General features: G+C 73.1%; 40 protein-coding genes and 1 tRNA gene. 20 read left to right on the forward strand and 21 right to left on the reverse strand.

What is annotated here, in order from left to right; all coding sequences use genetic code 11:
* From AC1DT4_RS14795 to AC1DT4_RS14805, 3 genes are all read right to left on the reverse strand, one after another.
* Positions 1 to 1,526 (reverse strand): acetyl-CoA carboxylase biotin carboxylase subunit (locus AC1DT4_RS14795; RefSeq protein WP_477090559.1); only part of this gene is annotated, 1,526 nt, incomplete at its 3' end.
* Positions 1,527 to 1,736: 210 nt separating this feature from the next.
* Entirely contained in the window at positions 1,737 to 2,213 is a 477-nt protein-coding gene (locus AC1DT4_RS14800) for an aromatic ring-opening dioxygenase LigA (RefSeq protein WP_477090560.1), read from the reverse strand.
* A 114-nt stretch (positions 2,214 to 2,327) separates the two neighbouring features.
* Positions 2,328 to 2,969 carry a nucleoside triphosphate pyrophosphatase gene (locus tag AC1DT4_RS14805; protein WP_477090561.1) on the reverse strand — a complete coding sequence of 214 codons (642 nt, stop codon included), beginning with the start codon at positions 2,967 to 2,969 and terminating at the stop codon, positions 2,328 to 2,330.
* A 132-nt stretch (positions 2,970 to 3,101) separates the two neighbouring features.
* Between AC1DT4_RS14805 and AC1DT4_RS14810 the strand changes: the two genes are divergently transcribed.
* Positions 3,102 to 3,794: a vitamin K epoxide reductase family protein gene (locus AC1DT4_RS14810; RefSeq protein ID WP_477090562.1), complete on the forward strand. Its 693-nt coding sequence runs from the start codon at positions 3,102 to 3,104 to the stop codon at positions 3,792 to 3,794.
* Between the two features lie 57 nt (positions 3,795 to 3,851).
* Here AC1DT4_RS14810 and AC1DT4_RS14815 read toward each other — a convergent pair whose 3' ends face one another.
* From AC1DT4_RS14815 to AC1DT4_RS14830, 4 genes are read right to left on the reverse strand one after another with little or no spacing between them, the layout of a single operon-like run.
* Entirely contained in the window at positions 3,852 to 5,573 is a 1,722-nt protein-coding gene (locus AC1DT4_RS14815) for a DUF885 domain-containing protein (protein ID WP_477090563.1), read from the reverse strand.
* Positions 5,574 to 5,613: 40 nt separating this feature from the next.
* On the reverse strand, positions 5,614 to 5,838 hold the full coding sequence (locus tag AC1DT4_RS14820; RefSeq protein ID WP_477090564.1) for an acyl-CoA carboxylase subunit epsilon: 225 nt from the start codon (positions 5,836 to 5,838) through the stop codon (positions 5,614 to 5,616).
* Positions 5,831 to 6,400, reverse strand: a complete 570-nt coding sequence (locus AC1DT4_RS14825) for a hypothetical protein (protein ID WP_477090565.1) — start codon at positions 6,398 to 6,400, stop codon at positions 5,831 to 5,833. Before AC1DT4_RS14825 ends, AC1DT4_RS14820 begins: the two co-directional genes overlap by 8 nt.
* Positions 6,397 to 8,019, reverse strand: coding sequence for an acyl-CoA carboxylase subunit beta (locus tag AC1DT4_RS14830; protein WP_477090566.1), 1,623 nt, complete (start codon positions 8,017 to 8,019; stop codon positions 6,397 to 6,399). Before AC1DT4_RS14830 ends, AC1DT4_RS14825 begins: the two co-directional genes overlap by 4 nt.
* A 104-nt stretch (positions 8,020 to 8,123) precedes the next feature.
* On the opposite strand from AC1DT4_RS14830, the gene AC1DT4_RS14835 reads away from it, so the two are divergent.
* On the forward strand, positions 8,124 to 8,975 hold the full coding sequence (locus AC1DT4_RS14835; protein ID WP_477090567.1) for a biotin--[acetyl-CoA-carboxylase] ligase: 852 nt from the start codon (positions 8,124 to 8,126) through the stop codon (positions 8,973 to 8,975).
* Positions 8,976 to 8,989: 14 nt separating this feature from the next.
* A complete protein-coding gene (locus tag AC1DT4_RS14840) occupies positions 8,990 to 10,066 on the forward strand; it encodes an adenylate/guanylate cyclase domain-containing protein (RefSeq protein ID WP_477090568.1) in 1,077 nt (358 codons plus the stop codon).
* 9 nt (positions 10,067 to 10,075) lie between these two features.
* On the opposite strand, the gene AC1DT4_RS14845 is transcribed toward AC1DT4_RS14840, so the two are convergent.
* Positions 10,076 to 10,360 carry a helix-turn-helix domain-containing protein gene (locus AC1DT4_RS14845; RefSeq protein WP_477090569.1) on the reverse strand — a complete coding sequence of 95 codons (285 nt, stop codon included), beginning with the start codon at positions 10,358 to 10,360 and terminating at the stop codon, positions 10,076 to 10,078.
* Positions 10,361 to 10,427: 67 nt separating this feature from the next.
* Here AC1DT4_RS14845 and map point away from each other — a divergent pair, with 67 nt between their 5' ends.
* A complete protein-coding gene (gene map / locus AC1DT4_RS14850; RefSeq protein WP_477090570.1) occupies positions 10,428 to 11,204 on the forward strand; it encodes a type I methionyl aminopeptidase in 777 nt (258 codons plus the stop codon).
* Here the strand turns inward: map and AC1DT4_RS14855 are convergent.
* Positions 11,201 to 11,938 (reverse strand): SOS response-associated peptidase, encoded by a 738-nt coding sequence (locus AC1DT4_RS14855; protein WP_477090571.1) that lies wholly within the window; start codon positions 11,936 to 11,938, stop codon positions 11,201 to 11,203. The two genes, map and AC1DT4_RS14855, sit on opposite strands and share 4 nt — an antisense overlap.
* Before the next feature lie 105 nt (positions 11,939 to 12,043).
* On the opposite strand from AC1DT4_RS14855, the gene AC1DT4_RS14860 reads away from it, so the two are divergent.
* Complete coding sequence (locus AC1DT4_RS14860; RefSeq protein WP_477090572.1) at positions 12,044 to 13,345, forward strand: multidrug effflux MFS transporter; 1,302 nt, start codon at positions 12,044 to 12,046, stop codon at positions 13,343 to 13,345.
* Between the two features lie 219 nt (positions 13,346 to 13,564).
* On the forward strand, positions 13,565 to 16,675 hold the full coding sequence (locus tag AC1DT4_RS14865) for an Ig-like domain-containing protein (protein ID WP_477090573.1): 3,111 nt from the start codon (positions 13,565 to 13,567) through the stop codon (positions 16,673 to 16,675).
* 1 nt (position 16,676) lies between these two features.
* On the opposite strand, the gene AC1DT4_RS14870 is transcribed toward AC1DT4_RS14865, so the two are convergent.
* The 5 genes from AC1DT4_RS14870 to AC1DT4_RS14890 all read right to left on the reverse strand — a co-directional run bounded on the left by AC1DT4_RS14870 (position 16,677) and on the right by AC1DT4_RS14890 (position 24,170).
* Positions 16,677 to 17,900 carry a pyridoxal phosphate-dependent aminotransferase gene (locus AC1DT4_RS14870; RefSeq protein WP_477090574.1) on the reverse strand — a complete coding sequence of 408 codons (1,224 nt, stop codon included), beginning with the start codon at positions 17,898 to 17,900 and terminating at the stop codon, positions 16,677 to 16,679.
* A 390-nt stretch (positions 17,901 to 18,290) separates the two neighbouring features.
* A complete protein-coding gene (locus AC1DT4_RS14875) occupies positions 18,291 to 18,797 on the reverse strand; it encodes a hypothetical protein (protein ID WP_477090575.1) in 507 nt (168 codons plus the stop codon).
* A 130-nt stretch (positions 18,798 to 18,927) separates the two neighbouring features.
* Entirely contained in the window at positions 18,928 to 21,657 is a 2,730-nt protein-coding gene (gene adhE, locus AC1DT4_RS14880) for a bifunctional acetaldehyde-CoA/alcohol dehydrogenase (RefSeq protein ID WP_477090576.1), read from the reverse strand.
* 95 nt (positions 21,658 to 21,752) lie between these two features.
* Positions 21,753 to 23,465, reverse strand: a complete 1,713-nt coding sequence (locus AC1DT4_RS14885; RefSeq protein WP_477090577.1) for a Na+/H+ antiporter — start codon at positions 23,463 to 23,465, stop codon at positions 21,753 to 21,755.
* A gap of 39 nt (positions 23,466 to 23,504) precedes the next feature.
* Positions 23,505 to 24,170: a type 1 periplasmic-binding domain-containing protein gene (locus AC1DT4_RS14890; protein WP_477090578.1), complete on the reverse strand. Its 666-nt coding sequence runs from the start codon at positions 24,168 to 24,170 to the stop codon at positions 23,505 to 23,507.
* Between the two features lie 171 nt (positions 24,171 to 24,341).
* On the opposite strand from AC1DT4_RS14890, the gene AC1DT4_RS14895 reads away from it, so the two are divergent.
* The 3 genes from AC1DT4_RS14895 to AC1DT4_RS14905 all read left to right on the forward strand — a co-directional run bounded on the left by AC1DT4_RS14895 (position 24,342) and on the right by AC1DT4_RS14905 (position 28,742).
* Positions 24,342 to 25,544 (forward strand): HupE/UreJ family protein, encoded by a 1,203-nt coding sequence (locus AC1DT4_RS14895; RefSeq protein WP_477090579.1) that lies wholly within the window; start codon positions 24,342 to 24,344, stop codon positions 25,542 to 25,544.
* A gap of 114 nt (positions 25,545 to 25,658) precedes the next feature.
* On the forward strand, positions 25,659 to 27,626 hold the full coding sequence (locus AC1DT4_RS14900) for a purple acid phosphatase family protein (RefSeq protein WP_477090580.1): 1,968 nt from the start codon (positions 25,659 to 25,661) through the stop codon (positions 27,624 to 27,626).
* An 84-nt stretch (positions 27,627 to 27,710) separates the two neighbouring features.
* The gene (locus AC1DT4_RS14905) at positions 27,711 to 28,742 is read left to right on the forward strand and encodes a WxL protein peptidoglycan domain-containing protein (RefSeq protein ID WP_477090581.1); all 1,032 of its coding nucleotides are present in this window, start codon (positions 27,711 to 27,713) and stop codon (positions 28,740 to 28,742) included.
* 7 nt (positions 28,743 to 28,749) lie between these two features.
* On the opposite strand, the gene AC1DT4_RS14910 is transcribed toward AC1DT4_RS14905, so the two are convergent.
* Complete coding sequence (locus tag AC1DT4_RS14910) at positions 28,750 to 31,761, reverse strand: hypothetical protein (protein ID WP_477090582.1); 3,012 nt, start codon at positions 31,759 to 31,761, stop codon at positions 28,750 to 28,752.
* Between the two features lie 216 nt (positions 31,762 to 31,977).
* On the opposite strand from AC1DT4_RS14910, the gene AC1DT4_RS14915 reads away from it, so the two are divergent.
* On the forward strand, positions 31,978 to 32,184 hold the full coding sequence (locus tag AC1DT4_RS14915) for a three-helix bundle dimerization domain-containing protein (protein WP_477090583.1): 207 nt from the start codon (positions 31,978 to 31,980) through the stop codon (positions 32,182 to 32,184).
* A 16-nt stretch (positions 32,185 to 32,200) separates the two neighbouring features.
* Here AC1DT4_RS14915 and AC1DT4_RS14920 read toward each other — a convergent pair whose 3' ends face one another.
* From AC1DT4_RS14920 to AC1DT4_RS14935, 4 genes are all read right to left on the reverse strand, one after another.
* Entirely contained in the window at positions 32,201 to 32,362 is a 162-nt protein-coding gene (locus AC1DT4_RS14920; RefSeq protein WP_477090584.1) for a zinc finger domain-containing protein, read from the reverse strand.
* 22 nt (positions 32,363 to 32,384) lie between these two features.
* Complete coding sequence (locus tag AC1DT4_RS14925) at positions 32,385 to 34,127, reverse strand: SulP family inorganic anion transporter (RefSeq protein WP_477090585.1); 1,743 nt, start codon at positions 34,125 to 34,127, stop codon at positions 32,385 to 32,387.
* Between the two features lie 100 nt (positions 34,128 to 34,227).
* A complete protein-coding gene (locus AC1DT4_RS14930) occupies positions 34,228 to 34,728 on the reverse strand; it encodes an AAA family ATPase (RefSeq protein ID WP_477090586.1) in 501 nt (166 codons plus the stop codon).
* Between the two features lie 47 nt (positions 34,729 to 34,775).
* Positions 34,776 to 36,062, reverse strand: a complete 1,287-nt coding sequence (locus AC1DT4_RS14935; RefSeq protein WP_477090587.1) for an MFS transporter — start codon at positions 36,060 to 36,062, stop codon at positions 34,776 to 34,778.
* A gap of 59 nt (positions 36,063 to 36,121) precedes the next feature.
* Between AC1DT4_RS14935 and AC1DT4_RS14940 the strand changes: the two genes are divergently transcribed.
* From AC1DT4_RS14940 to AC1DT4_RS14950, 3 genes are all read left to right on the forward strand, one after another.
* Positions 36,122 to 36,538, forward strand: a complete 417-nt coding sequence (locus tag AC1DT4_RS14940; protein ID WP_477090588.1) for a MerR family transcriptional regulator — start codon at positions 36,122 to 36,124, stop codon at positions 36,536 to 36,538.
* Between the two features lie 95 nt (positions 36,539 to 36,633).
* Positions 36,634 to 37,233 (forward strand): hypothetical protein, encoded by a 600-nt coding sequence (locus tag AC1DT4_RS14945; protein WP_477090589.1) that lies wholly within the window; start codon positions 36,634 to 36,636, stop codon positions 37,231 to 37,233.
* A 985-nt stretch (positions 37,234 to 38,218) separates the two neighbouring features.
* Positions 38,219 to 38,878, forward strand: a complete 660-nt coding sequence (locus tag AC1DT4_RS14950; protein ID WP_477090590.1) for a hypothetical protein — start codon at positions 38,219 to 38,221, stop codon at positions 38,876 to 38,878.
* 106 nt (positions 38,879 to 38,984) lie between these two features.
* Here the strand turns inward: AC1DT4_RS14950 and AC1DT4_RS14955 are convergent.
* Positions 38,985 to 39,060 (reverse strand) — tRNA-Arg (locus AC1DT4_RS14955).
* 50 nt (positions 39,061 to 39,110) lie between these two features.
* Entirely contained in the window at positions 39,111 to 39,761 is a 651-nt protein-coding gene (locus tag AC1DT4_RS14960; protein ID WP_477090591.1) for a FadR/GntR family transcriptional regulator, read from the reverse strand.
* Between the two features lie 116 nt (positions 39,762 to 39,877).
* Here AC1DT4_RS14960 and AC1DT4_RS14965 point away from each other — a divergent pair, with 116 nt between their 5' ends.
* The 7 genes from AC1DT4_RS14965 to AC1DT4_RS14995 all read left to right on the forward strand — a co-directional run.
* Complete coding sequence (locus AC1DT4_RS14965) at positions 39,878 to 41,152, forward strand: MFS transporter (protein ID WP_477090592.1); 1,275 nt, start codon at positions 39,878 to 39,880, stop codon at positions 41,150 to 41,152.
* 21 nt (positions 41,153 to 41,173) lie between these two features.
* Positions 41,174 to 42,856 carry an arginine--tRNA ligase gene (argS, locus tag AC1DT4_RS14970; protein WP_477090593.1) on the forward strand — a complete coding sequence of 561 codons (1,683 nt, stop codon included), beginning with the start codon at positions 41,174 to 41,176 and terminating at the stop codon, positions 42,854 to 42,856.
* Complete coding sequence (lysA, locus tag AC1DT4_RS14975; RefSeq protein WP_477090594.1) at positions 42,853 to 44,208, forward strand: diaminopimelate decarboxylase; 1,356 nt, start codon at positions 42,853 to 42,855, stop codon at positions 44,206 to 44,208. The genes argS and lysA overlap by 4 nt, the downstream gene beginning before the upstream one ends.
* Positions 44,209 to 44,382: 174 nt before the next feature.
* The gene (locus AC1DT4_RS14980) at positions 44,383 to 45,708 is read left to right on the forward strand and encodes a homoserine dehydrogenase (RefSeq protein ID WP_477090595.1); all 1,326 of its coding nucleotides are present in this window, start codon (positions 44,383 to 44,385) and stop codon (positions 45,706 to 45,708) included.
* Positions 45,708 to 46,799: a threonine synthase gene (gene thrC / locus AC1DT4_RS14985; protein ID WP_477090596.1), complete on the forward strand. Its 1,092-nt coding sequence runs from the start codon at positions 45,708 to 45,710 to the stop codon at positions 46,797 to 46,799. The genes AC1DT4_RS14980 and thrC overlap by 1 nt, the downstream gene beginning before the upstream one ends.
* Positions 46,800 to 46,808: 9 nt before the next feature.
* Positions 46,809 to 47,750, forward strand: a complete 942-nt coding sequence (gene thrB / locus AC1DT4_RS14990; RefSeq protein ID WP_477090597.1) for a homoserine kinase — start codon at positions 46,809 to 46,811, stop codon at positions 47,748 to 47,750.
* Between the two features lie 280 nt (positions 47,751 to 48,030).
* Positions 48,031 to 48,431, forward strand: a 401-nt coding sequence (locus AC1DT4_RS14995; protein WP_477090598.1) for a Rho termination factor N-terminal domain-containing protein, incomplete at its 3' end; no start/stop codon positions are given.

Genomic DNA, 48,431 nt, shown 5'->3' on the forward strand with positions numbered 1-48,431 from the left:
GGGCGACGCGCGCCCGGACCGGCCGGCCCCGCGCCCCGGCCGAGGGCGAGCGCGGCGGGCAGCACGACCTCGAGCCGCTTGCCGCCCACCTCGACGACCACGCGCTCGAGCGCGGCCGGCTCCTCGTCCTCCTCCTGCGGTGCGGCAGGGGCGAGCGCGGCGACCGTCTCGGCGAACTCGGTCTCGATCCAGCGCGTGTGCACGGAGAACGGCTGAGCGGGGTCCTTCGGGGCGAAGGCCTCGGCGTCGAGCACCGCGCGGTGGAACGGGACGACGGTCGGGATGCCGACCACCTCCAGCTCGGCCAGCGCCCGGCGCGCCCGCGCGAGCGCCTGCGGCCGGTCGGCGCCGGTGACCACGAGCTTGGCGATCATCGAGTCGAACAGGCCGGACACGCTGTCGCCCTCGACCACGCCGGAGTCGACCCGGACGCCCGGGCCCGAGGGGAAGCGCAGCGTGCTGATGCGGCCCGGCGCCGGCAGGAAGCCCGCGCCCGGGTCCTCACCGTTGATCCGGAACTCGATCGAGTGGCCGCGGGTCTCCACGTGGTCGTAGCCGAGGGGCTCGCCGGCGGCGATGCGCAGCTGCTCACGGACCAGGTCGATGCCGCTGATCTCCTCGGTGACCGGGTGCTCGACCTGCAGGCGGGTGTTGACCTCGAGGAACGAGATGGTGCCGTCGGCGGCGACCAGGAACTCGCAGGTCCCGGCGCCCACGTAGCCCGCCTCGCGCAGGATCGCCTTCGACGACTCGACCAGCTGGGTGCGCTGGGCGTCGGTGAGGAACGGGGCCGGTGCTTCCTCGACCAGCTTCTGGTGCCGACGCTGCAACGAGCAGTCACGCGTGGACACGACGACGACCGTGCCGTGGGTGTCGGCGAGGCACTGCGTCTCGACGTGCCGCGGCCGGTCGAGGTAGCGCTCGACGAAGCACTCGCCGCGGCCGAACGCGGCGACGGCCTCGCGCGTCGCGGACTCGAACATCTCGTCGATCTCGCCGGACTCGCGCGCGACCTTCAGGCCGCGGCCGCCGCCGCCGAACGCCGCCTTGATGGCGACGGGCAGGCCGTGCTCGGCCACGAACGCGTGGATCTCGTCGACGCCCTGCACCGGCTCCGGGGTGCCCGCGACCAGGGGCGCGCCCGCCCGCTGCGCGATGTGCCGCGCACTGACCTTGTCGCCGAGCGCGTCGATGGCCGACGGCGGGGGACCGATCCACACGAGCCCGGCGTCCAGGACGGCCTGGGCGAACCCGGCGTTCTCGGCCAGGAAGCCGTAGCCGGGGTGCACGGCGTCGGCGCCGGACCGGCGGGCCACGTCGAGCAGCTTGGCGATGTCGAGGTACGTCTCGGCCGCCCGGGCGCCGTTCAGCGCGAACGCCTCGTCGGCGATCCGCACGTGCAGCGCCTCGCGGTCGGTGTCGGCGTAGACGGCCACGGAGCCGATCCCGGCGTCGCGACAGGCTCGGGCGATGCGGACGGCGATCTCACCGCGGTTGGCGATGAGGACCTTGGAGATGGCGGGCACGGCTCACCGTAACGCCCGGCGCGGGCCCGACCCCCGCCCTGGCCGTGCGCCTCGGCAAGATTGTCGATCCGACCAACCGTCCAGGGGCGCGGTTTGTAGGGATCCTCAGGTGCGGTGCTCAGGGTGGGCGGTTTGCGGTGGGCGAGTTGTCAGAACGGCACAAGCACGGCGAGCCCGGCCCCCTGGGGGGCCGGGCTCGGAGGGTGCTCGTCAGGCGCGGGCGAGAAGGTTCTCGTCGGCCGGCGCGACGATCTCGGGAGCGGTCGGCGCGATGCGACGCAGCGCGAAGCCGATGAGCCCGAAGACCACGCCGATCCCCATCACCAGGGCGGCGACACCGAAGGCGACGACCGAGGTGAACAGCGAGGCCCGCAGGAAGGAGCCGTTCATCGCGACGGCGCGCAGCGGGTCCTCCTTGTCCAGCTCGGCGTAGGTCTTGCCACCGGTCGCCTCGAGCGCGTGGTGGTTGATGATCTCGGCCTGCGCGTACGCCTCCCACGGCGTGTTCACGGTCTGGCCGCCGAACGCCGCAGCGTCTTCGCTGACGGTGATGTTCTCGGCGCTGAGATGGCTGGAGACGGCCCCCCAGGTCACCACGCCCGCGATGATGAACACGGCGCCGGCGATGATGGCCAGCAAGCCGGAGACGCGGACGAAGCGGTTGTTCCTAGCAGTGTCGGTCGACATGTCATGTCCTTGGACGCCCCTCGCGGGCCCGGCCTACCCGGCCCCGATGGGCCTCTCGGGCTGGCCCACGTGAACATCGTTCACCTGCGGAAACGGCCTTCCCTGGGACCTAGGTCAGGACTTTCGCCAGAGCTCGTGCATGCTCACGCCCACCTCGCCGAGCAGCTCGCGCAGCAGCGGGAGGCTCAGTCCGACGACGCCGTGGTGGTCGCCCTCGATCTTCTCGACGAACGGGCCGCCGAGCCCGTCGACGGTGAACGCGCCGGCGACCGCGAGCGGCTCGCCCGTGGCGACGTAGGCGTCGATCTCGGCGTCGGAGAGGTTCGCGAACGTCACGGTCGTCGACGACGTGCCCCCGAGCATCGCCGGCACGTCGCGCTCGTCCATCAGCCAGTGGCCGGTGTGCAGCACGCCCGTCCGGCCGCGCATCGACCGCCACCTCGTCGTCGCGTCCGCCGCGTCCGTGGGCTTGCCGTAGATCTCGCCGTCGAGCTCGAGCATCGAGTCGCAGCCCAGCAGGAGGAGGTCGTCCGCGTCCTCGAGCTCCTCGGGCAGGTGCCGCGACACGTCCTCGACCTTCGCCTGCGCCAGCAGCAACACCGCGTCCGCCGGGTCCAGCGCCCCGAACCGCTCGCGTGCGGCCGCCAGGACTGCCTCCTCGTCGACCCCCGACACCGCGACGAGCGGGTCGATGCCCGCGGCCTGCAGGGTGGAGCGGCGGGCGGGGGAGGCGGAGGCGAGCAGCAGACGGGTCACGGGTGGGGAGCCTAGTTCGTCGGCGGACCGATGGTCCTGGTCCGGTGCACGGGTTGCCAGGGCACAATGGGCGCGCTGTGGTCGGGTGCGCGCGGGCGGTACCGCCGGCCCGAGGTCACGAGGAGGCGCTCTGTGGGTGACGCGACGAGGTCGTCGGCGAAGGACAGGCACGACGACCCCATCGACGAGTTCGACGACGACTACGTCGACCCGGACCCCGACCTGCTCGAGCCGCCGACCCAGGCGTGGCGGGCGCGCACCGCGATCGAGATGGTCGTCTCGGGGGCGCTCGGGCTGCTGGCGTCCTTCGTGCTGTCGATCGAGGCGCTCAAGCTCGCGCTCGACAAGGACGCCACCTTCACCTGCGACTTCAACACGGTGATCAGCTGCAGCACGGTGGCCAAGAGCTGGCAGGCCGAGCTGTTCGGCTTCCCCAACGCGTTCCTCGGCATCGCGGCGGAGGCCGTGGTCATCACGGTGGCCGTCGCGGTCCTGGGCGGGGTCCGATTCCCGCGCTGGTTCATGCTCGGCGCGCAGGCGATCTACACGCTCGGCTTCCTCTTCGCGTGGTGGCTGTTCTTCGAGGCCTACTTCGTGATCAAGGCCCTGTGCCCGTGGTGCCTGCTCATCACCGTGACGACGACGCTCGTCTGGGCGGGTCTGACCCGGCTGAACGTGCGCGAGCGTGTCATCGACCTCCCGGGCCGCTGGGGGCCGGCCGCGCGCCGGTTCGTCGAGCACGGCAACGACTGGTTCGTCACCGCCGCGCTCATCGTGCTGCTGGCGGCCGCCGTGGTGCTCAAGTACGGCTCCTCGCTCCTCTGACGGCACTGACGACGACGGGCCGGTGGCACCTCGCCACCGGCCCGCCGTCGTTCGTCGTCAGCTCGCGAAGGCGGCTTTCAGCGTGTCCAGCGGCAGCGAGCCCATGTTCAGCGCGCGGGCGTGGAAGGCCCGGATGTCGAACTCCTCGCCGGCCTCCTCCGCCTTCGCCCGGGCGGCGTCGCGCGTCTGCTCCCAGATGCGCTGGCCGATCTTGTACGAGGGGGCCTGGCCCGGCCAGCCCAGGTACCGGTTCCACTCGAAGCGGATGAACGCCTCGGGCATGTTGACGTTGGCCTTGAGGAACTCCCAGCCCTTGTCGGCGTCCCACGTGCCCCCGCCCCACTCCTCGGGGGCCTCGAGGCCGAGGTGCACCCCCAGGTCGAAGACGACGCGCGCGGCGCGCATCCGCTGGCCGTCGAGCATGCCGAGCCGGTCGCCCGGGTCGTCCAGGAAGCCGAGGTCGGCCATCAGTCGCTCCGCGTAAAGGGCCCAGCCCTCGCCGTGGCCGGACGTCCAGCACGCCAGCCGGCGCCAGGTGTTGAGCGTCGCCCGCTGGAACACCGCCTGGCCCACCTGGAGGTGATGGCCCGGGACGCCCTCGTGGTAGACGGTCGTCTTCTCGCGCCAGGTGTTGAAGGTGGTGACCTCCGGCGGCACCGACCACCACATGCGGCCGGGACGGCTGAAGTCGTCGCTCGGGCCCGTGTAGTAGATGCCGCCGCTCTGGGTCGGGGCGATCTTGCACTCGAGCGTCAGGATGGGGACCGGGATGTCGAAGTGCACGCCGTTGAGCGCCGCGATCGCGGAGTCGGACGTCTCCTGCATCCATGCCTGCAGGGCCTCCGTGCTGGTCAGCGTCCGGGCCGGGTCCTCGTCGAGCTTGGCGACGGCCTGCTCGACCGTGGCGCCCGGGCCGGCGATCTGCGCGGCGACGGCCTCCTGCTCGGCCACCACGCGCGCGAGCTCCTCGAGCCCCCACTTGTAGGTCTCCTCGAGGTCCACCGTGGCGCCCAGGAACGCGCGCGACCACAGCGCGTAGCGCTCGCGGCCGGCGGCGTCCTCCTGCGGCGCCTGCGGAGCGAGCTCGTCGGACAGGAAGGCCGCGAGCTTTGTGTAGGCGCCGCGGGCCGCGGTGGCGCCGTGCTCGAGCTCCGCACGGACCAGGGAGCACGCCGCGGAGTCGTCGAGGACCGAGTCGACGGCCTCGCCGGTGATGAACGTGATGAAGAACGAGGTCTCGGGGTCGGCCAGCTCGGCGGCCTGGCGGGCGCACTCCTGCACCTGGCGAACGGCGGCGACGGCCCCGGTGCTCGCCGCGAGCCGGAGGGACTCGATGTACCCGTCGACCGCGAACGGCAGCGCGTTGAGGCGCGCGGCGATGTTGGACCAGGCCTCGACGTCGCCGGTCGGCATGATGTCGAAGATGTCGCGCAGGCTCTGCACCGGCGACGCGATGTTGTTGAGGTCCCGCAGGAACTCGCCCGCGGCGTGCAGCTCGACCTCGAGGCCCAGGCGCTCCTGCATGGCGGCCAGCGTGATCTGGTCGACCTCGTCGGTCGGGGCGACGCCGTCCAGCGTCTGCAGCGTCCGGCGCGCGAGGTCCGCGCGCGTCTCGAGGCCGGCGGGGGAGAGGTCGGTCATCTCGTGGTCGTGGCCCGCGATGCCCATGGCGGTGGCGCCGAGGGGGTCGAGGGTCGCGTACTCGGTGATGTAGGCCTCCGCGATCACGTCGATCGGGGAGGCGGCACGCACGTCGGTGGAAGTCGTCGTCGAAGTCACGCGCCCGACGATACTCGTCGGTAGGTCGCGGCTTCCCGCGTCAGCCGCGCAGGCTCCAGCGCCAGGCGTCCGGCCCGGGGCGCAGGCCCACGCGCGTGCCGCGCATCGTCCGCCGGCGATCCGCCCAGGGCGCGGCGACGGCCCGGTCCGTGATCTCGGCGAGGCGGGCGCGCTCGGAGGCGGCGGCCATCAGCCCGGCGACCAGCGCCGCGAGCTCCATGTCGTCGGGCGTACCCCGGACGACCTGCACGTGGGCGTCAGTCATCCGAGTCCTCCTCGTCGTCCTCGTCCTCCTCGAACGCCACCGCGGCGCCGCGCGAGACGCCCCACTCGCCCACCTCGAACCCCGCGTCGACCAGGTGCTGCGCGATGTCCGCGCCGCCCTGCTCGACCAGGTCGAGGACGGAGTCGAGCGAGAGGTCCGACGTCCCCGCAGGTGGGCCGACGACGAACCCGAGGTGGAACGTGTCGACCTCAGCGTCGTTCGGCGGCGCGTCGGCGTCGCCGTGCTCGTCGTCGCCCCAGGACATGCCCGTGAGGTCGGCATGCAGCCCGAGCCGCTCGTGCAGCAGGTCGTACAGCCGCGCGTTGAGGCCGCCGATCTCCGACTCGAGGGCCAGGATGCGCGGGTCCTCGTCGGCCTCGGTCGACCCGAACTCGGCGCGGACGCCGACCGCGACGTCGACGTAGCCGTGCAGCACGGCCGCGAGCGCGTCGACGGCGGCGTGCAGGTCCGCGGGGTCGACGCCGACCAGCGGCTCGGGGCCGTGCGCGGGGTCGTCGTGCCCGCCGTGCTCGTCGGCGTGGTCGTGCGCGTGCTCGCTCACAGCGGGATGTTCCCGTGCTTCTTGGGCGGCAGGCTGGCGCGCTTGGTGCGCAGCAGCCGCAGAGCCTTGGTGATCTCTGCGCGGGTCTGCGCCGGCGCGATCACCGCGTCGACGTAGCCGCGGTCGGCGGCGTCCCAGGGATTCACGATGGCCTCCTCGTACTCGGCCGTCAGGCGTCGGCGCTCGGCCTCGACGTCCCCACCCGCGTCGGCGACGGACTTGAGCGCGCCCCGCTGGAGGATGTTCACCGCGCCCCCGGCGCCCATCACGGCGATCTGTGCGGTGGGCCAGGCGAGGTTCACGTCGGCGCCGAGCTGCTTGGAGCCCATGACGATGTACGCGCCACCGTACGCCTTGCGGGTGATGACGGTGACGAGCGGGACGGTCGCCTCGGCGTACGCGTAGATGAGCTTGGCGCCGCGCCGGATGATGCCGTTCCACTCCTGGTCCGTACCCGGCAGGAACCCCGGGACGTCGACGAACGTGAGCACCGGGATGTTGAACGCGTCGCAGGTCCGCACGAAGCGCGCGGCCTTCTCGGCCGCGTTGATGTCCAGAGTCCCGGCCATCGACATGGGCTGGTTGGCGACGATGCCGACGGGGTGCCCCTCGACGTGCCCGAACCCGATGAGCACGTTCTGGGCGTACAACGGCTGCACCTCGAGGAGTACACCGTCGTCCAGCACGTGCTCGATCACGGTCCGCATGTCGTACGGCTGGTTGTCGGAGTCGGGCAGGAGCGTGTCCAGCTCCTCGTCCACCTCGGTGAGGTCCAGCTCCGTGTGGTGGTCGAAGATCACCGGGTCGGTGAGGTTGTTCTGCGGCAGGTAGGTCAGCAGCGAGCGCACGTAGTCGAACGCGTCGTCCTCGTCCGAGGCCATGTAGTGCGCGACGCCGGAGCGCGTGTTGTGCGTGGTCGCGCCGCCCAGCTCCTCGAAGCCGACGTCCTCGCCGGTCACCGCGCGGATGACGTCGGGGCCGGTGATGAACATGTTGGACGTGCCGTCGGCCATGACGATGAAGTCGGTGAGCGCGGGGGAGTACACCGCGCCGCCGGCCGACGGGCCGAGGATCAGGCTGATCTGCGGGATCACGCCGGACGCGGCGACGTTGCGCCGGAAGATCTCGGCGAACTGCGTGAGGGCCGCGACGCCCTCCTGGATGCGGGCGCCGCCGCCGTCGCTGATGCCGATCAGCGGGACGCCGGTGCGCAGCGCCAGGTCCATCACCTTCGTGATCTTCTGGCCGTGCATCTCGCCCAGGCTGCCGCCGAACACCGTGAAGTCCTGCGAGTAGATGCAGACCGGGCGGCCGTCGACCGTGCCGTGCCCGACGACGACACCGTCGCCCTCGATCCGCTTCTTGTCGAGCCCGAAGTTGGTGGACCGGTGCCGGACGAACGCGTCGACCTCGGTGAACGAGCCTTCGTCGAGGAGCTGCTCGATGCGCTCGCGGGCGGACCGCTTGCCGCGCGCGTGCTGCTTGTCGACGGCCATCTGCTCGGCCGCCTGGGCGGCGCCGTAGCGGTCGACGAGGTCGGCCAGCTTGGCGGCCGTGGTGCGCGGGGCCGTCTCGACGGGTTGTTGGGGGCGGATGCCTTGATGGTCCGTGTCAGTCACCCGACCGAGGCTAGTTGTCGATGACCACCATGCACGTGCAGGCGGATCACGGTGTTGCCCGCGTCGGGGTGTCGGGTTCCCACAACGCGGGCCATCATGGCGCCATGCCCTCCCTGCGCGCCGACGAGCTCCGCGACCTCCTCCTCGCCCCCGCAGGCCCGCTGTCCAGGGTCGAGATCGTGGAGCGCACGGAGTCGACCAACACCGATCTCGCGGCGGACCTGCGGGCGGACCCGACCTCGTGGCCGGACGCCAGTGTGCTGGTCGCCGAGTACCAGGCCGGCGGGCGCGGCCGGGCCGGGCGCTCGTGGGAGACACCGGCCGGTACCTCGCTGACCTGCAGCTTCGTCGTCCACCCGCCGGTTCCCGCGGCGCTGTTCGGGTGGATCGGGCTGCTGGCGGGCCTCGGCGCGGTGAACGCGCTGCGGGCGACGGCCGGCGTCCCCGCGACGCTGAAGTGGCCCAACGACCTCCTCGTCCCGGCGGAGACCGAGGTGGAGGGTTGGGGGCCTGCCCGCAAGATCGGCGGGATCCTCACCGAGGTGGTCGCGCTGCCCGCCGGCCAGGCGCCCGCCGTCGTCATCGGGATCGGGATCAACGTGAGCCAGCGTGCCGACGAGCTGCCGGTGCCCAGCGCCACCTCGCTCGCGCTCGCGGGAGCCCAGCACATCGACCGTGAAGGGATGCTCGTGGCGCTCGTCGCGGCGCAGCTCGAGGTGGCCCGGCGATGGCGCGACGCCGGCGGGGACGCGAGCGCGTCGGGCCTCGCCGACGAGATCGCGGCGGTCTGCAGCACCCTCGGGACCGTCGTGCGCGTGGAGCTGCCGGGCGGCGAGTCGGTGAGCGGCCTCGCCGAGCGGCTCGACGACGACGGGGCGCTGGTCGTCGTCGACGACGCGGGGACCGCGCACCGGGTGCTCGCGGGTGACGTGCGCCACGTCCGCGCCGCCGGGTGAACTACCCTCGACCCGTGCCGGACGATCGATCGCAGGACCTCGACTTCGTCGAGTCGACGGTGGGTGAGCTCGACGCGGAGCTGCTGGGCGGGGCCCGCACCCTGAGCGCCCGGGACCTGGCGGAGCGCGCCGGGATCGAGATCGACGTGGTCCGCGGATTCTGGACGACGATGGGGCTCCCGCACGCGGACCCGGGCGACCCGATCTACACCGAGCGCGACGCCGAGGCCATCGACCGCGCCGCGGCGCTCGTGCGCGAGCACGGTCTGGACCTGCGGACGGTCATGACCGTCACCCGGGCCCTCGGCCACACCTCCGACCGGCTCGCGCTCTGGCAGGTCGAGGCGCTGGTGGAGGACATGGCTGGGCGGTACGAGCTCGACGACACCACCGCGCGGCTGCTGGTCCTCGACCGGCTGGCCTCCCTGGCGCCCGTGCTCGAGGCCCAGCTGGTGCACTCGTACCGACGGCAGCTGGCGGCGATCGCCGGTCGGTACGCCGGCGAGTTCGGGCAGCTCCGCGCGCCGGGCCCCGAGAGCTCCGCCCTGCCGCTCGCACGCGCCGTCGGGTTCGCGGACATGGTCTCGTTCACGCGACGCACCGCCGGGCTCGGGTCCACCGACCTCTCGCAGTTCGTGCAGCGGTTCGAGGCGGCGGCGCGCGACATCGTCTCCGCCGGGGGCGGGCGCGTGGTCAAGACCATCGGCGACGCCATCCTCTTCGTCGCCGACAGCCCCGGCACCGGTGCGGCGATCGCCCTCGGCCTGGCCGAGGCGCTGGGCAAGGAGCTCGACGTCGACCGCGAGACCACGACCGGCGGACTGTTCGAGGGCGCGCGCGGCGTCACCCCCGTCCGGGTCGGGCTCGTCTGGGGACGGGTGCTGTCGCGGTTCGGCGACGTGTTCGGGCCCGATGTGAACCTCGCCGCGCGCCTCACCGACATCGCCGACCCCAGCACCGTGCTGGTCGACGCCGCCACGGCCGAGGCGCTCGCCACCGACCCGCGGTTCGTGCTCGAGCCGCGGCCCGCCCGGCGGCTGGCGGGGATCGGGTCCGTGCACCCGGTCCGGCTGCGGTCCGCGGGGGCATAGGCGCGAGCCCTACGAGGCCAGCCGCTCCCGCGACCTCGCACCGGCGAGCGCCGGCTCGTTGATCTCGGCCCAGACCTCGTCGAGGGACAGTCCGAGGACCGCGGCGATCGCGGCGATGGTGGGAAAGGCGGGCGTCGCGACGCGGCCGGTCTCGATCTTGCGGAGGGTCTCCGGGGAGATGCCGGCGTCGAGCGCGGTCTCGAGCATCGAGCGCTCGCCTCGGGCGCGACGCAGCAGGGCACCGAGGCGCTGTCCGCGCTCGACCTCGTCGGGGGTGAGGGGCAACCTGACCATGGCACCGATACTAATACCGGCATAGTATTGCCGGGATAGTTATTGGTCGTCGAGAGAAGTCGCCGTCATGATCGAGATCCTGAGCCCCGCCGAGCTGGTCAAGGCACGGGCCACGGGCGCCCTGGTCGCCGACATCCTGCAGGCGCTGAAGGCCCGCGCCACGGTCGGCACGAACCTCCTGGACATCGATCGCTGGACCCGGGCGATGATCGGCGAGGCCGGGGCGCAGTCCTGCTACGTCGACTACGCGCCGTCGTTCGGACGCGGTCCCTTCGGCCACTACATCTGCACGTCGGTGAACGATGCCGTGCTCCACGGGCTGCCCCACGACTACGCGCTCGCCGACGGCGACCTGCTCACGCTCGACCTCGCCGTGTCCCTGGGCGGCATCGCCGCGGACTCGGCCGTCAGCTTCCTCGTCGGCGACGCGCGGCCCGCGGAGAGCGTCGCGATGATCGACGCGACCCAGCGCGCGCTGCGTGCCGGCATCGCTGCCGCCGGCCCCGGTGCCCGCATCGGCGACCTCTCGCACGCCATCGGCACGGTCCTCAGCGAGGCCGGGTACTCGATCAACACGGACTTCGGTGGTCACGGCATCGGCTCGACGATGCACCAGGACCCGCACGTCGTGAACTCCGGGCGGCCGGGCCGCGGGTACCGGCTACGGCCCGGGCTGCTGCTCGCCCTGGAGCCCTGGGTGATGGCGGACACGGACGAGCTGGTCACCGACGCCGACGGGTGGACGCTCCGCAGCGCGACGGGCGGCCGGACGGCGCACAGCGAGCACACCATCGCGATCACCGACGACGGGGCCGAGATCCTCACGCTGCCGACGCGGGACTAGCCGGTCGGCTCCGGCTCGACCTCGTCGACCAGCGACGGGCCGTTGTTCGCGACCGTGTTGACGGCGGTCGACACCGGGGTCGCGACGATCTCCGGGGCCGGTGCCTCCAGCAGCTCGCGGGCGCCGTCCGCGCCGACCGCCGGGTCGAGCCAGTCCGACCACGCCTCGGCGCGGAGCATGAGCGGCTGGCGGTCGTGGATGTGCGCGAGCTCCTCGGACGCCGGCCGCGTGATGACGGTCGCGCTGACCACCCAGCGCTCGGGGTCGTCGTCGGACTTCGTGGGGTCCTTCCAGAACTCGTACAGGCCCGCCAGTGCGACGACGTCGCCGTCGGCGGGGTGCAGGTAGAACGGCTGCTTGCGCTTGGTGACCGCGCCGGGCTCGGGCTTCTTCCACTCGTAGTACCCGTCGGCCGGCAGGAGCGCGCGTCGCACGGCGAACGGGCGCGCGAACGCGGGCTTGTCGGCGATCGACTCCACGCGGGCGTTGATCATCCGGTTGCCGACGGAGATGTCCTTGGCCCACGACGGCACCAGGCCCCACCGCGCGACCCGGAGCTGGCGGGTGATCTCGCCCGTCTCCTTGTCGGCGCGCTCGACGACCATGCGGACACCGTCGGTCGGGGCGACGTTCCAGGACGGCGGCAGCAGCCGGACGTCGTCGGCGATGGTGGCGATGGCGAACTCGTCGGCCAGCGCCTGGTCCTCGCGGAAGGAGGCATAGCGACCACACATGCGCTCAGCGTGCCAGCAGCCACCGACGTGCGCGGGATCCGAGGAGAGCGCGGCGGACGTACGCCATATCGAATCGATTCGTTGTTTGTGGGAGACTGGGTCCCGATGAGCTCTCGCACCACCCCTCCCGCCCCGACCGACCCCGCGCCGGCCGCCGGCGTCGTACCCCCCGGGGTGGTGCCGGTGGTCGCGGCCGCACCGACCCCGCAGTACCGCCCCAACGCGAAGTACGTGCTGCTGCTCGGCCTGATGTGCGCGCTGCCGGCCATCTCGACCGACATCTACCTCCCGTCGCTGCCCGACGTCGCGCGTGACCTGCACACGTCGGCCACCGCGGCGCAGCTGACCATGACGGCGATGCTCATCGGCGGCGCCGTCGGGCAGCTGGTGATCGGGCCGCTGTCGGACCGGTTCGGGCGTCGCAAGCCGGTGCTGGTCGGCGTCTCGCTGCACGTCGTCACGTCGATCCTGTGCGCGCTCGCCCCGGCGATCGTGCCGCTCATCGCGCTGCGGACGATGCAGGGCTTCTTCAACGCGTCGGCCAGCGTGGTCGCGATGGCAGTGATCCGGGACCGCTTCGTCGGCGCGGACGCCTCGCGCCTGATGTCGCGCCTCATGCTGGTCATCGGCGTCGCGCCGCTGTTCGCCCCCTCGGTCGGCGGGCTCATCGCCGGCGAGTGGGGATGGCGGGCGGTGTTCCTGGCGCTCGCGCTCTTCGGCGTCGTGCTGTGGGTCGTCGTCTGGCGCCGGCTGCCGGAGACGCTGCCCCCGGAGCGGCGTCGGCAGGGGGGCCTGAGGCCCGCGCTGGCCGGGTACCGGAAGCTGCTGCGGGACCGCCACTTCGTCGCCCTGGCGATCCTGCCGGGCCTCGGGGTCGCCGTGCTCATGAGCTACGTGGTCGCGTCGCCGTTCGTCCTGCGCGAGGGGTACGGGCTCTCGGCGCACCAGTTCTCGTTGCTGTTCGCCGTCAACGGGATGGGGCTGGTGGCCGGCGCGCAGGTCAACGCCGCCCTGGTCCGCCGGGTCGCGCCCATCCGGATCGTGCGCGTCGTCCTGCCGGTCTCCCTGGGGCTCACGCTCGTCCTGCTCGCGATCGCGATCACGGGCTGGGGCGGGCTCACCGCACTGCTCGTCGTCCTCTGGCTCATCCTGGCGATGGTCAACTTCGTGCCGCCCAACGCCTCCGCGCTCGCGCTCAGCCGGCACGGCGAGGTCGCCGGGACGGCGGCCGCCGTCATCGGCGCGACCCAGGCCGGCGTCTCGGGCATCGTCAGCCCGCTGTCCGGGCTGCTCGGCGGCGATGCCGTCGCCATGGCCTCGGTCATGGTCGGCGCCTCCTTCGCGGCCCTGCTCGTGCTCGCCCTGGCCACGCCCGCCTACCACCGCGACGGTGCCTGGGCGGTATGACCCCACCCGTTCGGGTGAGCGGAGAATGGCTCTCTGACCAGGCGTTTCGCCCATCTCGGGACAACTGCCGCGGGTGAAGTCCACTCTCCGGTGGCCATGACACGTCCGGCCCTGCCGCGCGGCTGCCGATGTCTTTAGCGTGCCCGTCGACCCCCGCCTCGACGACCGCACGCCTGGAGAACCCCGGAGCGTGTGAGGCCGCCGGAAGGACCGAACCGCATGCTGCGTCGCCTCGTGCTCAGCCTCCTCGTCGCCGTGCTCGCGCTCGGCAGCGCGGCCGTGCCCGCCATGGCGTCCGGAAGCGCTGACCTGTTCCCGCGCGTCGGTGCGTCCGACGCCGCGTGCGACGCCGCGCACCCGTGCCGTGCCGCCCTCGAGTGGCGCACCAACGCCTACGGACCGGCGGGAGACACCCAGATCCAGCGCCGGACGATGTTCACGGTCTTCGCCCACGCGGGGGAGCAGATCCTCACCGGGTCGTCGTCTATCGGCACGGGCAGCGCCGACATCGTCGTCTGGAACCCCGGCGTCGTCACCAACACGGAGGCGGCCACCCTGCCGGCCGTGGTGGACGGGACCAACGGGTTCAGCTGCGCGGCGCACCGGCCGGACGCGACGAGCCTCGTCGGCAAGATCAGCACCCGCGCCCAGGAGCTCGCCCGCGCCCAGTCCGTCGACGGGACGCAGAAGCTCGCGGGCTACGTGCCCTGCGTGTACACGGCCCCGGTCGAGGGTCTGTACCGCGTCGCGTTCTACGGTGCGGCGGGAGCGAGCAACGCCGCCGACGGCACGCCCGACCGGCACCTCGACCCCGCGGGCGGCTTCCTGGCCGCCGCCGGCTCGTCGATCAACGCCTGGGACCTGACGGTCCGCGCGGGGACGGACAACGCGTCCGTCGTCGACATCCCCGGCCGCGCCTTCACCTACGTGCTCGCCGGCTTCACCGGCGGCAACCCGCGGCCGGTCACCATGAAGCTGTTCCTCAACACGCTCGACGGCTACCGGTACGCGGTGGACACGCACGGGTTCGACCCCAACGGGTTCGTGTTCTACGGCAACCGCGAGGGCTTCCTCGACGCCGACGGCACGACGCCCCTGAACCACGACGTCGTCGGCACGGGCAGCGCGCCCCAGCAGCTGCCCGGGCTGGTCGGCGGCGTGCACCTGGCGAAGCCGCAGTACCCGCTCTCGTTCGAGCCGCTGGCGTCCGAGACCCTCGACGCGCTCGGCATCCCGCGCAACCCCGTCCCGCCGACCCTCAGCGCGGTCGACTTCAGCGGCCTCGCCACCGACCACGGCAGCTACGTGGGCCAGGGGGGGACGTTCGAGCTCGAGGCCGGCTCGGGCGGCACCTACGAGATCGTCATCTCACGCGACGGCGCCAACTTCGACGCGGGCCTGCCGGGCAACCGCGCGCTGCGCGGCGTGGTCCCCGCGGGCACCTTCTCGGTGACCTGGGACGGCAAGGACAACAACGGCGTCGCGCTGCCCGTGAAGAACGGGTACGCGGTCAAGGCCGTGCTCCGGGCGGGCGAGTACCACGCGCCGATGCTCGACGTGGAGAGCTCGACGCTGGGCGGACCGAGCATCACGCTGCTCAACCCACCGAACAACACCTGCCCGTTCACCGGGGTCGCCAGCACGGGCACCAACTGCACGCGCGTGTTCTTCGACGACCGCACCTACCTCTCCAGCGCCGGCACGCGCGTCGGCGACCTGAGCTCGGGCACGCTCTGCGCGGCGTTCTCCGGTGCCATGCCGGCGCAGCTGTTCGCCGACCCCACGACGGGCATCGACAGCACCACCAACGCCCGGGCGTTCGGTGACGGCGGCGGTCTCAACGCCAACCAGCACTGCCCGGCGACGGGCGGCACGCTCGGCGACGCCAAGGGCCTCGACGTCTGGACCTACTTCCCGTCCCGGCAGACGGCGACCTCGCTCGACGTGCTCCCGATCCCGGCCGCGCCCGTCGCGCAGCCCGACACCGGCACGACCCCCGTCAACACCCCGCTCGTCGTGCCCGCCACGGGCGTGCTGGGCAACGACGCGGGCACCCGGCTCTCCGCGCTGAACGCCACGGTCCCGTCCCACGGGTCGGTGACCCTGAACCCCGACGGCTCGTACACGTACACGCCGGTCGCGGGGTACATCGGGACCGACCAGTTCCTCTACACGGCCACGGACGACTACGGGCAGACCTCCACGACGACCGTGACGATCACCGTCACGCCCGTCGCAGGTGACGACGCGTGGACCACCACGGTGAACACCCCGCTGACGGTCCCGGCCCCGGGCGTCCTGGCCAACGACGCCGGGACGGGTCTGGCAGCCGGCTCGGCGTCGAGCCCGTCCCACGGCACGGTCGTCCTGAGCCCGACGGGAGCCCTCGTCTACACGCCCGCCCCCAACTTCTCGGGCACGGACACGTTCACTTACGTCGCCTCCGCGGGCCCGCTCTCCGACGGCGCGACCGTGACGATCACGGTGACGCCGAAGGCCGCCGACGACGACCTCGGCACGGTCTCGCCCAACATCACGTCGACGGGCACCGGCCCGGGCGTGCTGGTCAACGACGCCGGCACGAGCCTCACGGTGACCGCCGTCGGCACCCCCGCGCACGGCACGGCGACGATCGCGCCCGACGGCGGCTACGCGTACACCCCGCCCGTGGGGTGGGGCGGCACGGACACGTTCACCTACACCGCGACGGACGGGTCGGGGCAGACGACCACCGCGACCGTCGTCGTCCGCGTGACGACGCCCGTCCAGCTCGCCCACGCGTTCGACGACACCGCCACCGGCGTCCCGGACCAGCCGACCACGCTGAACGAGCTGTTCAACGACTCGCCGGGCGACAACCTGGCGTGGGTCGTGCCGAGCGTCCGGCTGATCGACCCGGTCAGCGCGCTGCCCGTCAGCACCGTCACGGTGCCGGGAGAGGGCACGTGGACCATCGACGCGGGGCAGGTCGTGTTCACGCCCGTGCCGGGCTTCCACGGCGACGCGGACCTCGACTACCAGGTCACCAACACGCGCGGGCAGGTCGTCACGGCGACGATGACGGTCACCTACCCGCCGCCGCCGATCTCCACCCTCGCCGCGCCGGTCCTCACCGTGACGGTCACGACGACGACGCCGGCGGCCGTCACGCCGACGGTCCGGAGGTCGACCGCGCTGACCGTGTCCATCACGACGCACGGCGGGACGTCGGCGAGCTCGCTGGCGACGACCGGCACCGACCCCGTGGTCGGCCTGCTGGGGGCGTTCTCGCTGGTGGGCGCGGGCCTCGCGCTCACGATGGGCCGACGCCGGCTGGCGCGGCGCCGCTGACTCAGCCCCGGTGGAGCCGGTGCAGGCCGGCGACGGCCTGCGCCAGCACCTCCTCGCGCTTGACGAACGTGAACCGGACCCACGACCGCAGCGCGGCGTCGACGTCCGAGCCGGCGTGCGTGAACGCGGTGACGGGCACCCCGACGACCCCGGCGAGGCCGGGCAGGTCGCGGCACAGGGCCGCGCCGTCGTCGTACCCGAGCGGCGTGGCGTCGGCGAGCACGAAGTAGGTGCCCTGCGGCCGCACGACCGCGAAGCCGGCGTCCTCGAGCCCGCCGCAGAGCAGGTCCCGCCGCCGGGACAGCGACGCGGCGAGCTCGACCACCCAGGCGGCGACGTCCGGGTCGCGCAGCGCGAACGCGATCGCCGGCTGGAACGGCGCGCCGTTCACGTACGTGAGGAACTGCTTCACGGTCCGCACCGCGGTGACCAGCTGCTCCGGCCCGGTGACCCAGCCGATCTTCCAGCCGGTGAACGAGAACGTCTTGCCGGACGACGAGATCGTGAGCGTCCGCTCGGCCATGTCCGGCAGGGTGGCGATGGGCACGTGCACCGCGGAGGACCCGTCGAGCACGAGGTGCTCGTACACCTCGTCCGTGACCACCACGGCGTCGTGCTCGACGGCGAGCCGGGCGATCGCCGCGAGCTCGTCGCGCGTCAGCACCGTGCCCGTCGGGTTGTGCGGGGTGTTGACCAGCACCAGCGTCGTCTTCGGAGTGAACGCGCGGGTCAGCGCGTCGAGGTCGAGCCGGAACCCGTCCGGGGTCGCGCGCAGCGGGGCGGTCGTGTGCGTGGCGCCGGCCATCGCGATGACCGCCGCGTAGGAGTCGTAGAAGGGCTCGAGCGTGAGCACCTCGTCGCCGGGACCGGCGAGGGCCAGCACCGTCGCGGCGATGGCCTCGGTCGCGCCGGCGGTGACCAGCACCTGGCTGTCGGGGTCCCAGCGCAGGCCGTACCGGTGCTCCTGGTGCTCCGCGACGGCCTCCCGCAGCGCAGGGATGCCCGGGCCGGGCGGGTACTGGTTGGCGCCGGCGGCGATCGCGTCCGCGGCGGCGCGGGCGACCGAGGCGGGGCCGTCGACGTCGGGGAAGCCCTGGCCCAGGTTGACCGCGCCCGTGCGGGCGGCGAGGGCCGACATCTCGGCGAAGACCGTGGCCCGGGGGACGCCGTCGTCGCCCATCAGCCCGGTCGCGCGGGCGACGTCCTGCCAGCGGGATGCGGTCATGCGTGAAGGTTAGGCGGTGAGTCGAACCGAACCCGGCCCGGAGGCGGGTTCAGGAGCGCCGTGCGCTCAGCTCACCAGTCCGGTCGCGGCGGTGAGGCCCGCGACCACGACCAGTGCAAGGGACGCCCAGGCTGCGACGATCCACCACTCCACGTGGTGTCGCCGCAGAACCCGCTGCGCTTGACGTTCGGCCATACCTAGAAGATCGGCACGTCCCGCTCCAGGTACAACATCCCGCGCCGATGAGCGCGGAATTCACCCTTTCGGCACGCAACGGATCGATGGCCGGACACACGATGCCGGCGTTCGTCGCCGCTGGCCGGGGAGGGGACGAGCACGCAACGGATCGACTGCCGGACACACGATGCCGGCGGTCGTCGCCGCCGGCGCTCAGCTGGTGCCTGCGGCGTCCAGCTTGTCGCTGAGCGTGGCGAGCTGCTGCGAGATCGCGTCGAGGCCGTCGGCCGCGGCGCCGGTGGCGTTCGCCTTGGCGGAGTCGAGCTCGGCCTGCGCGTCGGCGACCTGCGCCTGGGCATCGGCCAGCGCCTGCTGCGACGCCGCCGAGCCGTCGGCCTTGGCCTTCTCGAGCGCCGACTGGGCGTTGGCGACCGCCGCCTGGGCGTCGGTGACGGCCTTGTCGCCCTTGTCGTCGAGGTCGCCCAGCTGCTCCTTGAGGTCGGTGATCTTCTGCGCGGCGGCGTCGGCCTCGGCCCTGGCGTCGTCGACCTGCGCCTTGAGGTCGTCGACCGCGCTCTGGGCCTGGCTGGCCGCGTCCTTGGCCTGCTGCGCGGCGTCGTCGATCTCGGCGTCGGAGCACGCGGCGAGCCCGAGCGCGAGGAGGGCGGCGACGACGGGGGCTCCGACGCGGGCGAGGCGGGGGCGGGTCGGGCTGGGCATGCGGTCCTCCGGTGGTTCCGATGGTGGTCACGGCGGGTGCCACAGTCTGCCCGTCCGCGCGCCGACACGCCCAGCGACGCAGGCCGACGCCCCGCCCACGCGTGCGCGGGCGGGGCGTCGGGACGAGCGGCTACGACGCGGGGGAGGGGACCCTGTCGATCGCGGGCTGCTCGCTGCGGCGCGTGCGGACGTCTCCCAGGGACGTGCCGTAGTACGCCGCGGTCATGAGGTCCTTCATGTCGTCGATCATCGGCATCCGCGGGTTCGCCGGGGCGCACTGGTCCTCGTAGGCGCCCATCGCGACCTCGTCGAGCCGGGCCAGGAACTCCTGCTCGTCGACGCCCTGCGCCCGGAACGAGGACGGGATGCCCACGCGGGCCCGCAGGGACTCCACGGCGAGCGCGTACGACTCGACGCCCTCGGCGGGGGTCGACGCCGGCAGCCCGAGCGCCGCGGCGAGCTGCTGGAACCGCTCGGGAGCGACGTAGTGCTCGTACTTGGGCCAGCTGGTCAGCTTCGTCGGCACCGTGCCGTTGTAGCGGATCACGTGGGGGAGCAGCGTCGCGTTGGTCCGGCCGTGCACCAGGTGGTACGTGGAGCCGACGACGTGCGCCATGGCGTGCACGATGCCGAGGAACGAGTTGCCGAACGCCATGCCGGCGATCGTCCCCGCGTTGTGCATGGTCGCCCGCGCGTCCTGGGTGGCCGGGTCGGCCGGGTCGCCGTTCACCGACGGCGCCAGGTTGTCGAAGATGAGCCGCACCGCGTGCAGGGCCATGCCGTCGGTGAAGTCGTTGGCGTAGACGCTGACGTACGCCTCGGTGGCGTGGGTGAGGGCGTCGAAGCCCGAGTCGGCCGCGAGCGAGGCCGGCATCTTCGCGGTGAGGACCGGGTCGATGATGGCGACGGACGGGGTCAGCGCGTAGTCGGCCAGCGGGTACTTCTTGCCGGCCTCGGGGTCGCTGATCACGGCGAACGGCGTCACCTCGGCGCCGGTGCCCGACGTGGTCGGGATGCACACCAGCTGCGCGAGCTCGCCGAGCACGGGGAACTTGAACGCGCGCTTGCGCACGTCGAAGAACTTCTGCTTGAGGTCGGAGAAGTTGATCTCCGGGTGCTCGTACAGCAGCCACATGACCTTCGCGGCGTCCATGGGCGAGCCACCGCCGAGCGCGATGATCGTGTCGGGACGGAAGTGGCGCATCTGCGCGGCCCCCGCCTGCACGGTCTTCACGGACGGCTCGGGCTCCACCTGGTCGATGATCTGCAGCGCGACCTTGGAGGACCGGCGGTTCAGGACGTCGATGATCTTGTCGACGAAGCCCAGCGTGGTCATGGTCGCGTCGGTGACGATGGTGACGCGCTCGACGTCGGGCATGTCCGCCAGGTAGCGGATGGCGTTCGGCTCGAAGTACGTCTTGGCCGGCACCTTGAACCACTGCAGGTTGTTGTTGCGACGGCCGATCCGCTTGACGTTCACCAGGTTCACCGCCGAGACGTTGTTGGACACCGAGTTGTGGCCGTACGAGCCGCAGCCGAGCGTGAGCGACGGGATGAACGCGTTGTAGATGTCGCCGATGCCGCCCAGCGACGAGGGCGCGTTCGCGATGATCCGGACGGCCTTGACCCGGCTGCCGAACTCGTCGGTGAGGGCGTCGTCCTGCGTGTGGATGGCGGCGGAGTGCCCCAGGCCGTCGAACTCGACCATCTGCTCGGCCAGCCGGATGCCGTGCTCCGTGGACTCGGCGCGCAGCACCGCCAGCACCGGCGCGAGCTTCTCGCGCGTCAGCGGCTCCTGCGGCCCGACGCCGCTGACCTCGACCAGGATGATCGACGTGTCGTCGGGGACGGTGAAGCCCGCCTGCGCGGCGATCCACTGCGGGCTCTGGCCGACGACCGCGGCGTTCAGCTTCGCCTCGCCGCAGTTCTTCCCCTCGGCCTCGACCCCGAAGATGAACCGCTCGAGCAGCGCCTTCTCGGCCGCGTCCGCCCGGTAGGCGTGCAGGACGGCGAACTCGGCGAGCGCGGCGTCGTAGATCGCGTCGTCGAGGATGACGGCCTGCTCGGACGCGCAGACCATGCCGTTGTCGAACGCCTTGGACAGGACGACGTCGTTGACGGCGCGCTGCAGCTTGGCGCTCTTCTCGATGTAGGCGGGCACGTTGCCCGCGCCGACGCCGAGCGCCGGCTTCCCGCACGAGTACGCGGCCCGGACCATGGCGTTGCCGCCGGTGGCCAGGATGAGCGCGATGCCCGGGTGGTTCATCAGCGCGGTGGTCGCCGCGATCGACGGCTGCTCGACCCACTGGATGCAGTGCTCGGGGGCTCCCGCGGCGACCGCGGCATCGCGCACCACGCGCGCGGCGGCCACGGAGGAGGCCTGCGCGCTCGGGTGGAACGCGAAGACGATCGGGTTGCGGGTCTTGAGCGCGATGAGCGACTTGAAGATCGTGGTCGACGTCGGGTTGGTCACGGGCGTGACCCCGCAGATGACGCCCACGGGCTCGGCGATCTCGGTGATGCCGGTGAGCTCGTCGCGGGAGATGACGCCGACCGACTTGAGCGTGGACATCGAGTTGGTGACGTGCTCGCACGCGAAGATGTTCTTCACGGCCTTGTCCTCGAAGACGCCTCGCCCGGTCTCGTTGACCGCCAGGAGCGCGAGCTCGCCGTGCTTGTCGAGCGCGGCGACCGAGGCCTTCTTGACGAGGTGGTCGACGTCCTCCTGCGTGAAGCGCGCGTACTCGGCCAGCGCCTTGGCGCCCTGCGCCACCAGCTGGTCGATCGCGGGGGCGGGGTCGGTCTCCTGGGGGGCGGTACGCCCCTTCGGGCGGGACGTGGTGTGATCCGTGACGGTCACCGTTCTTCTCCCTGTCGAGGCGGTGTCGAGACCTTGCGGCTCGACGTTCTCGACGTTACGGACGCGGGAGGCGGATGTGATGGGCCGAACGTCCCTCAGGACCGGCGCACGCGCTCGATCCACGACGACGACAGGCTCTCGTCCTCCAGGTCCAGCTCGCGCATCATGCGGCGCATCACGGCCTCGTCCAGCTCGCCGGCGTCCCGCCGCTCCATGAGCACCTCGCGCTGCGCGGCCACGATCTCGCGCCGCAGCTTCTGCGTGCGCAGGCCCTCCTCGGGCGTGGGCACCCGGGCGGGACTGACCTCGCGGATCGCGCCGGTGACGCCGGGGAGCGGGGCCGGTGCCTCGTCGGGCACGAGCTCGTCGGCGGAGTCCGGGTCGAGCATGACGGCGGCGGCCGTGGCCCGCGCCCGCCACCCCGCCGACAGCCGGTCGATGAGCTCGCCCGCCCGCTCCGGCCCGAGGCTGCGGCTCCAGTCGCCGCGCTGCCGCTCGAGCACGTCGTGCACCGCGTCGGCCGTGGCCACCCGGACGGCGGCCTCCTGCGCGGCGTCCTGCGCGGTCTCGTCGGCGGACCCGACCCCGAGACGCGTGATGACCCACGGCAGCGTGAGGCCCTGGACGAGCAGCGTGCCGATGGCGACGGTGTACGCGGCGAGCTGGATGGTGGCCCGCTCGGGGAAGGGGGCGCCGTTGCTGGTGATCGGGATCGCCGCGGCGGCCGCGAGCGTGACCACGCCGCGCATGCCCGCCCAGGACACCACGGCCGACTCGCGGGTGGACAGGGAGTCCCGCGGGGGTCGGTGGCTGCCGCGCAGCCGGAGGTGGTCGAACCGTGCCGTCAGGAAGATGTAGACCGGGCGCACGAGGATCGCGGCGAGCAGCACCAGGAGCGAGACGGCGATCCCGTGCCGGAGGCCCTGGTCGGAGGCGATGACGTCGCGGACCACCCACGGCAGCTGCATGCCGATGAGCGCGAACGTGAAGGACTCCAGGATCAGGTCGACCGTCGACCAGATCGGCTCCTCGTAGAGCCGGGTGGCGTAGCCGGCCTGCGGCGACGTGTGCCCCAGGTACAGCCCCGCGGCGACGACGGCGAGCACCCCGGAGCCGTGCAGCTCCTCGCCCAGCCAGTACGCCGCGAACGGCGTGAGCAGCCCGATCGCGGACGCGACCACGGGGTCGTCGAGCCGGAGCCGGACCCGGTGCACCACCCATGCGATCACGAGCCCGACGGCCACGCCGGCGGTGACCGCGAGCGCGAAGGTCCCGAGCCCCTCGGCGAACGCCCACGCGCCGGTGGCGACCCCCGCCAGGGCCACCTTGTAGAGCGTGAGGGACGTCGCGTCGTTGATGAGGCTCTCGCCGGAGAGCAGCGTCATCACGCGGCGCGGCAGGCCCAGCCGCTTGCCGACGGCGGCCGCGGCGACCGCGTCCGGCGGCGCGACGACGGCGCCGAGCACCAGCGCGGCGAGGAACGGGACGGCCGGCTCCATCCACCAGAACAGCAGCGCGACCACGACGGCGCTGACCACCACCAGGCCGAACCCGAGGCGGGTGATCGAGTTCCACGACGACCGGAAGTCGCGGTACGAGCTGGACAGGGCCGCGGAGTACAGCAGCGGCGGCAGGACGAACTCGAGCAGGATCTCCGGCTGGATCTCGTACCGCGGGACCCCCGGCACGAACGACACGACGATCGCCACGGCGACCAGGACGAGCGGCGCCGGCCACCCGCGCCGTCGGCAGACCGCCGTGACCGCCACAGCTCCCGTGACCAGCACGAAGAGCTCGACGTTGTGCACGGAGCCCCTCCCGTCGCGACGGCTGCGGTCGTAGCGACCCTATGGCTGGTCGAGCCAGACCACGATCCCGGTGAGGTCGTTGAGGACCGCCGCGACGCCCGCGCGGACGGCGGCCGCGCACCGCTGCGCGGTGAACGAGTCCGGGTCGTACGTCGAGGACGCGCCGAGCCCCTCGCCGCGGAAGGACGCGCCCGTCCAGTCGACCGCCGTGACGTTGTGGGTGGGCTCGGCGACCTCCGCGCCGATGGCGAGGAACTGCTGGTCGAGGTGGTTGGCGCTCACCAGGGCGAGCGGGTCGACGAGGTCGTTCCCGGCGCTCACGATGAGGTCGGGCTGCAGGTCCATGGCCTCGGTGATGCTGGGGACCAGGTCGGCGGTGCCCTCGGCGACGACGGTCCGCAGGTCCACGTCCTCGTCGTCGGCCCACGACGTCACCGCCGAGACCAGCGCCCGGGTCGGCGCGTCGTCGCCCGCGGTGAGCAGCACCACGCGGTACCCCGCCGACGGGCGGACGTCCGCCCACGAGCCCGGCTCGGGGGAGAGGGTCGCCTCGGGGCTGGGCGGCGCCGACGGGTCGCTGAAGCCCGGACCGAGCGTGCCGACAGCCGACGGCTCGGGGTGAGAGCCGGACCAGTCGCCCGCGCCGCACGCGGCGAGCAGGGTGACGGTCACGGCGACGAGCGCCAGGGAACGGGGGCGCAACACGATCGTCCTCCAGGAGGTGCAGGGGGAGTGCCGGTCCTTCCTACCTCAGCCGCGGCGCAGGTCAGCCCTCGGATCGGGGCGTGGGGACGGCGTTCCTCAGGCGTTCGTCGTCGGTCCTCCTGCCGTTCACCGGACAGGGGGAAGGTGCGGCTGGCCAACCGAAGGAGCCCCATGTCGTCCGGCGCCCGCCGCACCGTCCTCGCCCTGCTCGTCTGCGCCCTCGCGGCCATCTTCGCGACGCCGGCGTCGGCCCACGGCTTCAGCTCGGTGGTCTACGTCGACGTGACGTCGCCGTCGACGGGGCACGTCCGGACGGCGGTCGGGCTGGAGTACGACCTGCTCGTGGTCTCCGCGGCCGACGCCCAGCAGGACGACGCCCTCTTCCAGGACGGCACGGCCGCGTTCGACGACGGCGACCCGGCCGAGCAGGCCGCGGCGCTCCGCACGCACTCCGCCGCGGTCCTCGCCTACGTGACGCAGCGCTTCACGGTCGCTGCCGACGGCGCGGCGTGCAGCCCCTCGCAGGTCGGCGACGCGACGCTCACGGAGCGCGACGGCGTGCCCTACGCGCTGCTCGTGCTCGACCACGCGTGTGCCGCCTCCGACGGCGCGCACGAGGTGGCGAGCGGGCTGTTCCCGGACTCCGAGGGCTACGTGACCGGCACCAAGACGATCGTCACCTACGAGCTCGACGGGCAGCACGGGAGCGCCGCCCTCGACAGCCAGCAGCCGTCGTTCTCCACCGAGCAGTCGACCTCCGAGCGGTTCTGGGAGTTCTTCCGCCTCGGCGCCGAGCACCTGCTGACCGGGCTCGACCACATCCTGTTCCTGCTGGCCCTCATCGCCGGGTCCCGACGCCTGCGCGAGATCGTGCTCGCCGCGACGACGTTCACGCTGGCCCACTCGCTGACGTTCATGCTCGCCGCGACGGGGGTGGTCGCGGTGCCGTCCGGGGTGGTCGAGCCGACGATCGCGCTCTCCATCGCCGTCGTCGCCGGCTGGTACCTCTGGCGCATCTGGCAGAAGGGCGGCGGCGCGGTGGACCTCGAGGTCACCGGCGGCCATCTCATCCTCGACCGCGCGGGCTGGTCCCGGCTCGGCGTCGTCTTCTGCTTCGGGCTCGTGCACGGGCTCGGCTTCGCCGGCGCGCTGGGCATCGACGAGGCGTGGTCGTGGACCCTGCTCTGGTCGCTGCTCGTCTTCAACGTCGGCATCGAGGTGGTGCAGCTCGCCATCATCGCCGTCGTCTTCCCGATGCTCATGGCGCTGCGCCGCCGCTCGCCCCGGCTCGGGCTGTGGGCAAGCGGCGCGGTCGCGGCGGGGGTCGCTGCGATGGGGATGGTGTGGTTCGTCGAGCGCGTGCTCCCCACCTGAGCGCTACCTGTTCGTCCGCTGGATCGTCCATGTTCGGCGGCGGTTCACCCGGGCTCGGCACGGTGTGTCCCGCCCACCAGTTTCCCTGGGATACCAAGAGAGAACGGACGACGCATGTCTTCCATCAGTGCGACACCGGCACGACGCCGGCTGTCCGTGCGGCTCGCCGCCATCGCCCTCGGCGCGACCGTCACCCTCGGGTGCGTGGCCACCGCTCCGGCGATGGCCGCGGACCCCGTCAACCTCACCGGCATCATCCTCGGCGTCGGTGCGCAGGAGTCGCAGCGCATCGTCAGCTGGTACTCCTCCGCCGACACCGCCCAGTCCGTCCAGCTGGCCCCGACCTCGGCCGTGGTCGACGGGGTCTTCCCGGCCGACGCCGTGAGCTTCGCCGCCACCGGTGCCGCGAACATCGCCACCAGCGGCGGGTTCAACCGGCACGCGACGATCACCGGCCTGAAGGAGAACACCACGTACTCCTACCGGGTCGGCGCCGACGGTGCCTGGTCCACGGCGTACTCCTTCACGACCCACTCCTTCGACGGCGACTACGACTTCCTGTTCTTCGGTGACCCGCAGATCGGCTCCTCCGGCAACACCGCCAAGGACCAGGCGGGCTGGCAGGACACGCTGGACGTCTCGCTCGCGGCCAACCCGGACGCCGAGCTGCTCGTGTCGGGCGGCGACCAGGTCGAGACGGCCAACACCGAGTCCCAGTGGGACGCCTTCCTGGCGCCCGACAAGCTGCGCCAGTACCCGTGGGCCGCCACGATCGGCAACCACGACGTCGGCGGCAAGGCCTACGAGCAGCACCTGTTCACGCCGAACACGGACCGCTCCGCGCCGCTGTACGCCAACGGCAACCCCGCCTCGAACACCTCCGGCGGCGACTACTGGTACATCTACAAGGACGTGCTGTTCGTCGACCTGAACAGCAACAGCTACGCCACCTCGCAGGGCGGCGGCGGCGACGCGGCCCACCTCGCGTACGTGACGGACGTGATCAACCAGCACGGCGCCGAGGCCAAGTACACGGTCCTCGTCTACCACCACTCGATCTACTCGCCGGCCGACCACGCGAAGGACGGCGACAACAAGGTGCGCCGCGTCGACTTCCCGACGACGTTCTCGAACCTCGGCGTCGACCTCGTGCTCCAGGGTCACGACCACAGCTACTCGCGCAGCTACCTCATCAAGAACAGCGAGAAGGCCGACCCGGCCGAGATCCCGGGCCAGGCGGACGTCTACCCGGGCCCCGGCGGCGTGCTCTACGTGACGGCCAACTCGGCCTCGGGCTCGAAGTACTACGACATCACGGCCCCCGACGCCAGCGGCACCAGCGGTGCCGGCAACGGCGCGGACCCGCTGAACCCGTCGAGCTACTGGTACAACTCGGTCCAGAACCAGGAGCACGTCCGCAGCTACGTCAAGGTCCAGGTGCGCGCCGACCAGCTGGTCGTGGAGAACGTGCGCAGCGGCACCTGCGCGGCGCCCAACGCGGCGGTCGAGCTGGGCAAGGTCGCGTGGTGCAACAACACCACGGCGGACCAGCCGGTGGGCTCGGTCGTCGACAAGGTCACGGTGCACCCGTTCCACGGTGACGGTCAGGACATCCAGGTGACGGTGCCCGACGCCGCGCCCGGTGACTTCGGCTGGACCATCGACGGGCACAACGGCCTGGTGGACCTCGGCACGGCGGTCGACCACAACGGCGACTACTTCGAGGCGACCGGCCAGATCAACCCCATCACCGTGACGGACACCCGCCGCTCCCTGGCGCCGTGGTCGATCTCGGCCTCCGTCGGGGACTTCACGGACGGCGCCAGGTCCTTCCCCGGCTCGTCGCTGGGCTGGACGCCGACGCTGGTCGAGGCGGGCGCGGGTGCGCTCGCGGGCGGGTTCGTCACCCCCGCGCTCGACGGCGGCGCCGGCCTGTCCGTCTCGCGCAACCTCGGCTGGGCCGGCCAGGGCCACCCGAAGGGCACGGCCAAGCTCGGCGCCGACCTGGACCTCAAGGTCCCGGGCGACGTCGCGAAGGGCAGCTACCGCGCCACCCTGACGATCACTGCGCTGAGCAGCTGATCACCACCGCATGATCCCGACGGGGTGGGCGCACGAGCGCCCACCCCGTCGGGCGCACCTGTCGTCAGCCACCTGAGGATCCCCATGAACCGCCGTGCCCGTGCCACCGCCCTCGCCGTGCTCGCCACCCTGAGCCTGACCGCGCTGCCGGCGGGTGCCGCGGTGGCGGCCGACGACGACGTCACCTGGGCGGTGCGGACCGCCTCGAACGACCTCGGCGCCGAGCGCACCAGCTACAGCTACAGCGTCGACCCGGGCGCGCAGGTCGAGGACGCCCTCGTCGTGGCCAACCACGGCACCGAGCCGCTCGAGCTCGGGGTGTACGCGGCCGACGGCTACACCACCGACAGCGGCCAGCTCGACCTGCTCACCCCGGACCTCGCGTCGACGGGCGTCGGCGCGTGGGTCCACACCGCGGCCGGCACGGTGGACGTCCAGCCCGGTGCCACGGTCGAGGTGCCCTTCACGGTCACGGTCCCCGACGATGCGACGCCCGGCGACTACGCCGGCGGCATCGTCACCACGCTGACCCAGCCGGACGACGCCGAGGGCATCAACGTGGACCGCCGCCTCGGCATCCGGGTCGCGCTGCGCGTCGGCGGCGAGCTCGCCCCCAGCATCGCCATCGAGCAGGTGCACCTGTCGTACGACGGCTCGCTCGACCCGTTCGCCCTCGGCGACGCGACGCTCACCTACACGATCCACAACACCGGCAACGCGATCATGTCCGCGCAGCAGGCGGCCACCGTGACCGGACCGTTCGGCTGGTTCTCCGCCACGGCCGCCGCCGTCGACGCCCCGCCGCAGCTGCTCCCCGGCGAGAGCTGGACCGTGCGCGTGCCCGTCGACGGCGTCGCGCCCGCCCTGCGCCTGGCCGCCACGGCGCACCTCGCGCCGCTGGTCACCGACGCCTCGGGCTCCACGACCTCCCTGGCGACGGTCACCGCGACCGCCCACACCTGGGCCGTCCCGTGGACGCTGCTCCTGCTCGTCGCGGCGCTGGCCGCGCTCGCGGTCTGGGGGGTCGCCGCCGTCCGTCGCAGCCGCGCCCGCCGCGCTGCCCGCGAGGACGAGCGCGTGCAGGAGGCGGTCGAGCTGGCGCTGCGGTCGCGCTGAACCCGGGTCAGAGCGCGGCGCGGCGACGCCCCAGCAGGGCCACGCCTCCGCCGAGGACTGCGACTACCACGCCGACCACCGCCAGCGCCGCCGGCAGCCAGGTCGGGATGCCCAGGTAGACGGTGATGCCCAGGATCCGCGAGAGGCCCCACGGCAGCAGCGCCATCTGGTCGTTCCACACGGTCAGCGCCTGCTCGAGGCCGATCGCCGCGACCGCGCCGGCCGCGACGGCGAGCGTGACCCCGCCGGCCACCGCCGTGAGCCCGACGGCGCGGGCGGAGCGCAGGCCGTAGGCGCGTCGCAGGACGATGGCGACCACGACGAACAGCCAGCAGAACGCGGCGAACGCGACGGTGATGTACGCGGTCCGCGCTGTCGGGGCGGTCCAGAAGCCGAACCAGTAGCGGCCCGGCCCGCGGACGACGAGCGCGACGAGCAGGACGACGGTCCGCAGCAGGACCACGCCGCCGAGCGCCGCCCAGAGGTGGAACGGGTCCTTGCGGCCGACGAGGACGCGCAGGACCAGCGCCAGCACGAGCCAGGAGCCGAGCGTGATGGCCAGGTGGGCGGGCGCGGCGAACCAGGTGTAGACCTCCCGGCTGGCCATCAGGACCACGGCCGGGACCGCCCACACCAGGACGCGGTCGCTGCGTGTCGTCGGCGCCGGGACCTCGGCGATACGCCACGGCCGGGTCGCCGCGACGAGCAGGGCGCGGAAGGCCGTGGCGCCAGGTAGCCGCCGGCCCAGGCGCGTCCCGAGCACGAGGGCGGCGACCGTGAGCAGGAGCAGGATCCGGGCGAGCCAGGCCATGGCCGGGTCGCGGTCGGCGCGGTCGCTGCCCAGGTCCGCGGCGGTGAAGCTGTACGCGGGCAGGTCGACGTCGCCGCCGTACCGGGACACGTGCTCGGCGCGCGCTGCGCGGTACTCCTGCTCCGCGTCCCGCCACTGGTCGTACGCGGTCGAGCTGCCGGTGTCGAGCCACTGCGCGTGCCGCAGGACCGTCGCGCGGTACGCGGCCAGCGTGCCCAGCAGGTCGGTCTCGTAGTCGAGGGCGCCGACGAACGCGTCGTAGGTCTCGGGGGAGCGCCACGTGCCCGGGGCCGTGGCGGCGACCTGCTCCCGCATCCCGGCTGCGACCTCCGCCGCGGCGCCGCCGTCGTCGATCGCTGACTCGAGGTCGTCGCGGCTCACGGCGTAGATGCTGTCCAGCGCCGCCGAGTCGCCCGTGACGATGTCCCACTCGAAGATCCACATCATGGGCGGCGGCTCGAGGCCGAGCGCCTTGACGCTCTGCTCCGCGAACGGCCGGATGTACAGGCCACGGGTGATCGCCTCGCGGGACCGCCCGAGGGTGTCCGTGATCGCCGCGGACGTGGCCGCGTCGGCCGACAGCGTCTGGCGCACCCAGTCGGCCGTGACCTGCGCGGGGTCCGCGGTCGGGTCCCACGCCAGCCGTGACGCGCCGTAGGTGTTGAGGTCGTACATCTGCCAGAACCCCGTGCGCAGGTACAGGGTCATCGGGCCGGCGCGCAGCGGGCCGCCGTCCTGCGTCCAGTTCCAGATGCCCTCGACGTGCGGGTTCGCGGCGAGGAAGCTCTGGAGCGCCCGGCCCTCCTCGGCGACGAGGTCGTTCGGCAGGGCGCCGAAGCCCTCGAACTCCCGGCGGGCCTGGAGCTCGACGATGCGCCGGTGCGTGCCCGTCGCGAGCGTCGGGTTGAGGGGAAGGTGGCTGTAGAAGTCGCCCATCGTGTACTTGGTCGACACGATCAGGTGCGGGTCGTCGATGCCGCCGAGCACGGACTCGTAGGAGTCCGGGTTGGTGTGCAGGTCGCCCACCGCCCCGACCCCGACGGTCCACGTCCGGAAGATGACCTCGCGGTCGTGGTCCCCGGCGGTCTCGAGGAGCGCGTGCAGCATCGCCTGCACCGAGGTCTCCGACGTCACCGCGAGCTTCGACGAGTAGTCCCACCCGGCCTGGTAGACGGCGCCGCCCTCGCCGATGCGGACCATGAGGCCGTCGACGAACGGCAGGCTCTCGAAGAGCTCGGACAGGCCGGCCTGGTAGACGGACCAGAGGGCGGGGTCGTCGACGTCGAGGCCGCCGACGGTCCGCTCGAGGTACGACTCGAGCGGCGGCGACACCGCGAGCATGTCCGTGAGCAGGTAGACGTGCATGCCCATGTCCGCGGCGTACTGGAACACCGGCCCGAACGCCGCGACCATCGCCTTCGCGCGGTCCACGTGCGGGTCGCCCTCGGGGTAGACCTGGTGCCCGTCGCCCACGCCGCTGAACGTCACGTACTCGAGGAAGCCGGGCACGACGACGCCGTTGTACCCCTGCCGCAGCGCGTGCTGGACCAGCTGCCGGAACTGGGTGTCGATGCGCGCGACCGCCTCCTGGTCCACCCATGGGGCGGCCGGGAGGACGGCACCCGCGACGACGTCCGTGTTGAGCGAGTAGTCGTCGCCGGCGGTGAACGCCTCCGGGTCCGCCTCCCGGCCCACCGAGCCCGAGTCCGTCAGCCGGAGCCCCAGGCGCGGCTCCTGCGTCGCCCCGTCCGCCACGAGTGCGGCGCCGGACCGGATCCGGTCGGCCACCGCGTACAGGCCGGCGGCGGCACCGGCGGGTCCCGACGCCTGCAGGTCGTACCGGCCGGCCGCGTCCTGGCTGATCCGGTACGCCTCGGGCGAGTCGGCGAACGGGGGCACGATGTCGACGGTCAGGTCGGCGTCGCCGGTGCCGACCGTCGGGGCCGGCAGCCCGCGGTCCGTGAGGGCATCGGCGACGGCCGTGGCCGCGAGCGCGACCCGTTCGCCCGCGGGGACGTCGATCCGGGCGATCGAGGGCGCGGGGGCCACCGGCGTCAGCCCGACGGTGCTCGCCGTGACCGGCGGCGGGGTGTCGGCCGACTCGAAGCTGAGCCCGAGCGCCTGCCCGACACCGACGGCGACGGCGGCGCCGAGCGCGAGGACGACGAGGGCGGCCACCAGGGACGGCCAGGCGCGGGTGCGGGACACCGCGGCAGTGTAGGAACGTCATCGGTGAGGCGTGTGTCGCGGGTCACAGCCGGGTCACGGGCCATCGGGCGAATCCAGGCGAATCGCCCGGACCGGCCGCCGTCGGACGGGGTCGTTCACCCGATCGGCCCAGTCCGCGTCGGCCCTGCCCTGGTGTTCGACTGATGTTCGTGCGCCGGTCATCGACATCGCGAGGCCGTCGCCCGACCATGGCTCATGCCCATCGAGGACGAAGGTCGCGCGATCGACGAGGTCGTCGACCGGATCGCGATGCGGTATCCGAACCTCTCGAGCGAACTCATCCGCGAGCAGGTCGACGCCCAGCTGGCCGCCTTCGACGGCTCGACCGTCCGCGACTTCGTGCCGATCCTGGTCGAGCACGCCACCGTGGACCTGCTCGCCGAGTTCGGGGAGCGCGCCTAGCCTCCCGTCCGCCGGGTCACCGTTCGGCGGCGAGCTTCTCCAGATAGGCGGACGTGCGACGCCCGTGCGGGGGCCGGGGGAGGCGCTCGGCGGTGCGGCACGGCTCACCGGGTGCGGCGGCGCAACGGGGACACGGGACGGTCAGGGCGACGTCGTCCGGGGCGGGGTCGGTGCTCATGCGCTCATCGTGCCCACTGCGGTCACCCCTCGTCGACGGTCTCGGTGGCGTCGGAGGTGCGTCCCTGCGCCCGGTGGGCCTCGACCGCGCGGTGCACGCTGCCGTGGATGCGGTCGGTGCCCACGCGGTCGACCACGCCGTCGCGGGCCAGCGTCGCCCGGACGGCGGGCTTCACGCGGGCCAGCCGGAGCACGACGCCCGTGTCCCGGGCCAGGTCGAGGATCTCGTGCAGCGCCGCGGCGCCCTGGGCGTCGACCACGGCGATGCCCCCGCAGTCGATGACGATCGCGTCGACGTCCGGCTGCGCCTCGGCGACCTCCCGGACGCGGTCCTGGAGGGCGTCTGCGGTGGCGAAGAAGAGGCCGCCGTCGATGCGCAGGACCACGATGCCGCGCTCCGGCTGGTCGTCGGGGTACTGGTCGAGCTCGCGGAACACCTGGGTGCCCGGCTCGCGGGCCATGAGCGGCAGGGACGGCCGGGTCGTCACGGACACGAGCCACAGCAGCGACAGCGCGATCCCGATGAGGACGCCGGCCAGGACCCCCACGACGAGCGTGCTGACCAGGGCGGCGATCGCGATCCAGAAGTCGAAGCGCTGCACCCGGAACAGCCTGCGGAGCGCCGCGACGTCCATCATGCCCATGACGACGGCCTCGATGATGATCGCCGCGAGCACGGCGGTCGGCAGGCCCGAGAACAGGGGAGCGAGCAGGACGAGCGTGAGCAGCACCATGACGCCGGACGTCAGCGAGGCGACCGGCGACCGCGCACCCGTGCGGTCGTTGAGCGAGCTCGCCGAGAGGCTCGTGGAGACCGGCATGCCCTGCAGGAGCCCGGCCCCGACGTTCGCCGCGCCCTGCGCGAGCGACTCCTGGTCGATGTCCACGCGGTAGCGGTGCCGGGCCGCGAACATCCGCGCGTCGCCGGCCGTCTGGGAGAAGCCGATCATCACCAGCGCCACCGACGCGAGGGCCACGGTCGCGGCGTTGTCGAGCAGCAGGAACGGGTCGGGGACCACGACCGAGGGGAGCCCGCGCGGCACGTCACCGACGAGCGCGACTCCGTGCTCCCCGAGGTCGAGCAGCCAGGTCGCCAGCAGTCCGCCGACCACGAGGACGAGCGCGCCGGGGACCCGCGGGGCGATGCGGCGCAGGCCGAACACCGTGACCAGCGCGATCCCCCCGACCAGCACCGTGGCCGTGTTCGCCTCGCCCAGCGTGCCGAGCCAGGACACCAGCTCCTGCGGCGGCGTCGAGCCGTCGGCGCTGGTGCCCGTGATCTTGGGCAGCTCCCCGATCACGACGTCGATCGCCGCCCCGAACAGGAAGCCCGTCACCACCGCCCGGGACAGGAACTGCGCGATCCAGCCCATCTTCAGCACGGCCAGCAGGAGGAAGATCGCGCCGGACACGAGCGTGATCCCCGCGACGAAGGTCGCGACCTGGTCCCCGACCAGCCCGGCCGCGACCACGGCGCTCGCCGCCACCGCCGCCAGCCCGGAGCTCGGCCCGGTCGAGATCTGGCGGCTCGTGCCGAAGATCGCGTAGAGGATCGCCCCGGCCGCCGCGGCGTACAGGCCGTTCTGCAGCGGGATGCCCGCGATCCCCGCGTAGCCCAGGTTCTTGGGGACGATGAGCGCGGCGACCGCGACGCCCGCGGCGATGTCGGTCCGCAGCCACCGACGGTCGTACCCGCGCAGGGCGCCGACGATCGGCACGCGGGACCAGCGTCGGTGGCGGGTTCCCGGTTCCACGGGTGCGGTCATCGAGGTCACCGATCCGGGCAGCAGGGACGAGACGTGGCCCCAGCCTCTACCCACGCGCCCACCGGTGTCAGGCACTTCGCTCGCCCGCGGGTCGCGGACGCTACGCGTTCGTCCGGCACCGGCGGAGGATCTCGTCGACCACGGCCCCGACGGGTGCGGTGGCGTCGATGGCGATGCCGTCCTGGGGGACGTCCTGCTTCGTCTGGTGCCACTGCACGATGCGCGCGCGCTCCGTCGGCTTCCCGCCGCCCCACTCCTCGTCCGGGCGCGCGTCGAGCCGCCGGTTCAGCGTGTCGAGGTCGACCTCGAGGACGAAGACGCCGTCGAACAGGTCGATGAACGTCGGGAAGTTCCTCGAGCCGCCGCAGAAGAAGGTGGCCGCGTCCGTCCGGTCCGCGACCAGGGCGCGCACCTTCTCCACGTCCCAGAGGTGGTGCTCGTGCAGCCCGGCGTCGGTGGGCTCGCCGGTCTCCGGATCGCCCTGGTAGGCCAGCTCGCGGTCGCCGTGGACGACGTGGAACCCGCGCCGCTGCAACTCGTCGGCCACCGTGGTCTTGCCGGTGCCGGAGAGTCCCTCGACCAGGTAGTTCGTCCTGCCCATGCGCGGGAACGTAGTGCGCGGGGGCGTGCCGGGCGAGGTGTTTGGCGTCAGGACGGGCACGGCGCCGGTGCGGGCAGCGGCACGGTGGTGGGTCTGTTCGCCGCCTGCGAGGGCGAGGCGTCCGCCGGTGCGGCGGCGCGCGGCCGCGTGGCGAGGATCAGCCCGACCGCCGCCACGGCCACGACGACCGCGGCAGGCACCGGCAGGGCGGCCGGCGTGGACCGTTCGACGATGACGCTGCCGAGCGCGGCCCCCACGGCGATGCCGAGGTTGAAGACGACCGGGATGACGCCGCCGGCGGTGCCCCGGTGCTCGGGCCCGGCGATCCGCATGATGAGCGTCTGGGCGAGCGGCGGGAGCGTGCCCGACGTGAGGCCCCACGCGACGAGCACCACGAGGCCGGTCACGGCGTGGCCGTCGACCACTGTCAGCGCGAGCAGCGACACGGCGACGAGGATGGTCGCCGCGACGAGCATCGGCGCGGTCCACCCGTCGCGTACCCGACCGACGAGGGCGAGCCCGAGGGCCGACGACGCGCCGAACACCAGGAGCGCCCCGCTCACTCCGCCGGGGAGCGCCGAGGCCGCGTCGGCCACGAGCCGCGTGACGAACGTGTAGGCCGCGAAGTGCCCGACGAGCACGAGGCCGACGAGACCGGCGACGACGAGCACCGGTCGCAGCTGCCCAACCGGTGCGGAAGCGCGCTCGTCGCCCGGACCGGCAGCGGACCCGGCGGCGGCCGCGCCCGTCACCACCGCCCGCACGAGCGCCGCCGCCACGACACCGAGCACCGCGAGCGCACCGAAGGCCACGCGCCAGTCCCAACCCTGGGCGACGAAGCTGGCGAGGGGCACGCCGATCACCGTGCCGAGGGTCGCCCCGCCGAGCACCACGGCGACGCCGGTCGCGAGGCGACGCGACGGCACGATGTCGGCGACGTGCGCGTTGACGGTCGCCCACAGCAGGCCGCACACCGCGGCGCCCAGCAGCCGGCCGGCGACCGCCACCTCGTAGGTGGGCGCGACGGCGGTGAACGCGGACGCGGCGGCGAACACGACGAGCGCCACTGCGACGACCGGGCGGCGGTCCCACCGGCGGGTGAGCCGGACCAGCGGGAAGGTGGCCACCACGACGGTCAGCGCCCACAGCGACACCAGCAGGCCGGTGCGCGCCTGCGTGACCCCGAGGTCGGCGCTCATCTGCGGCAGCACGGCCGTGGGCAGCATCTCCCCGGTGACCATGACGAAGGTCGCGCCACCCAGGACGACGAGGCTCGGCCACGGCAGGCGGTCGGAGGCGGTGGTCGGGGCCGGCAGCGTCCGTTCGAGATCCATACCTGCGACGCTAAACTTTGACATCACTGTGAAGGTCAAGCGTCCCTCGGAGGATCGTCGTGAAGATCGGTGAGCTGTCCCGCCGCACCGGGGTCTCGACCCGGCTCCTGCGGTACTACGAGGAGCAGGGCCTCATCGCCCCGGCCCGCACCACGAACAGCTACCGCGCGTACGACGAGCAGGACGTCGCCCGCGTCGAGCAGGTGGTCGGCCTGGTCCGGGCCGGCGTGCCGACCCGCCTGGCGAGGGTGCTGCTCGACCTCGAGGACACCCGGGCCGAGGAGCTCGCGGCGTCCTGCACGCGGCAGGTCGCCGAGCTGCTCGCCGAGGAGCTGACCGGGCTCGACGAGCGGATCGCCTGCCTGACGAAGAGTCGCCGCACCCTGTGCGACTACCTCCAGCGGACCGAGCACGCCGCCGCCGTGCTGGAGCGCGGCGGCCAGGTGCCGTCGGGCCAGCTGACCGCGGCGTCGTGACCTCAGCAGGCGCGCGGCCGTAGCGTGAGCACCGACGCTGGAAGGGGTCGCCGATGTCGTCGCCCGAACCTCCCCCCGGGACACCCTCGCCGGCCGTGCGCGCCCAGATCCTGGCGACGGAGCACTGGAGCCTGCTGGGCACGCGCAGCACCCTGTGGGCCGAGGTGATGAGCAGGATCACCATCCACCTGACCGTCGCGTCCGCCGCGCTCGTCGTCCTGGCGCTCGTCGCGCAGGCGTCGGGCTTCGGGACCCCGTTCCGCGTGCTCTCGATCGGCCTGGCCTCGGTCGTGCTGATCCTGGGCACCCTGACCGGTGTGCGGGTGATGAACGCGAGCCATGACGACAGCGCGCTGATCCTGGGAATGAACCGGATCCGCTCCGCCTACGTGGATCTCGACCCGGGGATCGGCCCGTACCTCGTCACCTCGTGGGAGGACAGCCGCGCCGGTCTCATGCAGACCTACACGATGGGCCTGCGGCGCTCGACGCTCAGCCACGTCCTGGGCAGCACCGCGATGTTCGTCAACGTCGTGAACGCGATCGTCGCAGGAACCCTCGGGGCGCTCGTCGCGAGCGCGGCCGGCGCAGGTTCCACCGGCATCGCCGTCGTCGGCACGCTCGCGGCGCTGGCCTATCTCGGCGTGTGGATGGAGTACGGGCGCCGGTCGTTCGGCGAGCGCCAGAACGACTGACAGGCCGCTCACGTCGGGACGCAGCGCACCGATGGCCTCGGCTAAGACTGGTGAGATCTCGGAGCCGGTGTGCCGGCGCGCTCGCGTGCTCCGGACGCCGCCGCCTCGCTGACGGCCGCGGCCAGGCGGCTCACCGCCTCGTCCAACCGTGCGTCGACCAGGTTGCCGTACCCGAGGACGAGCGCCGGAGGGCGGACCGCCGCCCCGACGCGATAGCGACCTGCCGGCACCATCCGCACGTCGCGTCGCGCGGCCAGCCGGGCCACGCGGTCCTCGTCGTCGGTGGGTGGACGCCCGTCATCCCGATCGTGGGGGCCCACTCGGTCCCGCAGCTCGACGAGTCGTTGGGCCCGCTCGATCTGGCGCTCGACGAGCTGCGCACCCGGCTCGACTGGACATGGCCGGCGTCCCGAGCCCATCACTCTCGCGATGACCGCGGACGAACCTTCAAGGCGCGGTGCGCGGCGGGTTGCGTGCGTCGTGAGGCTAGGCTCCGGGGCCAGTTCACCAGGATGCGATGAAGGCAGGCCCCCAAATGGGCAACCCCGGCGAGTTCGGCCCGCTCTTTGGCGGCATGATGTTGCGCCAACTCCGAGGAACTCTTGCATGGCTCGCAGTCATGTTCCTGGGCCTCGCCGGATTCGCCGTCGTTCTCGGACTTCTTGACCCGCCCGAAGGGCGTGCGGGTGCCTTTATCTGGGCAGGACTCTGCGTCATCGGCGGGTCGCTATGCGGCGGGCTCTGGTGGCTTCTTCGCGGGAGGGGCGCCGCTCGACGCGGGCCGTCCTAGTTCCTCAAGTCGAGCGACGCCCCAACTCCGACTCAGACGCGCCGGGTTTGCGTCGGCCGGAAGCGTGCCTGGTCCTTACGGCGACGGCGCTCCACGGCGGGGGTCGTCGACAACGGGACGCGGGCACGCCAGCATCGGCGCGTGCCCGCCAATTCTCGCCAGACCCCTCCCGATCTCGGGCCTGGGAACGCGCCTGTGCCGGTCGTCGTCGTCGGGCAATGGATGGACACGTTCGGGGTGCCGCCCGACCTCGAGCGGTCGATGGACCCTGGACCGGGTTGGGTCGTGCCCGGCGGCGTGGTGGTGGGAGTGGCCCTGATTGCAGGGACATCGGCGACCGTCTCGACGTCCGACTGGCGGCCTGTCGTTGCACTCGCTGGCTTGGCCTTCATCGCCGCATGTGCGTTCCTCGCGCTGGCCATTGGCGGGACTCGCTCGGACGGCCTGGCCTACAGCGTCGCAACCGCCGCCTGGATGCTAGGGGCTTGGAGTCTGACCATCCGCATGGGCGCACCGTGGTTCATCGCTGCCGCTGTCACGAGCGTCGGCGCAGTCGGGCAACTGGTCGTGGCGTTGCGGGCTCGGCGGCTCGCGATACGTCGCAAAGCAGCCGTTCACGGAGTGGGCGACGAAGGCGTGCGCACAGACGGCTGGATAGTCGGTCTCGCCGGGATGCCCTGGCAGCGTGAGCTGACGATCGAGGCAGCCGACGGTAGTGGGCGGACCTGGTCGGCCGAGAATCGCACCTGGCGCGATCTTCGGCCGGCGGTCGGTTACCCGGTTGGCATCTGGAGCAACACATCCGGGGGCGGCGCGGTGCTCGTCCTCGCGCCAGGCGTAAGCCCGAGCATCTGACGCCCACTTCGCGCAGAGCGGAGTTGGCCGCGCGGCCAGGGAGTCAGCGCTGGCCCTGGTTCTAGCGACACGCCAGCGACACGGCCGGACGTTCCTGCAGTTCAGATGGTGCCCGCGAAAGGACTCGAACCTTCGACCTTCTGCTCCGGAGGCAGACGCTCTATCCACTGAGCTACGCGGGCGCTGCACCGGCCCGGGGGTCGATGCGGAGCACGACACTACCAGCCGCGGGTCACTCGCCCAGCAGCGCGGACAGGTAGCGGGTCGTCTCGCTGACGGCCTTGGCGTCGTCGCCGGCGACGATCGCCTCGACCAGGACGTCGTGCGCGTCGTGGCCGTGCGTGTCGGTGACGAAGTTGAACCGGATGTTCTCGCCGATCGCGTCGAGCAGGTTCTCGTAGAGGGTCACCAGCACCGGGTTGGAGGTGGCGCGGACGATCGCGCGGTGCAGGTCGAGGTCCGTCGACACCATCGCGTCGAGGTCGCCTGCGTGATAGGCAGCCGCACGCTCGTCGCGACGCCGGAGCAGGCCCGACGCGTCCGCCGCCGTCCGCCGGCGGGCCGCCAGCCGCGCGGCCTCGACCTCGAGGGCCCGGCGCACCTCGACGACGTCCCGCTGGCGGGCGTCGGCGATCTGCCGACCCATGGTCGCCGCGAGCTCGTAGCGGGAGACGACGTACGTCCCCGAGCCCTGGCGCCGCTCGAGCAGGCCGGCGTGCACCAGGGACTGCACGGCCTCGCGCACGGTGTTGCGTCCGACGCCCAGCAGGTCGACCAGGGCGGGTTCGGGCGGGATCCGGGCCCCGACGGGCCAGTGCTCCGACTCGATCCGCCCACGGAGCTCGTCCACCGCGGTGTCGATCAGTCCGGTCCGTCGCGCCATCCGGTTACGCTCCGTGTCCAGGCATGCGGTGCAGTCAACACCGGCGGGTCGGCGGACGCCAGACCCCCGTACGGATGATCTGCGGACCGCGCCGTCGCCCACCGGAGAGTCCCACGTTGTCCTCGTCGATGCTCACGCCCGCGCCCTGGCGCGGCCGGCTCGTCGTCCTCGCCGGCATCGTGCTGGTCGGGCTCAACCTGCGCATCGCGGTCGCGGCCGTCTCGCCGATCGTCTCGGTGGTCCGCGAGGACTTCGCGCTCAGCGCGACGCAGGTCGGGCTGCTCGGCACCATCCCCGTGGCGTCGTTCGCGGTGTTCGGCTCGCTGGCCACGCCGGTCGCTCGTCGCCTGGGCCTCGAGCCGACGATGATCCTCGCGCTGCTGCTCTCGATGACCGGGGAGCTCCTGCGCGCGCTGGCCGACAGCGCGCCCGCCTTCCTCGGCTGGTCCGTGATCGCGCTCGGCGGCCTGGGGATGGGGAACGTGCTGCTCCCGCCGCTGGTGAAGCGGTACTTCCCCGACCGCATCGGGACGGTCACCGCGGCGTACTCGGTGGCGATGTCCGTGAGCGCGGCGGTCCCGCCGCTCGTCGCGCTGCCGGTGGCGCAGGCCGCGGGCTGGCGCTTCTCGGTCGGGATGTGGGCGGTCCTCGGGTTCGCGGCGGTGGTGCCGTGGGTGGTCGTGATCGCGCAGTCGGTGTCGGCCCGCTCGCACCTGCGCACCCTGCTGCGACGCGCACAGACCCGCACCGGTACCGACCGGCCGGCAGCGCTGGTGAGCGCGGGGGCGCAGGAGAGCCGGATCGTGTGGCGCTCGCGGCTGGCCTGGGCGCTGGTGCTGACCTTCTTCGCTAACACGACCTGCACCTACGTGCTGTTCGCCTGGCTGCCGGAGATCCTGGCCGACGCCGGCCTCGGTGCCGACGTGGGCGGGCGATGGCTGGCGGTCTTCGCGATCCTCGGTCTGCCCGCGTCCCTCGTCTCTCCGGTGCTCACGGCCCGGATGCGCAACCCGTACCCGCTCGTGGTCGGCTTCGTCGCGTGCTGGGTGGTCGGGCTTCTCGGCCTCATGCTCGCGCCGGCGCACGCGACGGCGGTGTGGATGGTGCTGCTCGGCATCGGTCCGGGGTCGTTCCCGATCATGCTCGCGCTCATCGGGCTGCGGTCGCGCACTCCCGCGATCGCCGTCGCGCTCTCCGGCATGGTCCAGGGCGTCGGGTACGGGCTCGCTGTCGTCGGGCCGGTGGGCATCGGCGTCCTGCACGTCGCGACGGGCTCCTGGCGCGAGCCGTTCCTGGTGCTGCTCGGGCTCGTCGCGCTCCTGCTCGTGGCGGGCTGGTTCGCCTGCCGGCCGACGATGCTCGGCCCGGAAGCGGGCGCGAAAGCGCTCTGATCGGCTCGGTACCCTTCTCCGGTGACCCCCGCTCAGCTCTCCGAGGCCCTCAAGGCCGCCCTCGTACACGCCGTCGACGACGGCACGTTCGCCCTCGACCCCGCCGCGATCCCCGCGACCGTGCACCTCGAGCGACCCCGGCAGCGCGAGCACGGCGACTGGGCGACCAACGTGGCGATGCAGCTGGCCAAGAAGGCCGGCACCAACCCCCGCGCCTTCGCCGAGGAGCTCGCGCGCCGCCTGACCGACACGCCGGGCGTCGCCGAGGTCGAGGTGGCCGGCCCCGGCTTCCTCAACATCCGGCTCGAGGCGTCGGCGGCCGGGGAGCTCGCCCGCTCCGTCGTCGAGCAGGGCGGCGAGTACGGCCAGAACGAGACGCTGGCCGGCGTCTCGCTCAACCTCGAGTTCGTCTCGGCCAACCCCACCGGMCCGCTGCACATCGGCGGCGTCCGCTGGGCGGCCGTCGGCGACAGCCTCGCGCGCGTGCTCCAGGCGTCGGGCGCGTCCGTCGTCCGTGAGTACTACTTCAACGACCACGGCGCGCAGATCGACCGCTTCTCGCGCTCGCTGCTCGCCCGCGCCCTGGGCGAGCCCGCGCCCGAGGACGGCTACGGCGGCCAGTACATCAGCGAGATCGCGGAGCAGGTGGTGGCCGACGCCCTCGCCGCCGGCGAGCCGGACCCGCGCACCCTGCCCACCGACGAGGCCAACGAGGCCTTCCGCGCGCGCGGCGTCGAGCTGATGTTCGCGGAGATCCGCCAGTCCCTCGAGGACTTCGGCGTGCACTTCGACGTCTACTTCCACGAGGACTCGCTGCACAGGTCCGGCGCCGTCGACCGGGCCGTCGCCCGGCTGCGCGAGCTCGGCCACATCTTCGAGGCGGACGGCGCGGTCTGGCTGCGGACCACCACGTTCGGCGACGACCGCGACCGTGTGATCATCCGGTCCAACGGCGAGGCCGCGTACATCGCGGGCGACATCGCCTACTACCTGGACAAGCGCGAGCGCGGGTTCGACCGCGTCGTCATCATGCTCGGCGCCGACCACCACGGGTACATCGGCCGCATGATGGCGATCTGCGCGGCGTTCGGCGACACCCCCGGGGTCAACCTGGAGATCCTCATCGGGCAGCTGGTGAACCTGGTGAAGGACGGCGCGCCGGTCCGGATGAGCAAGCGCGCGGGCACGGTCGTGACCATCGACGACCTCGTCGACGCGGTCGGCGTCGACGCCGCCCGGTACGCGCTCGCGCGGTCGTCGGCGGACTCGAGCATCGACCTCGACCTCGACCTGCTGACGCGCGCGACCAACGAGAACCCGGTGTTCTACGTCCAGTACGCCCACGCGCGCACGTCGAGCGTGGCCCGCAACGCCGGCGACGCGGGCGTGCGCCGCGAGGACGGCTTCGACGCCTCCCTGCTCGACCACCCGAGCGAGTCGGTGCTGCTCGGCCGGCTGGCCGAGTTCCCGCGGGTGGTCGCGCAGGCCGCCGAGCTGCGCGAGCCGCACCGCGTCGCGCGCTACCTCGAGGAGCTCGCCGGCTCGTACCACAAGTGGTACGACCAGAAGCGGCGCGTGGTCCCCGAGGGCGACGAGCCCGTGACCGACGCGCACCGCACCCGGCTCTGGCTCAACGACGCCACCCGGCAGGTCCTGGCGAACGGGCTCGGCCTGCTCGGCGTCACCGCGCCGGACCGCATGTGACCACCTCCATCCCGGGCGAGCCCTGGTCCACGGGCGTCGCGCGCGCGGCCGACGGGGTCGTGAGCGTCGCCGGCGTCGACGTCCGGACCCTCGCGGCCGACCACGGCACGCCGGCCTACGTGCTCGACGAGGCCGACCTCCGCGCCCGCGCCCGCGGCTACCGGCGCGCGTTCGAGGCGGCGTTCGCCCAGATCGGCGCGGGCGTCGACGTCTACTACGCGGGCAAGGCGTTCCTCTCGGGCGCCGTCGCCCGGTGGGTGCACGAGGAGGGCCTGCGCGTCGACACGGCCACGGGCGGCGAGCTCGCCGTGGCCCTGCGCGCCGGCATCCCGGGCGCCGACATCGGCCTGCATGGCAACAACAAGTCCGACGCCGAGATCGCGCGTGCGCTCGACGCGGGCGTCGGCCGGGTCATCGTCGACTCGCTGGTCGAGATCGAGCGGGTCGCCGACGCCGCCTCGGCCGACCGCCCCGCACCCGTGATGGTCCGCGTGACCACGGGCGTGCACGCCGGCGGGCACGAGTACATCTCGACGGCGCACGAGGACCAGAAGTTCGGCCTCTCGATCGCGTCCGCGGAGGGCGACAGCCCGGCCATGCGCGGCCTGCTCGCGGTGCTCGCGCGGCCCGAGCTGCGGCTGCTCGGCATCCACTCGCACATCGGCTCCCAGATCCTCGACCCGTCCGGCTTCGAGGTCGCCGCGCGCGCCGTGCTCACGCTGCGGGCGCAGCTGGCCGAGCGCACAGGCGTGCTGGTCGAGGAGGTCGACCTCGGCGGGGGGTACGGCATCGCCTACCTCCCCGGCGAGGTCGCGCTCGACCCCGACCGGATCGCCAAGGACATCGCGTCCTCCGTCCGGGCGAGCGCGGCGGACCTCGGCACGCCGCTCCCGCGGTTCTCCATCGAGCCCGGCCGCGCGATCGTCGGGCCCGCGGGCCTCACGCTCTACACGGTCGGCACCGTGAAGCCGGTGCGCATCGACGACGGCCGCACGCGCACCTACGTGTCGGTCGACGGCGGCATGAGCGACAACATCCGGCCCGCCCTCTATGGCGCGCAGTACCACGCGGAGGTCGTCGGCCGGGCGGTCGGCAGCGAGACCGTGCTCGCGCGCGTCGTCGGCAAGCACTGCGAGAGCGGCGACATCGTCGTGCACGAGGTCCGGCTCCCCGCCGACGTCCGCGCGGGGGACCTGCTCGCGGTCGCGGCCACGGGCGCCTACGGGCGGTCGATGGCGTCCAACTACAACCACGTCCCGCGCCCGCCCGTGATCGCGGTCGCCGACGGCGCCTCCCGCGTGCTGGTCCGCCGCGAGACCGAGGACGACCTCCTCGCGCTCGACCTCGGCTGACGGGGCCCGCGTGCGGACTCCGTTGCGCCCAGCGGAACGACGTCTGCACGCGAGTCGCCCACCGCCCGGCGACAGGAGCGCTCGGACCCCGGCTCACCCGTCGGACCGCGCGTCCCAGGGCCTGGACGCACCCCTATCCTGGGGGCGCTCCCGCCCGCTCCGACTGGAGGCTCCGTGTCCTCGCCCGTGCCCGCCGCCCACCCGCCCCTGCGCGTCGCCGTCCTCGGCTGCGGCGTCGTCGGCACGGAGGTCGTGCGGCTGCTCACGACGCAGGCGTCGGACCTGGCGTCCCGCGTCGGGACGGCGCTCGAGCTGGTCGGGGTCGCGGTCCGCGACGTCGACGCCCCGCGGGACGTGGTCGTCGACCGCGCCCTGCTGACCGCCGACGCCGAGGCGCTGGTGGACCGCGCCGACGTCGTCGTCGAGGTCATGGGCGGAATCGAGCCCGCGCGCAGCCTGCTGCTGCGCGCGATCGCCGGCGGCGCGTCCGTGGTCACGGCCAACAAGGCGCTGCTCGCTCAGGACGGCCCGACGCTCTACGCCGCTGCCGACGAGGCCGGCGTGGACCTGTACTTCGAGGCCGCGGTCGCGGGTGCCATCCCGATCGTGCGCCCGGTGCGCGAGTCGCTCGCCGGCGACCGCGTGACGCGCGTGCTCGGCATCGTCAACGGCACCACCAACTACGTGCTCGACAAGATGGCGTCGGAGGGCCTCGACCTCGACCAGGCCGTCAAGGAGGCCCAGGCGCTCGGCTACGCGGAGGCGGACCCGACGGCCGACGTCGAGGGGTACGACGCCGCGGCCAAGGCGGCCATCCTCGCCTCGCTCGCGTTCCACACGCGCGTGTCCATCGACGACGTCTCGCGCGAGGGCATCACCTCGCTGACGGCCGACGACGTGCTGTGGGCGCAGCGCACCGGCTACGTCCTCAAGCTGCTCGCGATCGCCGAGCGCGGCAGCGCCGACGGGGTCGAGGGCGTGCAGGTGCGCGTGCACCCCGCGTTGGTCCCGGCCAGCCACCCGCTCGCAGGAGTTCGCGGCGCGTACAACGCGGTGTTCGTCGAGGCCGAGGCCGCCGGCGAGCTCATGTTCTACGGGCGCGGCGCGGGCGGCGAGCCCACCGCGTCGGCCGTCCTGGGCGACGTCGTCTCGGTGGCCCGCCACCGCGTGCTCGGCGGCAAGGGTCCCGTCGAGTCGCGGTACGCCGAGCTGCCTGTGCTGCCCGCCGCGGCCGCGCGGACGCGGTACCAGGTCCGGCTCGAGGTCGCGGACCGGCCCGGCGTGCTCGCCCAGGTGGCGACCGTGCTGGCGTCACACGACGTGTCGATCGAGGCCGTGCGCCAGTCGCCGGCGAGCGAGATGCCCGACGCCGACTTCGCGCGCCTGGTCATCACCACGCACGCGGCCCCCGAGCACGCCCTGCGCAGCACGGTCGACGCCATCGCCGGCCTCGACGTCGTGCGTCGCGTCGTCTCCGTCCTGAGAGTCGAGGGAGCCTGATGGCCCACCAGTGGCGCGGCGTCATCGCCGAGTACGCCGACCGCCTGCCCGCCCACGTCCAGGAGCGCATCGTCACGCTGGGGGAGGGCGGCACGCCGCTCGTCCCGTCGCCGACGCTCTCGCAGCGGACGGGCGCCGAGGTGTTCATCAAGGTCGAGGGCATGAACCCCACCGGGTCCTTCAAGGACCGCGGGATGACGACGGCCATGTCGGCGGCTGCGGGTCGCGGCGCCAAGGCCGTGGTCTGCGCGTCGACCGGCAACACGTCGGCCTCCGCGGCGGCGTACGCCACGCGCGCCGGCATGGTCTGCGCCGTGCTGGTGCCGGACGGCAAGATCGCGATGGGCAAGCTGAGCCAGGCCGTCGCGCACGGCGCCACGCTGCTGCAGGTCGACGGGAACTTCGACGACTGCCTGGTCGCCGCCCGCAAGCTGGCCGAGGCGTACCCGGTCGAGCTGGTGAACTCGGTGAACCCCGACCGGATCGAGGGCCAGAAGACGGCCGCGTTCGAGATCGTCGACGCCCTCGGCGACGCCCCCGACATCCACGTGCTGCCGGTCGGCAACGCCGGCAACATCACCGCGTACTGGAAGGGTTTCCGCGAGTACGCGGGCCTCGACGCGGGCGCCCAGCACACCGCCGTCGCCACCCGGACCCCGATCATGTGGGGCTTCCAGGCGGCCGGCGCCGCGCCCATCGTCCAGGGCCACCCGATCGACGAGCCCGAGACCATCGCCACCGCGATCCGCATCGGCAACCCCGCCTCCTGGCTGCAGGCCGAGGAGGCGCGCGACTCCTCGGGCGGCCTCATCGAGGCCGTCACCGACGAGCAGATCCTGGCCGCCCACCGCGTGCTCTCCGCCGAGGTCGGCATCTTCGTCGAGCCGGCGTCCGCGTCCGGCGTCGCGGGGCTGCTCATGCTCAGCGACGAGGGTCGCGTGCCCGCGGGCGCGCGCATCGTCGTCACGGTCACCGGGCACGGCCTCAAGGACCCGCAGTGGGCGCTGCGCACCCCCGACGGCGGCGACGTGGTGCCGGTGCGGATCTCGTCGGACGTGGTGTCCATCGCCACGGCCCTCGGTCTGGACTGAGGCCCCGCGATGCGCCTGGGTGCGGACCACGTCCGCGTCCGCGTCCCCGCCACCAGCGCCAACCTGGGCCCGGGCTTCGACGCCCTCGGCGTGGCGCTCGGGCTCCACGACGAGCTCGAGGTTCGCGCGCTCGGCTCGCCCGGCGTCCGGGTCGAGGTCACCGGCGAGGGCGCCGGGCAGGTCCCCGACGACGAGCAGCACCTGGTCGTCAGCTCGCTGCGCGCGGCCCTCGACCTGGTCGGGGCACCGCAAACGGGCCTGCACCTGGTGTGCCACAACCGCATCCCGCACGGCCGCGGTCTCGGTTCGTCCGCGGGGGCGGTGGTCGCCGGCATCGTCGCCGCCCGCGGCCTGATCGCGGAGCCCGACGCGCTCTCCGACGACGTCGTGCTCGACCTCGCCGCGCAGATCGAGGGGCACCCCGACAACGCGGCGCCCGCGGTGCTCGGCGGCGCGACCGTCGCATGGCGCGACGACCGGTTCCGCGCCGTGGGCCTCACGGTGCACGACGACGTGGCGCTGCTGGCGATCGTGCCGCCGAACCACCTGTCCACCAAGGCCGCCCGGGGCGTGCTCCCGGCCACCGTCCCGCACGCGGACGCCGCGTTCCAGGCGGGCCGCGCCGCGCTGCTGGTCGAGGCCCTCGGACGGCGTCCCGAGCTGCTCCTGGAGGCGACCCAGGACCGGCTGCACCAGGAGTACCGCCGCTCGGTCATGCCGGCGTCGCTCGCGCTCGTCGACGTCCTGCGCGCCCAGGGCGTCGCGGCCGTCGTGTCCGGCGCCGGACCCACCGTCCTCGTGCTCGGGAGGCGGGTCGGAGGAACCGACGGAGCGCTGGCCACGGACGCGGACGATGCCGTGCGGACCGCGTTCGGCGGCGCCATGGGCGGGTGGCAGATCCTGCCCCTCCCGGTGGCCCGCGAGGGTGCGACCGTCCACCAGGTGACCTGACCGGGTGAAGAACGGGCGCGTCGTTCACCCGGCCGGGTGGCGGAGCCGACAGTGATAGCATCGATGCGTTCCCCGGACCTCGTCCTCCGGTGGCCCGCGTCGTCAGTGACCGGCCGCCTCAGAGTGAGTAGACGACCCGGGAACGATCCAGCCCACCGTGCGCAGACGTCGTCGTACGCAGCGCGTGTGTGGCTCCAGCACCGTCTCGGTCACCGCGACCGGACGTCGGCCGATCCCCGTTCCACCGGGTCCCGGCCACCGACGAGGGGAAGGGTCCTTCGTGACAGACATCATCGAACCCGCCGTGAGCACCTCCGGCGGGTCCGCCCGCAGCGCCGGAATCTCGGCGCTCCGCCTGCCCGAGCTGCAGGCGATGGCGTCCGAGCTGGGCGTCAAGGGCACCTCCAAGATGCGCAAGGGCGACCTCGTCCAGGCCATCTCGGACGCTCGTGGCGGCTCCCGGCCGCAGGCGCTCGAGCCGCGCCGCGCCGAGAGCATCGCGGTGGCCGACGCCGCCCCCGCCCGCAGCACCCGCGCGCCGCGCACGCAGGCGCCGCAGCTCGACCTCGGGGTCGAGACCTCCGCTCCCGCGCAGGACCGCGCACCCCGCCAGGAGCGTGCCGTGCAGGCACCCCGCGGCGACGCGCTCGCCGGCCTCGAGGCCGCGCTGGACGCCAGGCT

It is taken from the genome of Cellulomonas sp. P4_D11 (genome assembly GCF_056401915.1).

Coding starts and splice junctions, on each gene's coding strand:
- AC1DT4_RS14935 (WP_477090587.1), bottom strand. CDS start 36,062: ATGGATCTCGAACGGACGCTGCCGGCCCCGACCACCGCCTCCGACCGC.
- AC1DT4_RS14835 (WP_477090567.1), top strand. CDS start 8,124: ATGCCCTCCCTGCGCGCCGACGAGCTCCGCGACCTCCTCCTCGCCCCC.
- AC1DT4_RS14960 (WP_477090591.1), bottom strand. CDS start 39,761: ATGGCGCGACGGACCGGACTGATCGACACCGCGGTGGACGAGCTCCGT.
- AC1DT4_RS14845 (WP_477090569.1), bottom strand. CDS start 10,360: ATGGTCAGGTTGCCCCTCACCCCCGACGAGGTCGAGCGCGGACAGCGC.
- map (WP_477090570.1), top strand. CDS start 10,428: ATGATCGAGATCCTGAGCCCCGCCGAGCTGGTCAAGGCACGGGCCACG.
- AC1DT4_RS14800 (WP_477090560.1), bottom strand. CDS start 2,213: ATGTCGACCGACACTGCTAGGAACAACCGCTTCGTCCGCGTCTCCGGC.
- AC1DT4_RS14865 (WP_477090573.1), top strand. CDS start 13,565: ATGCTGCGTCGCCTCGTGCTCAGCCTCCTCGTCGCCGTGCTCGCGCTC.
- thrB (WP_477090597.1), top strand. CDS start 46,809: ATGCGCCTGGGTGCGGACCACGTCCGCGTCCGCGTCCCCGCCACCAGC.
- AC1DT4_RS14870 (WP_477090574.1), bottom strand. CDS start 17,900: ATGACCGCATCCCGCTGGCAGGACGTCGCCCGCGCGACCGGGCTGATG.
- AC1DT4_RS14920 (WP_477090584.1), bottom strand. CDS start 32,362: ATGAGCACCGACCCCGCCCCGGACGACGTCGCCCTGACCGTCCCGTGT.
- AC1DT4_RS14820 (WP_477090564.1), bottom strand. CDS start 5,838: ATGACTGACGCCCACGTGCAGGTCGTCCGGGGTACGCCCGACGACATG.
- AC1DT4_RS14900 (WP_477090580.1), top strand. CDS start 25,659: ATGTCTTCCATCAGTGCGACACCGGCACGACGCCGGCTGTCCGTGCGG.
- AC1DT4_RS14860 (WP_477090572.1), top strand. CDS start 12,044: ATGAGCTCTCGCACCACCCCTCCCGCCCCGACCGACCCCGCGCCGGCC.
- AC1DT4_RS14930 (WP_477090586.1), bottom strand. CDS start 34,728: ATGGGCAGGACGAACTACCTGGTCGAGGGACTCTCCGGCACCGGCAAG.
- AC1DT4_RS14925 (WP_477090585.1), bottom strand. CDS start 34,127: ATGACCGCACCCGTGGAACCGGGAACCCGCCACCGACGCTGGTCCCGC.
- AC1DT4_RS14855 (WP_477090571.1), bottom strand. CDS start 11,938: ATGTGTGGTCGCTATGCCTCCTTCCGCGAGGACCAGGCGCTGGCCGAC.
- AC1DT4_RS14895 (WP_477090579.1), top strand. CDS start 24,342: ATGTCGTCCGGCGCCCGCCGCACCGTCCTCGCCCTGCTCGTCTGCGCC.
- AC1DT4_RS14905 (WP_477090581.1), top strand. CDS start 27,711: ATGAACCGCCGTGCCCGTGCCACCGCCCTCGCCGTGCTCGCCACCCTG.
- AC1DT4_RS14875 (WP_477090575.1), bottom strand. CDS start 18,797: ATGCCCAGCCCGACCCGCCCCCGCCTCGCCCGCGTCGGAGCCCCCGTC.
- AC1DT4_RS14915 (WP_477090583.1), top strand. CDS start 31,978: ATGCCCATCGAGGACGAAGGTCGCGCGATCGACGAGGTCGTCGACCGG.
- thrC (WP_477090596.1), top strand. CDS start 45,708: ATGGCCCACCAGTGGCGCGGCGTCATCGCCGAGTACGCCGACCGCCTG.